The sequence below is a fragment of the Micromonospora halotolerans genome (assembly GCF_032108445.1).
Lineage (GTDB): Bacteria > Actinomycetota > Actinomycetes > Mycobacteriales > Micromonosporaceae > Micromonospora > Micromonospora halotolerans.
In genome coordinates, this window is sequence record NZ_CP134876.1 from 5544926 (window position 1) to 5600710 (window position 55785).

A 55785-nucleotide genomic window follows, 5' to 3' on the forward strand; every position below is an offset into this window, starting at 1 on the left:
ACCACCGGGACGTCGCGGTCGACTTCCACGGCCGGTTCAGCCTGGCCAGCGCCCGCCGGGTCGCCCCGCTGCTGGAGCCCTACCGGCCGTTCTTCCTCGAGGAGCCGGTGGTACCGGAGAACTCGCACCTCATCGGGGAGTTCGTCCGCTCCACCACTACGCCGGTGTCCACCGGGGAGCGGCTCTACAGCCGGCAGGAGTTCCTGCCCGTCCTCCAGGCCGGCATCGCGGTCGCCCAGCCGGACCTCTCGCACGCCGGCGGCATCACCGAGGTCCGCAAGATCGCCGCGCTGGCCGAGGTGTACGACGTGCAGCTCGCCCCGCACTGCCCGCTCGGCCCGATCGCCCTCGCGGCCTGCCTCCAGGTCGGCTTCGCCACGCCGAACTACCTGATCCAGGAGCAGAGCATCGGCATCCACTACAACCTCGGCGCCGAGGTGCTCGACTACTGCCTCGACAAGACGCCACTGACCTTCGTGGACGGGTACGTCGAGCGGCTCACCGCGCCCGGTCTGGGTATCGAGATCGACGAGGCGGCGGTGCGCGCCGCCGACAAGCGCGGCCACGCCTGGCGCAGCCCCCTGTGGCGGCACCGGGACGGCTCCTACGCGGAATGGTGACCATGACCCTCGACCTCACCGCCGAACTCGCCGCCACCCGCCTGCTGGCGGTCATCCGCGGCACCGACCCGGCCGCCGCGATCGCCACCGGCACCGCCCTGCTCGCCGAGGGCGTCCGCGTGGTCGAGGTGGCCCTGACCACGCCCGGCGCCCTGGACGCCATCGCCGCGATCCGGGCCGCCGCCCCGCCCGGCTCCCTGGTCGGCGCGGGCACCGTGCTCACGCCGGCCGCCGTCGCCGACGTGGCCGCGGCCGGCGCGCAGTTCGTCGTCACCCCGGCCGTCGTCGACTCGATCGGCGAGGCGGCCCGCCGTGGGCTCCCGGTGGCCGCCGGGGCGCTCACCCCGACCGAGGCGTACGCGGCGGTCCGGGCGGGAGCCGCCGCCGTGAAGCTCTTCCCGGCCTCGCTGGGCGGCCCGGCGTACCTCAAGGCGCTGCGCGACCCGTTCCCGGACATCCCGTTCGTCGCGGTCGGCGGGGTGGGGCTGGCCGAGCTGCCCGGCTACCTCGCCGCCGGGGCGATCGCCGTGGGCGTCGGCGGCCCGCTGGTCGGCGACGCCGCCTCCGGCGGCGACCTCGACGCCCTGCGCGAGAGGGCCCGGTCCTACCTCGCCGCCGTCTCGTGAGCGGCGTCGACCTGCTCACCTTCGGCGAGGCGCTGGTCTCGCTGCGGTCGACCGGGCCGCTCACGACCGGTGGCCCGCTCACCCCGCACCTGGCCGGGGCCGAGGCCAACGTGGCGATCGGGCTGGCCCGGCTCGGTCACCGGGCGGCCTTCGCCGGCCGGGTCAGCGACGACGAGCTGGGCGGCTTCCTGCTGCGCCAGCTCCGCGCCGAGGGCGTCGACGTGACCCACGTGGTCCGTGACCCCGAGCGCCCCGCCGGGCTCATGTTCCTGGAGCGGCGCACCGCCGACCTGACCCGGGTGCTCTACCAGCGGGCCGGCTCGGCCGGATCGGCGCTGGGCGTCGACGACCTGCGGCCCGCCCTGGCGGCCGGCGCCCGGGTGCTGCACCTCACCGGGATCACCCCGGCGCTCTCCGCGGGCGCCCGGGAAGCCGCCGCATGGGCGGCCGAGACCGCCGCGCGGGCCGGGACGCTGGTCTGCCTGGACGTCAACCACCGGGCGAAGCTGTGGTCCCGGGACGCCGCACGGGCCGTGCTCACCCCGCTCGCCGGGCACGCCTCGGTCGTGGTCGCCTCGGCCGACGAACTGGACCTGGTCGGCGCGCCCGGCGCGGACGAGGAGACCGTGGTGGCCGGGCTGCTCGCCCGGGGCGTGTCGACCGTGCTCGTGAAGCTCGGCGGCGACGGCGCCCGGGCGTACACCCCCGACGGCCGCCGGGACGCGGCGGCGCTGCCCGTGACGGCGGTCGACACCGTCGGCGCGGGGGACGCCTTCACGGCCGGCTACCTCTCCGGCCACCTGGACGGGCTCGACCTGGCCGGGCGGCTGCGCCGCGCCGTCACCCTCGGCGCCTTCGCCGTCGCCGGAGCGGGCGACTGGGAGGGCCTGCCGCGCCGGGACGAGCTGTCCCTCCTGGACTCCCGGCAACCCGGCGACACCCTTCGCTGACCCACCCCGAGAAAGGCACGCGCGTGAAGATCGTCGCAGCGGACGTGATCGTCTCCAGCCCCGACCGCAACTTCGTCACCCTGAAGATCACCACCGACGAGGGCCTCACCGGGCTGGGCGACGGCACCCTCAACGGCCGGGAGCTGGCCGTCGCGTCCTACCTGGCCGACCACGTCGTCCCCCTGCTGATCGGGCGCGACCCGCACCGCATCGAGGACACCTGGCAGTTCCTGTACCGGTCGGCCTACTGGCGGCGCGGGCCGGTCACCATGGCCGCCATCGCCGCCGTCGACGTGGCGCTCTGGGACATCAAGGCCAAGGCCGCCGGGATGCCGCTCTACCAGCTCCTCGGCGGCGCCTCCCGGACCGGGATCATGGCCTACGGGCACGCGTCCGGCCGGGACCTGCCCGAGCTGTTCGACTCCATCCGCGCGCACCTGGAGCTGGGCTACCGGTCCATCCGGGTGCAGACCGCGGTGCCCGGCATCAACGCCGTGTACGGCGTCGCCGCCCAGCCCAGCATCGACGGCAAGCGGTACGACTACGAGCCCGCCCAGCGCATCCCGCTGCCCGCCGAGGAGGACTGGGACACGCGCGCCTACCTGCGGCACCTGCCCGCCGTGTTCGAGGCGGTCCGCGGCGAGTTCGGCCCCGAGCTGCCGCTGCTGCACGACGGCCACCACCGGATGACCCCCATCCAGGCCGCGAAGCTGGGCAAGGCGCTGGAGCCGTACGACCTGTTCTGGCTGGAGGACTGCACCCCGGCGGAGAACCAGGAGGCGCTGCGGCTGGTCCGCCAGCACACCACCACCCCGCTGGCCATCGGCGAGGTCTTCAACACCCTGTGGGACTACCAGACGCTGATCCGCGACCAGCTCATCGACTACGTCCGGTCCGCGGTCACCCACACCGGGGGCATCACGGCCATGCGCAAGCTGCTCGACTTCGCGGCCCAGTACCAGATCAAGTCCGGCATCCACGGCCCCACCGACATCTCGCCGGTCGGCATGGCCGCCGCGCTCCACCTGGACCTGGCCATCCACAACTTCGGCATCCAGGAGTACATGCAGCACGGCCCGCTCACCAACGAGGTGTTCCGGCAGTCCTTCACCTTCACCGACGGCTACCTGCACCCGGGCGACCGGCCCGGCCTCGGCGTGGAACTCGACGAGGAGGCGGCCGCCCGGTTCCCGTACCAGCCGGCGTACCTGCCGTTCAACCGGCTCAAGGACGGCACCGTCCATGACTGGTGACCGGCCGCCCACCCGGCACGTCGTGGTGATGGGCGTGTCCGGCGCGGGCAAGACGACGGTGGCCCGGGGCATCAGCGAGCTGACCGGCCTGCGGTTCGCCGAGGCCGACGAGTTCCACTCGGCCGCCAACGTGGCCCGGATGCGCGCCGGCGTGCCGCTCGACGACGCGGACCGCTGGCCGTGGCTGCGCGCCCTGGCCGGGTGGATGGCGGACCGGCACGCCGAGGGGATCTCCACCGTGCTGACCTGCTCGGCGCTGAAGCGCGCGTACCGGGACGTGCTGCGGCAGGGGTCGGCGGAGGTGGAGTTCCTGCACCTGGACGGGACCGCCGAGCTGATCCGGGACCGGCTGGACCGGCGGGTGGGGCACTACATGCCGGCCAGCCTGCTGGACTCGCAGCGGGCCATCCTGGAGCACCTGGAGCCGGACGAGGCCGGCGTCGTGCTCCAGGTGGCGGCGCCGCCGGACGAGCTGGTCCGGGCGGCGGTCACCCGGCTCCGCCTGCCGGTGCGCGCCGGGATCGCCGGCGCCTGACGGGCACCCGCGGGCCGGCGGGGCGGACCCCGCCGACCCGCGGTCAGTCGGGTGACGCGTCCAGGTAGACCCAGCGGCCGTCCTCCCGGACGAACCGGCTGTGCTCGGCCACCGTGCCGGGCCGGCCGGCCTCCCGGTAGTGCGCGCGGAACCGGACCGTGCCCTCGGTGTCGAACAACCCGCCACGGCCCGTGTCGAGCACCTCCAGCCGGGTCCACCGGGTGCCGGGGTCCAGCTCCAGCCGCGGCGGGCGGGTGGTCGAGTGCCAGGTGCGCAGCAGGTGCGCGGCGTCGCCCACCGCGAAGGCGCTGTACCGGGAGCGCATCAGCGCCTCGGCGGTCGCCGCCGGCGCGACGCCCCGGTGGACCGGGCCGCAGCAGTCGGCGTACGGCAGGCCGGAGCCGCACGGGCAGGGTCCGCTGGTCGGATCGTCCGCGCTCCGGCGGGCACCGCGTTTCGCCACCCGGTCATTCTCGCCGACGGGTCACCGGCCGCTCGTCCGGGCCGTCCGCCGGGTGCCGAACGATTCCATGGTGGTCGCCTTGCGCGCCGGGGCGCGGGTCTCGGCGACCCGGCGGGCCTTGGCGCCGGCGGCGGCCTTCTTGGCGGTGGCCGCGCGGGCCGTGCCCTTGGCGGCCGGCGCCTTCTTGGCCGTGGTCCGCGTGGCCGTTGCCTTCTTGACCGTTCTCCTGGTGCCCGGCGCCTTCTTGGCAACGGCCTTCTTGGCGGGCGCCTTCTTCGCCACGGCCTTCCTGGCGGCCGCCTTCTTGGCGGCGGCCTTGGTGGCGGGGGCCTTCGTCGCCGCCGTGGTGGCCTTCTTGGCGGCGACGGCTCTGGCGGTGGGCCTGCGGGTGGGTGTGGCGGTGGTGGCCGAGGTGGCCTTCTTCCGCGCCACCCGCGCGGTGGTCGGGGTCGGCTTCCCGCCGGGGGTCTTGGCGGCGGTGGCGCCGGTCGCCCGCTTGCTGGCGGTCGCGACCTTCTTCGCCGCGGCCTTGTTCGGCATGGGGGCCTTGCGGGCCCCGGTGGCCTTCCTGGCGCTGCTCGGTCTGGTGGCCGCCTGGGCCATCGGTCCTCCTCGCGGTCCGCCGCGGCCCGGACGGGTGCGTCCGGCGACGTCGGGCCGGCCGGCCCGCGCGGCGCGCGTGTCTTCCCACCGGGTCGGTGGTCAAACCCGGCGCGGGCAACGCCACCGGCCGCGGGCGTTTGCGGGCCGGTAGTGCAATGACGGCATGGACGACGACTTCGACCGGCGTCTCGCGGCAGCCGCGGCGGCGATCCGGGAACACGACCTGGCCGGGCAGCGGCTGCGGGAGCTGTCCGTGCGGATCGGCGCGGCGCGCGCCGCCGTCTCCGCCCTGCGCGAGCGGCTCGACGCCGAGCAGGCCGACGTCGAGCGCCTGGAGGGGCTCAGCCTGAGCCGGGTCGTCGCCACGCTGCGCGGTGGGCGCGACGGGGCGTTGGCGCGGGAACGCGCCGAGGCGGACAGCGCCCGGCTGCGGCTCGCCGAGGCGGAGCGACTGCTCGCGGCCCTGCGGGACGAGTCGGCGCGGACCCAGGCCCGCCGGCGGCGGCTGGCCACCGCGCCGGGGGAGTACGCGGCGCTGCTCGACGAGCGGGAGCACCTGCTCACCGCTTCCGACGATCCGCGCCGGCCGCGGCTGCTGGAGCTGGTTGAACAACGCGGCCGGCTGACGGCGGAGCACCGGGAACTGACCGAGGCCGTCAGCGAGGCGGGGAACGCGGAGTCGGCCCTGCACCACCTGGGGGAGCTGTTGAGCCGCGCGGCGGACTGGTCGACGTACGACGCGCTCGGCGGCGGCCTGGTCACGAGCATGGTCAAGCACGACATCCTCGACGAGGCGGCCGACGCGTCCGCACGGGTCGACCGGGCGCTCGCGGTGCTTCGGACCGAGCTGGCCGACCTGCCCGGGCCGGCCCTCGACCCGACCACCAGGGGGTTGGACCAGCTGACCCGGTTCACCGACATCTGGCTGGACAACCTGCTCACCGACGTGGTCGTGCTGCGCCGGGTCGAGCGGTCCCGGGACGAGACCGCCCGGACGCAGGGGGAAGTGGCCGCCCTGCGTCGGGTGCTCGAACTGCGGGCCGCCGAGCTGGGCGCCCGGCTGGCCGTCATCGAGACGGAACGCGGAGAGCTGCTGAAGCGCACCTGACGGTGGCGTATTGGCCCAATCATCAGGGCATGAATTGGCTCTGCTGCTGGGCCACTTCGCGGCCTACCGTCGACTCGGCAAGCGACACTCGCGAAGGGACCGAGACGACGATGACCACCGTTGACATGTGGTTCGACCCGCGCTGCCCGTGGGCCTGGAACGCCTCCCGCTGGCTGCTGGAGGTGGAGCGGGTCCGCGAGGTCCGGCTCCGCTTCCACGTGATGAGCCTGTCGTTGCTCAACGAGGGGCGCGAGGGGTTGGAGGAGTGGTACCGGGAGTGGCTGAAGCCGGGCCTGGGGCCGGTCCGGGTCTGCGTGGCCGCCGCACAGAAGTGCGGCCCGGAGGTGCTGCGCGACCTCTACACGGCGCTGGGTGAGCGGATCCACCACGAGAGCGCCCCCATCGGCCGGGAGCTGTACGTGGCCGCGTTGACCGAGGTCGGCCTGCCCGTCGACCTGGCCGACGCCGCGGACACCACCGACCACGACGAGGCCCTGCGGGCCAGCCACCAGGCCGGGCTGACCCCGGTCGGCGAGGACCTCGGCACGCCGACCATTCACGTCACCGGCGCCGACGGGCGGGTGAACGCCTTCTTCGGGCCGGTGGTGGCGCCCATCCCGCGCGGCGAGGACGCCGGCCGGCTCTGGGACGGGGTGCTGCTGGTCTCCGGCACCGACGGGTTCTTCGAGCTGAAGCGGGCGCGGACCCGCCGGCCGATCGAGCGTTGACCGTGTCCGGCCGCCTGCTGCCCGCGCCCGGCCCGGCCCGGACGCTCGCCCTGGCCCAGCTGGCCAACTCGGTCGGGGACGGCGCCTTCCTCGTCACCTCCGCGCTCTACTTCACGCAGGTGGTGGGCCTGTCACCCGGCCAGGTCGGGCTCGGGCTCTCCGCCGGCTGGGCGGTGGGCCTGCTGGCCGGCGTGCCGGCCGGTCACGCCGCCGACCGGCGCGACGCCCGCCGGGTCGCCGTCGGGCTGGCCGCCGCCACCGCGCTGGCGGTCGCCGCCTTCCTGCTGGTCCGCCAGCCCGTCGGGTTCGTCCTGGTGGCCTGCCTCTACGCCGGCTGCCAGACCGCGCTGGCGGCGGTGCGGCAGGCGCTGCTGGCCCGGCTGGTCGAGCCGGAACTGCGGACCGGGGTGCGGGCGCGGTTGCAGTCGGTGGCCAACGCCGGGCTCGGCCTGGGCGCGGCGCTCGGCGGCCTGGCGCTCTGGGCGCACACCGCCGGGGCGTACCGGTCGGTGCTCCTGCTCGACGCGGCGGCCTTCCTGACCACCGCGGTGCTGCTGCGGCGGCTTCCCGCCCGGTCCGGCCCGGCGGCCCCGGCCGCGGCGGCCGGCGGGCGCCTCGCGGTGCTCCGGGACCGGCGGTACGCGCTGCTCACCGCGCTGAACGCGGTCCTCATGCTGTACCTGCCGCTGCTCAGTCTCGTACTGCCGCTCTGGGTGGCCCGGCGCACCGCGGCGCCGGCCTGGCTGGCGGCGGCCCTGCTGGTGGTCAACACGGCGGCGGTGATGCTCGCCCAGGTGCGGGTGGCCCGGCGGGTGACCGACCCGGCCGGCGCGGTGCGCGCGCTGCGCCGGGCGGGCGCGGCCATGGTCGTCGCCTGCGCGCTCTTCGCCCTGTCGGCCACCGCCGCCGGGCCGTGGCCGGCCGCGACGCTGCTGCTGCTCGGCGCGGGCGCCCAGGTGTACGCCGAGATGGCGCACGGCGCGGGCGCCTGGCAGCTCAGCTTCGACCTGGCCCCGGCCGACCGGCACGGCCTCTACCAGGGCTTCTTCGGGGTCGGGGTGCCGCTGGCCCGGATGCTCGGCCCGGTGCTGCTGACCTGGCTGATCGTCGAGGGGGGCGGGCCGGGCTGGCTGGCCTTCGCGGCCCTCTACGCCGCCGCGGCGGCCGCCATCGGGCCGGCGGTGCGGGGCGCGGGCCGACCCGCCCCGGCGCCGGCGGCCGGCTGATCGGGCGCTCAGGACGCGGGCAGCTCCACCGGCAGCGGCACCGGCCGCTTCGCCACCCGGTCGTCGCCGGAGGAGCGACCGCGCAGGTGCCGGCCCAGCCAGGGCAGCAGGTGCCGCCGGGTCCAGGCCAGCTCGGCGCGGACCGCCTCCCGCCGGGGGCGGCGGGCGGCCACCGGCAGCGGGTGCGACCACGAGTCGTCGTACCCGGGCAGGCCGGCGGTGTGCGCGAGCGCCGCGGCGATCCGCTCGTGGCCGGCGGTGTTGACGTGCAGCCGGTCGTCGCTCCACAGTCGGGGGTCCGAGGCCACCGGGTGCGCGCCCAGGTCGACCAGGGTGGCGCCGGTCTCGGCGGTGGCCGCCCGGACGGCGTCGTTGAGCGCCAGCACCCGGCCGCGCAGCGGGCGGGCCAGCGGCATCACCGGCGCCGGGTCGGGCAGGGTGAAGGTGAGCACCGTGGCGCCCTGGCCGACCAGCGCCCGCTGCATGGCGCGGACGTCCTCGACCACCCGGTCGGCGTCGAACGACGGTCGTAGCACGTCGTTCATGCCGGCCACCACGGTCGCCAGGTCGGGGGCCAGCTCCAGCGCCACCGGCAGCTGCTCGCTCCGGATCCGGGCGGTGGTGCGGCCGCGGATGGCGAGGTTGGCGTATTCGAGGCCGCCCTGCGCGCGGGCCACCGCGAGGGCGAACCGGTCGGCCCAGCCCCGGTAGCCGCCCGCCCCGTCCGGGTCGTCCAGGCCCTCGGTGGTGCTGTCGCCGATCGCCACGTACCGCCGCCACATCATGCGCGTCAGCCTACGAAATTCGCCGCGGTCGGTTTCGGGGACAGCGCCGTCGGGCCGCGGCCACTAGCGTGGTGCGGGACATGAGCCCGACCCAGCGCCACCTCGACCCGGATCAGGTCCGGCGCTACGTGGCGGCCTCGCTCGGCTCCGCGCCCGGGGTGACCGACTGCGGGCCGCTGACCGGCGGCGGGTTCGCCGCCGTCTGGTGGGTGACCCTCGACGACGGGCGGGCCGTGGCGCTCAAGGTGGGCCCGCCGCCGCACGTGCCGCTGCTGCGCTACGAGCGGGACATGATCGGCGCGGAGGCTCGCTACCTGCGGCTGGTCGCCGCGCGGGCGCCCGCCGTGCCCGTGCCGCCCCTGCTGCACCACGGCCGCGACCCGGTGCTCGGCGACTGGCTGCTCAGCGGCCTGCTGCCCGGCCGCACCCTGTGGGACCTGACCCGGGCCGGCGCCGAGGTGGCCGGCGTCCGGGCCGAGTTCGGCCAGGCGCTGGCCACGCTGCACGGTGTCACCGGCGACCGCTTCGGCTACGACGGCGGCCGGGCCGCCGCCCCCACCTGGCGCGGCGCCTACTCGGCCATGCTCGATGACCTGCTCGCCGACGCGGCGGACTGGGCGGTGCCGCTGCCCATGCCGGCGGCCCGCATCCGCGAGCTGGTCGACCGGCACGCCGACGTCCTCGACGCGGTACGCCGCCCGGCGCTGCTGCACTTCGACGGCTGGGCCGGCAACGTCCTCGCCCTCGACGATCCCGACGGGACGCCCCGGCTCACCGGGCTGGTCGATGGCGAGCGCCACCTCTGGGGCGACCCGCTGCTGGACCTCGTGTCGCCGCTGCTGTTCCGGCGCGCCGAGGACGAGCCGGACGACCCCCTCGTGCGGGCCTACCGGGCGGCCGCGCCGTTCCCGTTGGACGCCGGTGCGCGCCGCCGGCTGGGGCTCTACCGGCTGCACCTCTACCTGCTGATGACCGTGGAGATGCCCAGCCGGGGCATCACGGCCGTGTCCGACCCGGGGCGGGTGGCCCGCCTCGCCGAGCTGCTCGACGCCGAACTGTCCGACCTGGACCGGCCCTGACCGTTCAGAGCCAGCCGGAGCGCCGGAACAGCCGGTGCAGGGTGACCGCGGCCGTCGCCATGAGCAGCAGCGCCCCCGCGTAGCCGTAGCGCCAGCCCAGCTCCGGCATGTGCGCGAAGTTCATCCCGTAGACGCCGGCCACCGCGGTCTGCGTCGCGGCGATCGCCGCCCAGGCCGCGATCTTGCGCATGTCGTTGTTCTGCTCGACGGCCAGCTGCGCCAGGCGGGACTGGAGGATCGAGTTGAGCAGGTCGTCGTACGAGCCGATGCGGTCCACCGCCCGGGTGAGCCGGCTCTCCACGTCGGCGAACCAGCGGTGCAGCCCCGGCGGCGGGCCCTCGCCCCGCTGCTCCAGCAGCGCGCGCAGCGGTGCCTGCAACGGCAGCACCGCCCGCTTGAACTCCACCACCTCCCGCTTGAGCTGGTAGATGTGCTGGATGTCGGCGTCCCGCTCGCGGGCGAAGACGGTCTCCTCGACGCGCTCCAGGTCCCGCTCCAGGTGCCCGGCGACCTCCAGGTAGAGATCGACCATCCGGGCGCAGACCGCGTACGCCACGGCCCATGGCCCCTCGGCCAGCAGGCCCGGCCGGCGCTGCACGTCCTCCCGCACCGGGGTCAGCGCGCCCGTCGCGCCGTGGCGGACGGTGAGCGCGAACCGGTCGCCGAGGAACACCATGACGTCGCCGGTGTCGATCACCTCGGAGGTGGCGGTCAGCTCGGTGTGCTCGACGTAGCCCGCCGTGCGCAGCACCAGCAGCGTCACGTCGCCGTGGCGCTGGACGGTGGGCCGGTGCCCGTCGGCGAGGGCCTGCGCCACGGCCAGCTCGTCCAGCCCGAAGGTCCGCCCGACCGCGGCCATCACGGCCGCGCCCGGCTCGTGCAGCCCGAGCCAGACGAACGCCCGCCGGGTGCGGCGGGCCCGCTCGTACGCGTCGGCGTAGTGCGGGCGGCCCGGCTCCCGCCGGCCGGCCACGTAGATCGCGCAGTCCACCACGGCGTCCGGGTTGGCGCGGCGCGGCACCGGCCCGGTGGCCTCGTCGGCACGGCCGAGCAGGCGGGTCAGGAGGCCGGGTATCAGCCGCCCGCCCCACCGGGTCCGTGTCGCCGACCGGCCCACCGCACACCTCCGCCGCCCAGGAACCGACGGCCTACCGTACGGCCTTCCGGCCCTGCGGCGGTGTCCGGCCCGCGTCAGCGGGCGGCGGTGGCGAAGACCACGATGTTGTCCGGGTAGCTGCCGGTGCGCGGGTCGAACCGGCCGCCGCAGGTGATCAGCCGGAGGCGGGCCTCGGCGCCGCCGCCGTACACCCGCTCGGTGGGGAAACGCTCCTTCGGGTACGCGCCGACGCCGTCCACGGTGAACACCGCGACCCGGCCGTCGGCCCGGGTGACCTCGACGGTGTCGCCGGGGCGCAACCGCCCGAGGTCGAAGAACACGGCCGGACCGCGCAGCGAGTCGACGTGCCCGACCAGCACGGCGTTGCCGGCCTCGCCGGGGGTGGGGCCGCGGCGGTACCAGCCGGCGATCTCCGGATGGTCCAGCGGCGGCACCTCCAGCGCGCCGTTGGCGTCGGTGGCGACCGGGACGATGTCGGCGTCGACGCCGATCCGGGGAATGGCGACGCGGAGCGGCTCGGAGCGGGGGAGCACCGGGCCGGCCGCCCCGGAGCGCTCGACGGTCGGCGCGGCCGAGGCGCCCGGCTGGGGCGGGGGGTCCGAGGTGGTGCCCAGGCCGGCGGCGACCAGCCCGGCGCCGGTGGCGCCCGCGAGGGTGACCGCGGCGACGATGACGGCGGTGCGGGCTCTCGACCGCCCGTCCGCGGGGTGGCGCTGCGACGACAGGGTCCCACCTCCGTCCGTCGTGGACGCGGTGCCCGCGCCGGTCGGACCGACGCGGGCACCCGCTCAGGGATGGTGTGGCGGGCCGTCAGGCGACGGCGTTCGCGCGCCGGCGGCGGCGCACCATCACGTACGTCCCGCCGGCGACCGCCGCGGCGGCCAGCGCGCCGCCCGCGACCAGCACGCCGGTGTCGCCGTCCCGGCCGCCGGCGCCGGCCTGCGCGCCGCCGATCGGGGTGACGGTGAAGCTCGCCGTGCCGCCGTTGCTGCCGTCGCCGCAGGTGGCGGTGACCGTGTACGTGCCGAGCGTGAACCCGGCGGTGAAGAGTTCGGCGCTCAGCCCGCCGCCCGCCGCGGCCGTGGTGGATCTGACGTTCTGGTCCCGGTTCGGACCGGTGACGCGGAAGAGCGCGTCGCCCGCCTTCGGGTTGCACGTCGTGGTGAGCACGACGGTCCCGCCGACCGGGGTGGTGGCCGGTGAGACGGTGGTGTCCGCGAGGGCGGCGGCCGGGAGCAGCAGTGTGCCGAGGCCCACGCCGACCGCCGCCGAACCGAGAACTGTTTTTGCCTTCATCCGCGTCTTCCCTCACTTTTCGTCCGCTGTCTGCGTGGGACGTCGTTCGGGTGGCCAACTCCGTGACTAGCACCGGTGTGGCCAACACTAGGAGGGTTGCGGCGTTCACTCGGCGTAATTGAGAAATCTTCGTTGCCGTCACGTGTTCCCGGTCGCTCCCGGGTGCGGCGGACATGCCCGCCCAGCCCGGGCAAGCGGGCCGCGCGGGTCGTGCCGGCCTGCGTGCGACGTCCCGTCCCGACGGCGCCGGCGCGTCTGTCCGGTTCGGCCCCGCCTGCGCCGCTCGGCCCGGCCTGGGACGGCGTCAGCGGGGCGGTGGCTCGGGACGGGCCAGGCCCACGTCGTAGGCGAAGACCACCGCCTGGATCCGGTCGCGCAGGCCGAGTTTGGTGAGGATGGCGGAGATGTGCGTCTTCACGGTGGCCGTGCTCAGGAACAACCGTTCGGCGATCTCCGCATTGGACAGTGCGCGCGCGGCGAGCGTCAGCACCTCCACCTCCCGGGCGGTGAGCGCGGCGAGCCGCCCCCGGTCGGCGGGCGCGCCGGGCAGCCGGTCGGCGAACCGGTCGAGCAGCCGGCGGGTCACCGTCGGCGCCAGCAGCGCCTCGCCCCGGGCCACCACCCGCACCGCCTCGGCCAGGTCGGCCGGGCGGGTGTCCTTGAGCAGGAAGGCGCTCGCGCCGGCGCGCAACGCCGCGTACACGTGCTCATCGAGGTCGAAGGTGGTGAGCATGACCACCCGGGCGGGGTTGCCGCCGGACACCAGCTCCCGGGTGGCGGCGATGCCGTCCAGCCGCGGCATCCGCACGTCCATCAGCACCACGTCGGGGCGGGTCCGGTTCGCCACCGCCACCGCCTCGATGCCGTCGGCGGCCTCGCCGACGACGGTCAGGTCGGGCCGGGCGTCGATGACCATGGCCAGCCCGGCACGAATCAGGTCCTGGTCGTCGGCGACCACCACACGCACCGTCACTGTGCTGCCTCGGTTCGCGACTGCGGGGCTCGCAGACCCGGCTCGCTCCTCGCGCTCACTGTGCTCCCTCGGTTCGCGACTGCGGGGCTCGCAGACCCGGCTCGCTCCTCGCGCTCACTGGCCCGCTCCCACCGGAAGCCGGGCCGCCACGCGGAACCCGCCGGCGGGCAGCGGACCGGCCTCCAGCGTGCCGCCCAGCAGCCGGGCCCGCTCCCGCATGCCGACGATGCCGCGCCCCGCGCCCGCGCCGGGGCGGCGTGGCGGTGCCGTGCCGTCGTCGACCACCGCCAGGCTCAGCACGCCGTCGCCGTAGCGGACGCTCACGTCGGCGCGGGTGGCGTGGCTGTGCCGCAACGCGTTGGTCAGCGACTCCTGGACGATCCGGTACGCGGACAGCTGCACCCCGCCGGGCAGCTCCTCGGCGCCGGCGTCCCGGTCCATCGTCACCTCCAGGCCCACCGCCCGGACGGCGTCGGCGAGGGCGTCGAGCTGCGCGAGGCCGGGCTGCGGTCCGTCCGGATCCGCGCCGCCGTCGGCGGCCAGCGCGTGCAGCATCGCCCGCAACTCGGTGAGCGCGGACCGGGCCGCCGCGTTGATCGCGCCGAGCGCGGCGCGGGCACGCTCCGGGTGCGCGTCGAAGACGTCCTCGGCGGCGGCGGCCTGCACGGCGATGACCGCCACGTGGTGGGCAACCACGTCGTGCAGCTCGCGGGAGATCCGCTCCCGCTCCCGGGTGAGCGCCTCCCGCTCCCGGTCGCGGCGGCGGTGGAAGTGCCCCCGCTGCAGCTCGCCGAGGGCCCAGCCGAGACCCAGCGCGGTCACCGCGAACAGCAGGTCCCGCCAGCCCCCGGTGACCAGCTCCCACGGCGTCGGCAGGAGCAGCAGCCCCAGCGCGACCAGCGAGAACCGGGGCGGCCGGAGCCGGGCGACGTACGCCAGCGGCACGTTGACCAGGCCCAGCCACCCGAGCGGGGGGCAGAGCACCTCCAACCCGACGCCGGCGAGGGCGGCCACCGCGAGCGCGTACCCCGGTCGCCGGCGGATCCACAGCAGACAGCTGGCCTGCGCGGCGGCGAGGCCGACCGCGGCGGCGGTCCCGGACGCCGAGCCCGGTGGGTTGCCGGGGGCGAGCACCACGGCCAGGGCGATGGCGAGCATCACGGCGGCGATGCCGCCGTCGAGCAGCAGCAGGAGACGGGAGCGGGGCCGGCAGGTCACGCCCCGGATGCTAGGCGGCGCACCCGCCCGGAATCATCGGTCGCCAGACGGAGATCCGGGCCGGGTCTGGTCCCCGGGAGGGAGGCGCGAACCGGTCCGCGGCGCGATCCGCGGGGACCGGCGCGGGCCTAGCGTTCCTGGTGACCGATCCCGCTGATGGAGGTACGCAGCCATGGACACCACGACCACCCCCGCCGTCATCGCCGCCCGTCCGGCGCGCCGCCGCGACCGCGCCCTGGCGGTCCTCGCCGCCCCCGCCGCGACCCTGGCGGTGTGGGCCGCCGCCGTTCCCGGGGCCGGGGTGGACCTGGTGGTGCGCAACGGCGGGAGCGAGCAGTCCGTGACCGCCGTGGCGGTCGGGGTCAGCACCCTGCTCGCCGGCCTGGCGGGGTGGGCGCTGCTGGCCCTGCTGGAGCGGTTCACCGCCCGGGCTCGGGCCGTCTGGACGGGCGCGGCGGCGCTGGTGCTGCTGCTGTCGCTGCTCGGCCCGGTGGGCGGGGGAGTGGGCACCGGGACGACGCTGACCCTGGTCGCGATGCACCTGGTGGCCGCCGCCGTGCTCGTCCCGCTGCTGCGGCGCACGGCCCGCGGGTGAGGGTGCCGGTCGGGGCTGTCGCCACGGGGGTGGGCAGCTCCGACCCGACCTTCCCGCGTCCGGCGCGGGCGGCCCGGCGGATGCCCCGGGCCGGCTGGTCGGACGGGCCGGGCGGGCTCAGCCGGCCGGGACCGGCTCCGGCAGCGGCTCGCCGGTCTCCAGCAGGCTCTTGAGGCTGGCCAGCAGCTCCGGCCAGCCGCCGCTGCCGTCGAGCTGGCCGCTGATGGCCCGGTGCATCTCGCTGTCCGGCGAGAAGTCGTCGTGGATCACCGTCAGCCGCACCGTCTCGCCGTGCGGGGTGAGGTCGAAGGTGACCTTCGAGCGGCGCTCGCCGAGCCGGACGGCCAACTCCTCGTCGGACCAGCCGAAGTGCGCGGCGTGCTCGGGCTGGAAGCCGTGCCAGGTGTACGCGAGCCGCCGGTGGGGCTCGGCCTCCAGCACCCGCTGCCCGAGGTCCTTCGGCTCGCGGTCGGGGGAGTCCTGCCAGAGCAGGGGCGAGCCGGGCCGCCAGTCGGAGACCAGGGTGACGCCGCCCCAGTAGCGCCGGGTGAACTCGGGCGCGGTGAGCGCCGTCCAGAGCCGCTCCGGTGTGGTGCGGATGTAGGTGGTGTAGACGAACGTCGGGCTTGCCATGGGCGGCCCCTCCAATGCTGTCTGCAGGTCGGCGAGGGCCTGTGCCCGGGCCCGGTCGTACCGGCCGATCCACCGGTCGGCGACGGCGTTGATCGGGGCGGCGTTGAGGTGGTGCAGCTTCTCCCGCCCGCGTCGCGTGGTGGTGACGAGGCCGGCCGCCTCCAGCACCGCGAGGTGCTTGCTCACCGACTGTCGGGTCATGTCGAGCCCGGCGCTCAGCTCGCGCAGGCTCTGTCCGTTGCGGACGTTGAGGCGGTCGAGCAGCCGGCGGCGGCTGGCGTCGGCCAGTGCCCGGAACACCTCGTCCATTCGTCCTCCGTCCGGAAAGGCAACCCCACGGCTGCCTGTTCCGAGGATAAGCAGCCGCCCGGTTGCCTGTCCAGCCCGCCCGGTCCTCGAAGCTAGCCTCCTAGGATGCTCTAGGCGATGTGTGGGTCCGCACGACGGAGAGAGCCCACGGAGGTAGGAGAGCGGGTGACGCTAGGGGAGGAGGCCGGCGCGTCGGGCGGCCACCACGACCTCCAGCCGGGTGTGCGCGCCGAGCTTGCGCATGGCCGAGCGCAGGTAGCTCTTCACCGTCTCGGGGCGCAGCCCGAGCTGCCCGGCCACGTCGGCGTTCGTGCAGCCCAGCGCGATGCAGGCCAGCACGTCCGTCTCCCGGGGTGAGAGGGCGACGGCCGCCGGCGGCCCGGGACGGCGCACCGCGCCGGCGAGCCGGTCGGCGACGGCGTCCAGGCGGTCGCGCAGCTCGGGATCGGCGATCCGCGTCAGCAGGCCGCGCAGCTCGGCGTGCGCCTGGCGGACCTGCTCCCACTCCGGCCCGGTCGGGTCCGGGCGGGGCGGCACGGCCGGCAGGGCGGCCAGCGCCGTCCGGGCGGCGTCCCGGTCCGCGAGGCGGCGTTCCAGGTCCCGCCCGGCGTCGACGGCGGCGGCGACCAGGCGGTCGCCGAGGGGCAGGCGCTGGCGTACCGCGCCGTAGAGGACCGCGCGGACCTCGCGGCGCACCACCACCGGCACGGCGAGCACCGAGCGCAGCCCCTCGACGGAGACCGGAGCGTCGTACTCGTGACTGATCGAGCGGGCCGCCGGGTAGTCGTCGACCCGCAGCGGCAGCCCGAGGGCGAGCGCCTTGCCGCCGAGGCCGGCGCCGGCGTGGATGGCGAGGCCGCGCAGCGCGGGCGTGCTGGTGCCGGTCAGCTCGGTGATGGTCATCCGGGGCGGGCCGCCCGGTGCGACCAGGCCGCCGAAGACGACCGGCAGGCCGGTGCGGCGGCGCAGGATCAGCAGGCCGCGCCGGACCTCGTCGGCGTCGTCTCGCGGGTAGAGCGTCACCACCTGGCCACCTCCCGCCGGCCACCCCCGTCCGGGGGTGGTGAGACGTGCGTCACCCGATCGAGGATCAGCGTACTGCGCGCGGCGCCGTCCCCCTCCCGGCCGCGCGCCCGGGACAGGAAGGACACCCCCATGGCCACCGCCGGCACCCGGGCCTTCCGCGAGGCGCGCGACTTCCTGCTCGCGCACCGGACGGACCACGAGACCGCGTACGAGAAGTTCCGCTGGCCCCGGCTGGACGAGTTCAACTGGGCGCTGGACTGGTTCGACGTGCTCGCCGAGGGCAACGACGACACCGCGCTGCGGATCGTCGAGGCGGCCGGCGGCGAGGGAAGCTGGTCGTACGCCGAGCTGTCCCGCCGCTCGAACCGGGTGGCGAACTGGCTGCGCGCCCGCGGCGTCCGCGCCGGGGACCGGCTCATCCTCATGGTGGGCAACCAGCTGGAACTCTGGGAGACCATCCTCGCCGCGATCAAGCTGCGCGCGGTGATCATCCCGGCCACGCCGCTGCTCGGCCCGGCCGACCTGGCCGACCGCCTGGCGCGCGGTGCGGCCCGGCACGTGGTGGTCGGGGCGGAGCACGCCGGCAAGTTCGCCGAGGTGGCCGGCGACTACACCCGCATCGCGGTCGGCGCCCCGGTCGAGGGGTGGCACGACTACGCCGACGCGTACGGCGCGGACGAGGTGTTCACCCCGGACGGGCCGACCCGGGCCGCCGACCCGCTGCTGCTCTACTTCACCTCGGGCACCACGGCCCGGCCGAAGCTGGTGGAGCACACCCACGCCTCGTACCCGGTGGGGCACCTGTCCACCATGTACTGGATCGGGCTGCGCCCCGGCGACGTGCACCTGAACATCTCCTCGCCGGGCTGGGCGAAGCACGCGTGGAGCAACGTGTTCGCGCCGTGGAACGCCGGCGCCACGGTGTTCGTCTACAACTCCTCGCGCTTCGACCCGGCGGGGCTGATGGCCGCCATGGACCGGTGCGGGGTGACCAGCTTCTGCGCGCCGCCGACGGTGTGGCGGATGCTGATCCAGGCCGACCTGACCCAGCTCGCCCGCCCGCCGCGCAGCGTGGTCGGCGCGGGGGAGCCGCTGAACCCCGAGGTGATCGAGCAGGTCCAGGCGGCCTGGGGGGTCACCGTCCGGGACGGGTACGGGCAGACCGAGACCACCGCGCAGATCGGCAACCCGCCCGGCGCGCCGGTGAAACCGGGCTCGATGGGGCGTCCACTGCCCGGCTACGTGGTGCGCCTCGTGGACCCGGTCACCGGGGAGGTGGGCGACGACGGGGAGGTCTGCCTGGACCTGGCGCACCGGCCGACCGCGCTCATGGTCGGCTACCACGGCGACGAGGAGTTGACCGCCACCGCGATGCGCGACGGCTGGTACCACACCGGTGACCTCGCCTCCCGGGACGCCGACGGCCACCTCACCTACGTGGGGCGCACCGACGACGTGTTCAAGGCGTCGGACTACCGGGTGTCGCCGTTCGAGCTGGAGAGCGTGCTGCTGGAGCACGAGGCGGTGGCCGAGGCGGCCGTGGTGCCGTCGCCGGACCCGGTGCGGCTGGCCGTGCCGAAGGCGTACGTGGTGCTCGCGCCCGGCTGGGCGCCGGGACCGGAGACCGCGGCGGCGCTGTTCGCGCACTCGCGGGACCGGCTGGCCCCCTACCTGCGGGTGCGGCGCTTGGAGTTCGCCGACCTGCCGAAGACCATCTCCGGCAAGATCCGCCGGACCGAGCTGCGGGCCGCCGAGCGGGCCAAGCACGGTGACGCGGAGGCGCGGCCGGCCGGCGAGTACCGCGAGGAGGACTTCCGATGAGCCTGCCCTCCTACGCGAGCGGGATCTCCGACGCGCCGCTGCTCGGCGACACCATCGGCGCGAACCTGGCCCGCGCGGTCGAGGCGTACCCGGACCGGGAGGCCCTGGTCGACTGCCCGAGCGGCCGGCGCTGGACGTACGCCGAACTCGGCCGCGCCGTGGGTGAGCTCGCCCGCGGCCTGTTGGCGGCGGGGGTGGCCAAGGGGGACCGGGTCGGCATCTGGGCGCCGAACTGCGCGGAGTGGGTCCTCGTGCAGTACGCCACCGCCGCGATCGGCGCGATCATGGTGAACATCAACCCGGCCTACCGGCGGCACGAGCTGGAGTACGTGCTGAACCAGTCCGGGGTGTGCCTGCTGGTCTCCTCGCCCGGCTACCGCAGCAGCGACTACCGGGGGATGGTCGCCGAGGTCCGCGGCGCCTGTCCGGCGCTGGGCACCGTGGTCTTCCTCGGCGAGTCGAGCTGGGACGACCTGCTGGCCGGCGGGGCGCCGGTGCCGGTCGAGCGGCTGGCCGCCCGGGCGGCGGAGCTGAGCTGCGACGACCCGATCAACATCCAGTACACCTCGGGGACCACGGGGTTCCCGAAGGGCGCGACGCTGTCGCACCACAACATCCTCAACAACGGCTACTTCGTGGGTGAGCTGGTCCGCTACACCGAGCGGGACCGGATCTGCCTGCCGGTGCCGTTCTACCACTGCTTCGGCATGGTGATGGGCAACCTGGCGGCCACCAGCCACGGCGCCTGCGTGATCATCCCGGCGCCCACCTTCGACCCGGCCGCGACGCTGCGGGCGGTCGCCGCCGAGCGGGCCACCTCGCTGTACGGGGTGCCGACCATGTTCATCGCCGAGCTGGCCCTGCCCGACTTCGCCGCCTACGACCTGTCCAGCCTGCGTACCGGCATCATGGCCGGCTCGCCGTGCCCGGTGGAGGTGATGAAGCGGGTCATCGACGGGATGCACATGGCTGAGGTGGCGATCTGCTACGGCATGACGGAGACGTCGCCGGTGTCCACCCAGACCCGGCACGACGACGACCCGGAGCGGCGGACCGCCACGGTGGGGCGGGTGCTGCCGCACGTCGAGGTGAAGGTGGTCGACCCGGCGACCGGGGTGACCGTGCCGCGCGGCGAGCCCGGGGAGCTGTGCACCCGCGGCTACTCGGTGATGCTCGGCTACTGGGACGAGCCGGAGAAGACCGCCGAGGCGATCGACGCGGCGCGCTGGATGCACACCGGCGACCTGGCGGTGATGCGCGACGACGGCTACCTGACCATCGTCGGCCGGATCAAGGACATGATCATCCGGGGCGGCGAGAACGTCTACCCGCGCGAGATCGAGGAGTTCCTCTACCGGCACCCGAAGATCTCCGACGTGCAGGTGGTCGGCGTCCCCGACGAGCGCTACGGCGAGGAGATCCTGGCCTGCGTGATCCTGCGCGACGGGCACGACACGCTCACCGTGGAGGAGATCGCCGAGTTCTGCCGGGACCGGCTGGCGCACTACAAGATCCCGCGGCACGTGCGGGTGATGGACGCCTTCCCCATGACGGTCAGCGGCAAGGTGCGCAAGGTGGAGCTGCGCCACGCCGGTCCCGCCTGACCGTCACTCCCCGGTGCGGCCGTCGGCCAGCTCGCGGACGATGTCGAGGTGGCCGGCGTGCCGGGCGTGCACCTCGCACCCCCGAGGTGCAGGGCAAGCCGATCGGCCTGGCAACCGCCGTGTCCGTGGTCCGGCACCGGTTCCGGCCCCGATCCTGAGGCGTATCCTGTGCGGTCTTCTTCGGGGAGGTTGGCGTGGGGCACGTGTTCGTCAGGCTGGCCGGGCACGGCGCCCGGCTGGTCCCGTACTGGCCGTACCGGTTCACCGGGTCCGCCGGCTCGTCGACGGTCCAGGCCACCGTCGTCGGCGACGGAGGTGAGCGGCGGGCGGTCGTCGGGCCCGGCGCCGCGTCGGTGCCCGGCGTGGTGGACGTCGACGCCGGGCCGGACGGGGACTGGCGGCTGGAGTTGGGGCCGTTCAGCCTCTGCTGGCCGGCGGGCTTCGCCGTGGAGTCACCTACCGAACCAGCGGACGGGACGCCGTGCTACCTGCTCGGCCCGGACCAGGCGATGATCTTCCCGCAGGGGCCGGTGCCGCTGGCCCGACTGACCGGGCCGGATGCCCTGGTTGCCCCAGGGCAGCGGGTCGTCCACCGGCGGGTGCTGGACGACGACATCGACGTGGTGGAACTCGCGTACGCGCACGACGGCGCCGCCTGGTGGCAGGCGCACTGGATCATCCCGGTCGGGCGCGATCTCGCGCTGGTCCTCACCGGACAGGCCCCGGCGGGGGCCGGCGCGGCGGTCCGGACCGCAGGCGACCGGATGGCCGTCACCGTCACCGGCGTGCACCACCCTGACGGTCAGTCCGCCTAGGAGCGTGTCTCAGTAACCGGCAACCCGCGTGTGTCTTGTGATCATGCATTCAGGATGATCCCGATATGCGTGATGGAAACGGGCCGTTCGAGCTGGTTGATGCTGTGGAACAGCCTGATCTCCGACACAGCCTGATCGAACAGGGCTCCCGCATTCGACCGTCCCTGCCATAGTGGGCGCATGCACTTGATCAAATATGGCCACGCCTGTGTGCGCTTGGAGGCGGACGACCGGGTGCTGGTGATCGACCCGGGGACGTTCTCGGAGGCCGAAGCGCTCGACGGGGTCGACGAGGTGCTGGTGACGCACGAGCACCCCGACCACCTCGACATCGCCAAGCTAGTGGCGGCGAGTCGGCGCAACTCCGCGTTCCGGGTGTACCTGCCGTCGGCAGCGATCGAGTCGGCCCCCGAGCTGGGCGGCGCAGCGGTCGCCGTCGATGCGGGGCAGCGGTTCACGGCGGCCGGGTTCGCCGTCGACGTCGTGGGCGGGGCACACGCCGAGATCTACGACGGTCTGCCCGGCTGCGCCAACGTCGGTTTCGTCGTCGACGGCACGGTCTACCACCCGGGCGACTCGCTGTTCGTCCCGCCGTCGCCGGTGGCGACGCTGCTCGTGCCGGCTGCCGCACCCTGGCTCAAGCTCTGCGAGGCGTTGGACTTCGTGCGGGCGGTGCGGCCGAAGCGGGCGTTCCCGATCCACGACGCCACGCTCAACGAGCTCGGCCAGGAGTACTTCGACGGCTGGTTGGACTTCAAGGGCGGCACCGAGTACGCACGCATCCCGGTCGGGGAGTCGGTGACAATCCGCTAAGACCGGAGAGGACGGCGCTCGAGGCGAGTGGCAACTGCTGGCCGCCTGCCACAACCTCCGCAAGATATTCCGCCACACCGGACCCGACGCTCTCGCCGCCACGATCGCCTGAACGACCCAGGCCGGGCCGACCGTCCCCAGTCGAGCCGGCCACCCGCCACCGACACGCCGGACCGGACAGACACCCGGCAACCGGCGATCACACCCACCCGGCCAGATACCCGTTGCCGACCCACGCCCCTAGCCTCGTAGGACGCCTAAGAGGGTGTGCGGTGGGCCGGCTACGCCGTTTGCGCTGACCTTGATGAAGTACGTGGTGCCCGGAAGCGGTGGTGCCCCCTCCTGCCCGGCGGTGGCGGTCGGGAGGGGGCCCGCTATCTGGTCAGGCGACCGGCTCGGGGGCGGCGCCCGCGCCGGTCTCGGTACGGGCTGCGGGGACGAGCCGGGGGTCGCCCGCGTCGGCGTGATAGTCGTCGGCGGTCGTGCCGTCGGTGCCGTCGGTCACCTTCGCGGCCCGCAGAATCAGCGTGCCCAGCACCGCGACCAGCAGGTTCACCAGTACGGCCACAAAGCCGACGTAGACCGTCCTGGTGGTGTCGAAGCCGAATTCTCCGAGGGAGAAGGCCGAGCCCCCGAAGTGCTGCCGGCCGTTCGCACCCGGGATCTGATAGAGCATCCACATGCCCAGGCCCATCCCGGCGATCCACCCGGCGATCAGCGCGCCTCGGTGGAACCAGCGGGTGTAGAGGCCCAGCGCCACCGCGGGCAGCGTCTGCAGGATGATGACCCCGCCGATCAACTGCAGGTCGATGGAGAATTGCGGGTCGAGGAAGACGATGCAGCCGACGGCACCGACCTTCACCACCAGTGAGGCGATCTTCGAGACGTTCGCCTCCTGGGCCGGGGAGGCGTCGCGCCGCAGATACTCCTTGTAGATGTTGCGGGTGAACAGGTTCGCCGCCGCGATCGACATGATCGCCGCCGGTACCAGGGCGCCGATCCCGATCGCGGCGAACGCGATCCCGGCGAACCACCCGGGGAACTGCTGGTCGAACAGGAGCGGCACGATGGTGTTGTTGTCCACCGAGCCCTCCTTGGCGCCTGGCAGCGGGGTTACCCCGGCCGCGATCGCCATGTAGCCGAGCAGTGCGATCAGCCCCAGGAGCAGGGTGTACGCGGGCAGCGCTGACATGTTCCGTCTGATCACGTCACGGTTCCGGCTGGCCAGCACGCCGGTCAGGCTGTGCGGATAGAGGAACAGCGCCAGGGCCGAGCCCAGCGCCAGGGTGATGTACTGCCACTGGTTGTTCGCATTGAGCAGGATCCCGTCACCCGGCGCGGGTGAGGCCTGAAACTTCGCGTCCGCTGCGTCGAAGATCTTTCCCCAGCCGCCCAACTTGTACGGGAGGTAGATGACCGTCACGAGGATCACGATGTAGATCAGAGAGTCCTTGACGAAGGCGATCAGCGCGGGCGCCCGCAGGCCGGACTGGTAGGTGTAGGCGGCCAGGATGGCGAAGGCGATGATGATGGGCAGATGCCGGGCGATGGTGCTCTCGCCGGTCACCCCCATCGTCTTGAGCACTGCCTCGATCCCGACAAGCTGGAGCGCGATGTACGGCATCGTGGCGGCGATGCCGGTGATTGCCACCAGCAGGGCCATCGTCGGCGAGCCGAACCGGGTCCGAACGAAGTCGGCCGGAGTGACGAAGCCGTGTCGATGCGACACCGACCAGAGCCGGACCAGCACGAGGAAGACGATGGGATAGACGATGATTGTGTACGGCACGGCGAAGAACCCCGCCGCGCCGGCGCCGAAGAGCAGCGCCGGCACCGCGACGAACGTGTAGGCCGTGTAGAGGTCACCACCGACGAGGAACCAGGTGATCCAGCCGCCGAAACTGCGCCCGCCCAGCCCCCACTCGTCGAGGTGTGCCATGTCCTTCGGCGCCCGCCAGCGCGCGGCAACGAACCCCATGGCGCTGACCAGGAGGAAGAGGAAGGTGAAGATGATGATTTCGGTGAGGTTGTCACGCCACATGGCCGTTCACCCCTGCCGCTTCGTCATCTGGTAGACCACCGTCGTGGTGGAGACACCGAGGACGATGAAGGCCAGTTGCAGCCAGTAGAAGGTCGGAAAACCCCACAGCCGCGGCGCGTCCCAGTTGAACAAGGGCGTGATCAACGGCACCACGATCGGTACGAACAACAGCCAGTTCCACGGGCTGCTGTCCTTGGCTCTGGCTCTCGGATTCGCCGGCACAGGCTGCTCCTGTTCGTGTCTGCGGGAGGGCATCGGTGCGATGTGCGGGATTCGGACTGGCCGGCGCGGTAGCCGGAGTCAGTGCGGACCGGGGCGCCCGGTACGCCGGTGGGCCAGGTAGGCGCAGACCAGGCACGCTGCGGTGAAGGGGACCCACGCCAGCTGGTACCAGTGGAAGAAGGGCACACCGAAGAGTCGCGGTTCGGCGCGGGCGAACACCGGCGTGGCCACCGCGCCCAGGACGGGCAGCGCCAGAGCGACCGCCTGTAGCCACGCCCAGGCGTGTGCAGGGCGTGCGCTCGGTGCCAGGACGTCGCCTTCCTCACCTGCGTCCATACGCGTCTCCCCTTCACCGTGGCGCTTGATTCTCATGTTTCGGAGTGGTTAACTCTCGATCAACTTCTCTTGCTCTGCTGCGTTCCTACCTGCTGGTTCCCTCACCACCTCAGTTGCGGTCCGAACCCGAAAGGTTTACCCGCATCGGATGTGGACCCCGCCAGCCGCATGGGAGGAACCAGCACATGGCAGAGTTCGCGGTCCGCAGTCAGACCGAACGTGGGAAGCGGACATGACAGCGGCGGTAGCCGCGGTCGTCGTCCTGTCGGCGTCCGTGGTCGCCCTCGTGGCCCTCCGTGGCCGCGGTCGCCGCCCGCTCGCCGGGCGCGACCTGACCGGCTGGGCCTTGGCCGACCGCAGCCACGGGCATCTGATGACGTGGTGCATCCTGGGCGGCACGATCTACACCGCGTACACGTTCCTGGCCGTTCCTGGGCTGGTGTTCGGCTCCGGCGGCGTCGGCTTCTACGCTCTGACGTACACGGTCGTGGTGTACGTGTTCGCCTTCATGGTCCTGCCACGACTGACCGGCATCGCGCGTACCCACGGCTACGTGACGGGGGCCGACTTCATCCGCGGCAGGTACGGCGCACCTGGTCTGGCGCTCGCGGTGGCAATCACCGGGATTCTGGCCACGATGCCGTACATCGCCCTGCAGTTGCTGGGCATCCGGGCGGTGCTCAGCGTGCTCGGGGTCGAGTCCGACGGTGTGGTGGGAGACCTGGTGCTCACCGTCGTGTTCGCGGTACTCGCCGTGTCGACCTACCGGCACGGTCTGCGGGCGCCCAGTGCCGTCTCCATCGGCAAGGCGATCCTGGTCACGGCGTCCGCCGTGTCGATCGCGGCGCTCGTGTGGACCCGGGTCGGTTCGCCGGGAGAGCTGTTCGCCGCGGCGGAGCAGACGATCACCGCGCGGGACAGCCGATTGAGCGTCGTGCTGGACCCGGCGCTGGGACCCGCGTACGTGTCGTTGGCACTGGGGTCAGCTCTGGCGCTGTTCGCGTTTCCGCACGTGCAGATGGTCGCTTTCTCAGCCCGCACCGACGACGTCGTTCGGCGGTCGACGGTGACGCTGCTCGGTTGGACCGGCCTGCTCGGCGTGTTCGCCGTGTTCGGTGTGGCCGCGCTCGCCTCGAACGTCGTGCCCCCTCCGGGACGGGCCGACCTCGCCGTACCGATGCTGGTGCAGGAGCTGGCACCAGCATGGCTGGCGGGGGCCGTGCTGGGCGCCCTGGTGGTGGCGGCGCTGGTACCGGCCGCCGTCATGTCGATCGGGGCTTCGGCCCTGTTCGCCCGCAACGTGTATGTGGAGTACGTCAACCCGACCGCCACCGCGGAGCAGGAGACCAGGGTGGCCCGGGTCGTGTCGCTGCTCGTGAAGCTTGGCGCCTTGGGCTTTGCCATGGGCCTGCACGATCAGAACGCCATCAACCTTCACCTGCTGGGCGCGGTGTGGGTCCTGCAGACGTTGCCGGCTCTCGTCCTCGGCCTGGCACGCCGGGCGCCGCATCGGTTCGCGCTGCTGACCGGCTGGTTCGCCGGGATGGTCGCGGGCACTGCGATGGTCGCCCACGGCGGCTTCTCACCAACGGTGCTGGTGTCCCTCGGGCCGGTCAAAACGCAGCTGTACGCGGGGCTGCTCGGGCTCGCGGTCAACCTTGCCGTCGTCGTCGTGGCCGGGTTGCTGCTGCGCCGGTGGGGACCCGGCCGAGGGCTCGATCGGACGGTGGACCGACGAAATACGCGGAGGCGGCCGGCGATCGTCTCGCGCTCGGTGCCGTCATGAACCTCGACCGACCGCAGCGCCCCGGTACCTTGGACCGTCGCGACAAGGATGCGCGATCCGAGATCGTCGGTCCTGACCCCGACCGCTCGCTGGCGGAGGGACCCGGCCTCGATCTCCGCGATGTGGAGCGCGAAGCCGCGATGGTCGCCCTTTTCGATGGACTGCACGCCCAACTCGTCCGCCTTGCCTTCCTGCTCGGTGCTGACCACGACGCCGAGGACCTCGTCTCGGAGGCGTTCTGCGAGCTGCATCGACGCTGGTACCGGCTGCGCGATCCGGCGGCGGCACCGCAATACCTGAGGTCGATAGTCTGTAACCTGACTCGTATGCACATCCGGCATCTGCAGGTGCGTCGCAGCCATGCCGGGGACGAGCTGCCTCCCGGCCAGGCCGGCGTCGTTGACTCGGCGGAATCGTCCGTGCTGCTCAGAGAGGATCAGCGAGCGGTGGTCGTGGCGCTGCGGCAACTGCCGGTGCGCCAGCGCGAGGCGCTGGTGCTGCGCTACTGGCTGGATCTGAAGGAAGCCGACATCGCCGGCGCCATGGGCATCAGCACCGGCGCGGTGAAGTCGCACATCTTCCGCGGCATGACCGCCCTGGCCGCGCTCATGGGCGCATCTCGATGAGTATCGACGAGACCGAGACCCGGTTGCGGGACACCCTCCAGGTTCTGGCAACCACCGCGGTCCCCTCCCCGGACGCGTACGCCAACGCCCGGGGCGAATGGCAGCGGCGGGAACGGCGCCGGCGGCTCGTCACCGTCATCCTGGCTCTGTTGCTGGTCGGCCTGGCCGATGTGGTCGGGCTGTGGGCGCTCAGCAACCACCACCACGACGAGCCGACGCGGTACGACCAGCCGGTGGACCACGGCAACGAGGTTCGGCTCGACAGCGTCGTGATCATTCCCTGACCCAGGTGTGCCCGTGGCGGGCCGGTCACGGGCCGGTGGCGCACGAAGGGCGAGCGCCCGCGGACTTCGCGAACGCTCGCCCTTGGCCTCGTGGCAGATGTCAGGCCATCTTGCCGGACAGTTTCCAGGCCGCGTCGACCAGCCGGTCGACGTCCTTGCTCTGGTGGAACAGGTGCGTGGAGATGCGGACGGGGCGGTGCGGCTGGGCCGATCCGATGACCGGGAAGTCGCTGTTGCGGATGGTGATTCCGTACTCGTCGCGCATCCGCGCGACGAACTCGGCCGACTTCTCCGCGTTGAGCACGTCGGTCCGATTGCGGAACGGGTTGAACGAGGTCAGGGCGCAGACCAGGCGCGGGTCGTCCTTCGGGGAGTACAACGATCCGACCCCCCACCGCTCGACGACGAGGTCCTTGAGGTACGACGACAGGCCGACGACGTGGTCCTCGATGCGCTGCCGTCCGATGCGGTCCCACACCCCGCAGACCGTCCTGACCCCCTCGTTCAAGGCAATGCTGCCGTTGCCGACGGACTGGAGGTAGGTGCCGATGTTGTAGCTTGCCGTGTCGGTCGACGAGCGGGGCGGTACGCCGCCTTCCTGCGGATAGCTGCTGGACACGACCGGCCAGAACTCGGGCAGGGGGTTCGGGTTGTACTGGGACAAGACCTTGTTGCGGATGTACAGCACGCCGGTTCCTCCCGGACCGCACTGCCACTTGGCGGCGGAGCCGGCAAGGAAGTCCACGCCAAGCTCGTGGAAGCTGTAGTTCATCATCCCGGGGATGTGGGCCCCGTCCACAACGCTGATCAGTCCGTGTTCCTGCGCGAGCTTGGCCAGCATCTGGATGGGCAGCATCGTCCCGGTCTTGTACGTCGGGGCGGAGAACAGCAGGACCTTGGTCCTGGCCGTGATCGCTCGCCGGAACAGCTCCACATAGTCCTCGGCCCGCTGGTCGTTGCCCACGGGCAGGGCCACCTTCCGGATGACCACGCCGTGTCGATCCCGCGCCAGGGCCATCGGGACGAGGCCGCCTCCGTGCTCGTGATTGGTCGTCAGGATCTCGTCACCCGCGCGCAGATTCAACCCGGCGATGATCTTCGACATGCCGTCACTGGTGTTATGCGAGATCACGAGCTCGTCCACGTCGCAGCCGTACCCACGAGCCGCGACGGCGCGGACGTCGGCGAAGTCGCTGTAGGCGGAGAGGGCGTCTCGGGCGACCTCTCGATTTGTCTTGTCCAGAGCGTCAAGGACCTCGCGGGGTGGGGAGCCGACCGTCCCCACGTTCATGAAGAGGACCTTCTTGTCGAGGGTGAACAGCTTCTCGACCTGGCGCCAGAAGTTCGCGTCGTTCGCGTGCGGCAACGACGACGATCCGGCCACGGTCAACGGGGCTGCCGTCACGGGAGAGGCGGCGGCGAAATTCAACCCGGCAGCACCCGCGACGGCGGCGCCCGCGCCGGCGCCCATGAACTGGAGAAGGCCTCGACGCGAAAGGCCCTTGGGCGGCATGTCCCCAGGGACTGGGGCCTTGGTGTTCAACACAGTAGTGTCCCCCTTCTTTGGTGAAGTCAACGCACCGCGATTGCGGAGATCTCGACCTTGGCGTCCTGCGGCACCCGTGCCACCTGAACAGTGGCCCGGGCCGGCGGCTTACTGCCGAAGAACTCGGCGTACGCGGTGTTGAAGCGGGCGAATTCATTGAGGTCTGCCACATAGACCGTGGTGCTGACGACGTTGTCCAGGGTCATTCCACCGGCCCGCAGCACCGCATCGAGGTTCCTCAGGACCTGGCGGGTCTGGTCCTCGATGGACGCGCCGGCCAGGAGCTTGTTCGTGACCGGGTCGATGGGAAGCTGGCCGGACAGGTACAGGGCGTCTCCCACAGCTATGGCCTGGGAGTACGGACCTATCGCGGCTGGGGCGTCCGGCGACGTCACCACCCGGTGACGCTTGCCACCGTTCTTCTGCTCGCTGGCGTTGGCGGCTGGTTCGTGTCCTGTGATGACGGCACCGGCTGTGCCAGCCAGCGCGCAGGCGAGAACTGCGGCAACCAGGCGAGTCCGTCGAAATCCGACAATGGAAAGTCTAGGAGACACGCGTCTCTCCGCTCTTCGTGGATGTCTGCCGACTTCCGCAGGCCTGCGAGGTTGTCGTCATCCGTAAGTTGCCTCCCACGCGCGTACGGTTTACCGCCTGCAGCTATTTGTTTGGCCGCGATGTCGGTGCCGGCGGTGCGGGTACGGGCATGATCAACGCTGGAGAGCCGGGCAGAGCGGCAATGAGAAGATGCCCGCCACCTCGGCGAGCTGAGGTGGATCCAGGCCCTAGCCGCGCCCCAGCCGCGCGGCCACCCGCTCGTGCAGTGCCGCCAGCGCCGGGCTGACCGTCGCGGTCAGCGGCGTCGGGTCGGCCAGCCGGCGGGCCGGCTCCGGTAGCCAGGCGAGATCGGCGTCGAAGCGGCCACGGGCGGCGCGAACCGCCTCGGCGGGGTCGGCGGGGTCAAGCCGGCGGCCACCGCGCATGACCGGCACCAGCAGCGGCTCCCGGCCGCCCGGTGGTGGCTCGTCGCGCAACCCCACCACATCCCCCGTCGCGCCGGCGGGATCGCGGAAGACCTGCTTGGCGGCGGGCAGCGTGGCCTTGCCCGGGGACAGCTTCAGCACCGGCCGGCCGCCGTAGGCGACCAGCTTGTAGGCGCTGTCCAGCGACGGCGCGTCGTAGGAGACGCCCATCTTGGTGCCCACGCCGTACCCGTCGATCGGTGCGCCCTGCGCCACGAGCCCCGCGATGACCGTCTCGTCGAGGCTGCCGCTGGCGATGATCGTGGCCTGCCGCAGCCCGGCGTCGTCCAGGATCGCCCGGGTCTGCCGGGCCAGTGCCCCGAGGTCGCCGGAGTCGAGCCGTACGCCGACCGGGCCGGTCAACCCGAGTTCGGCGATGACGTCGACGGCGGCCCGGACTCCCGCCGGCGTGTCGTAGGTGTCGACCAGGAAGATCGGGTTCGTGGGGAAGTCGGCGGCGAACGCACGGAACGCCGCCCGCTCGTCGGGGAACGCCTCCACGTACGAGTGGGCCATCGTCCCGGACGGGGCGAGCCCGTACCGCATGGCGGCCTCGACGTCGCTGGTCGCGGCGAAGCCGGCGATGGCCGACGCCCGTGCCACCCCTGCGCCGGCTTCGATGCCGTGGGTGCGGCGGAACGCGAAGTCGATCAGCTGCGCGCCGGCGGCGGCGAGCCGGCAGCGGGCCGCCTTGGTGGCCACCGTGGTGTGGAACGTGATCAGGTTCAGCACGGCGGTCTCCACCAGCTGCGCCTCCGCGATCGGCGCGGTGACCTCCAGCAGCGGCTCGTCGGCGAAGACCACGCGACCCTCCGGCACGGCCCACACGTCCCCGGTGAACCGCAGCCCGGCCAGCGCCGTGAGGGCCGCCTGGTCGAAACCGACGACGTCGCGCAGGTAGCCCAGCTCGGCGTCGTCGAAGGCGAAGCTCTCCAGGAACGCCAGCGCCTCGGCCAGCCCGGCGGCGACCAGGAAGCCGCGCTGGCGCGGCAGCCGGCGGACGAAGAGGCTGAACGTGGCGTGCTCCGTCATGTCCCGGCGCAGGTAGCTGGCCGCCATCCGCAGCTCGTACAGGTCGGTGCGCAGTCCCGTCATGCCACTTCCTCCACCACGCCCCCACTGTGATCCATCCGGTGGCGAGGCGTACGGGAAACGGAAGATCCGCCACGGGCGGTGGCCGCCCGCCGCCGGCGGCCCGGCAGGGGCGGGTCAGGCCCGCCAGAACTGGCGGGGCGCGTAGCCCTCGCGGCGCAGCCAGTGCTCGGTGTAGACGATCCGCTCCGCCGGCACCACCACGAGCGGCCCGGCCGGCGGCTCGTCCAGGGACCGGGACCGCTCCACGTGGTCGGACTGCCACCGGTAGGCCGGCCAGTGGTGGTCGAAGTCCGGGTCACCGGGGTGCAGCACCCGGGCCCGGCCGAAGACCTGCGCGCCGCGGCTGCTGGCCTGGCCGACCAGGGGCGCGAAGATCCCGATCGAGACGCGCGGGTCGGCGGCGAGGTTGCGCATCTTCGGCGAGTCGGCGACGGCCGTGAACATCAGGGTGAAGTCCAGGTGGAAGTAGCGCACCGGGGTGGCCAGCGGGCCGCCCGGGCCGGCGGTGGCCAGCACGCACATGTTCTGCGTGGAGAACAGCTGGAGGATGCGCTCCTGGAGGCGGTCGCGGTCGAGGCGGGCGGTGGGGGAGGGGCCGGCGAGCCAGGGGTTGGTGACGGGCATGGGTGATCTTCTCATGCCCGGCGACCGGGTCGACGCTGCGCCGTTGCCGGAGTTGATCACATCGCGTAGCGTCGTCGACCGTGAACACCGGACCGGCGCCACGCCACGCACGGATCGGCGACCCGGTGGACGGCTGATCGCCGGGCGGGTGCGGAACAGGCACCCCCTCGGTTCGGCACGCGGGCCTCCCCGCGCCTTCGCGCGACAGGTCCCGTTCAGTGCCGAACAACAGCGAGGTCAGCCGAATGACAGTCATGTTCAACCACACCATCATCGCCGCCAAGGACCGCGACGAGTCGGCCCGATTCTTCCGGGAGTTGCTGGAAGTGCCCGAAGCCCCGTCCTGGGGCGTGTTCACCAACATCCAGCTCGACGGTGGCGTACTGCTCCAGTTCGCCGAGCCGCCGGTGGAGATCCAGATGCAGCACTACGCCTTCCTGGTCGACGAGGACCTGTTCGACCGGGCGTACCGGCGGCTGTGCGACCGCGGCATCACGCACTGGGCCGATCCGCAGATGCGCCGCCCCGGCGAGATCAACAATGAGCACGGTGGTCGCGGCGTCTACGTCAAGGATCCCGCGGGTCACGCGATCGAGTTGATCACCCGCCCGTACCTGTAGCCGGGATGCTCGCCAGCCGGGCCGACCGGGAACCCCGTCGGTCCGGCCGGTGGGTTCGTGGGCGCGCGGCTGGACGAGTGCCGCCGGATGCTCGACCGGTACGCCGACGCGGGCGGCAATGTGGTCGACGGCCGCCGCTGACCGGGGCGGGACGCGCGGAAACCCGGTTCGGGTGACACTCGACCCCTGGTAGGTTCGCTCGCCGTGACGGGGACGGCGGGGGATCGGCTCGACGGGCGGTTCGCCCGGCTCTGGACGGCCAGCACCATGTCGGCGCTGGGCAGCGGGATGGTCACGGTGGCCGCCCCGCTCTACGTGGCCTCGCAGACCGACGACCCGTTGACCGTCTCGGCCGGCGCCGCGGTGGCCTGGCTGCCGTGGCTGCTGTTCGCGCTGCCCGGCGGGGTGCTGGTGGACCGGGTGGACCGGCGCCGGCTCATGGTGGTCATCGACTGGCTGCGGGTGGCCGTGCTGGCCGTGCTGGCCGCGGCGCTGGTCACCGACCGGGCCGGGGTGCCGTTGCTCTACGCGGTGCTGTTCGTGGTCAACACCGGCGAGGTGGTGTTCCGCACCGCCGCCCAGGCGGTCGTGCCGGCCGTGGTGCCCCGGTCCCGCCTCGAACGCGCCAACGGCTGGCTGGGCGGGGGCACCCAGATCATGCAGAACATGGTCGCCGGGCCGCTCGGCGGCTTCCTCTTCGTGCTGGCCGCGGCCATCCCGTTCGCCGTGAACGCCGGCACGTACGCGCTCAGCGCCGTCCTCGTCGGCCTGCTCGCCGACTCGTACCGGGGCGCGCCGCAGGCGGGCGGGCGCCGGTCGGTGCGCGAGGAGGTCGCCGAGGGGTTCCGGTGGCTGCTGTCCCAGCGGCTGCTGCGCACCATGGCCCTGCTCATCGGGCTGCTCAACGTCACGCTGACCGCCGCCCTCGCGGTGCTCGTGCTGCTCGCCACCGACCGGCTCGGCCTCGGCTCGGTCGGCTACGGCGCGCTGTTCACCTGCATGGCCGTGGGTGGGCTGCTCGGCTCGGCGGTCGGTGACCGGCTGGTCGCCACCATCACCGCGACGTGGACCGTCCGGGTGGGCCTGCTGATCGAGGCGGGCCTGCACCTGGCCCTGGCCGCCTCGCGCAGCGCCGTGGTGGTCGGTCTGGCGCTGTTCGCCTTCGGGGTGCATGGCGCGTTGTGGAACATGGTCGCCAACTCGCTGCGCCAGCGGCTCACCCCGCCCGCGCTGATGGGCCGGGTGGGCAGCACCACCCTGTTCATCGCGGCGGGCGGCAACTGCGTCGGCGCGCTGCTCGGCGGCCTGCTCGCCGACCGGTACGGGATCACCGCGCCCTACTGGGTGGGGCTCGTGGTGGCGGTCGGGGTGATCGCCGCGACCTGGCGGGTCTTCGACCGGGCCACGGTGGCCGCCGCGTACGCCGACCCGGCCCCGGACGGCCGGGACACCCCGGCCGCCGTCGTCTGAGGCCTCGCGCTCAGGACCGCGGGGGCACCGGGAGGGTGACGCCCCGCGCCGCCGCCTGGTGCGCCAGCTCGATCAGCTCGACCACCCCGACCGAGTCCATCGGGTCCACGGGCAGCGGGGCGCCGTCCCGCAGCGCCGCCGCCAGCTGCGCGTAGAAGTCCTGGTAGCGGCCCGCCTCGGTGGGCACCGCCCGCAGGTCGTCGTCGGCGCCGAGCCGGCCGTACCGGTCGGGGTCGACCTCGCCCCAGCCCGGCGTGCCGGGCCGGCCGCCGTCGCGCAGCGCCGCCTCCTGCGGGTCCAACCCGTACGTGGTGTAGGCGCCCCGGTCGCCGAGCACCCGGAAGCGCGGGCCGAGCTGGGCGGTCACGGCGCTCATCCACAGGTGCGAGCGGACCCCGCCGGCGTGGGTGAGCGCGACGAACGCGTCGTCGTCCACCTCGGCGCCCGGCCGGCGCCGGTCCACCTCGGCGTAGACCCGCTGCACCGGGCCGAACAGCTGCACCGCCTGGTCCACCAGGTGCGCGCCCAGGTCGAACAGGGCGCCGCCGGCCTCGCCGGGCGCGGCGCTCTCCCGCCAGCCCGGCTTGATGGCCGGCCGCCACCGCTCGAACCGGGACTCGAAGCGGGTCACCCGGCCCAGCTCGCCGGCCTCGACCAGCCGGCGCACGGTCAGGAAGTCGCCGTCCCAGCGGCGGTTCTGGAAGGCGGTCAGCGGCACGCCGGCGGCGGCCGCCTCCGCGACCAGCGCGCGCCCCTCGGCGGCGGTCGGCGCGAGCGGCTTGTCGACCACCACCGGCAGCCCGGCCGCCACGGCGGCCCGGGCCATCGGCACGTGCTGCCGGTTCGGCGTGGCCACCACGACGAGGTCGAACGTGTCGGCGGCCTGCCAGAGCTGGTCGGCGTCATCGAGCACCCGGGCGTCCGGGTGTTCGGCGTCGACCTGCGCGCGGCGTTCCGGGTCCCGGGTGACCACCGCGTCCAGCCGTAGGCCGGGCGTGGCGGCGACAAGCGGGGCGTGGAACACCCGCCCGGCGATCCCGTATCCCAGCAACCCCACCCGCAGCGGCGCCTGCGCCATGCCGTCCCCCGTCCTCGATGATCCCCTGCGAATCTACGCGCCGCGCCGGGCCCGGGACGGCGGGTCCCGGGCGGCGGCCCACCCGGGGGTGTGGCAGCGTTGGACGGGTGCATCCCACCCCGGTCGAGGTCGACGTCGCGCTGGTCGGCGGCGGTGGCGCCGCCTCCCTCGTGCTGGCCGCCCTGGACCGGCACGACGTGACCGGCCTGCGGGTCGCCGTCGTCGACCCGGTGCGCAAGCGCGGCCAGGACCGCACCTGGGCGTTCTGGGGCGCCCCGGGCGGCGACCTCGACCCGCTGCTGAGCGCGAGCTGGTCGGAGGTCGACGTGGTCACGACCGCCGGCCGCCGCGTCCTGCCGCTCACCCCGCTGCGGTACGCCATGCTCCGCTCGGCCCCGGTCTACGACCGGGCTGCCGCGGCCGAGCGGCGGCTGGGCGCGGTGCGGATCGGCGCGCCGGCCGGCGTGCTGGCCGACGACGGTCACCGGGTGGCCGTCCACGACCCGGAGGGGCGGCCGCTGGTGCGGGCCGGCTGGGTGCTGGACTCCCGGCCCCGCCCGCCGGCCCGGCCCGGGCGGACGAGCTGGTTGCAGCACTTCCGCGGCTGGTGGCTGGCGGCCGACCGGCCCACCTTCGACCCGGGCCGGGCGGTGCTCATGGATTTCCGCACCCCGCAGCCCGCCCGGGGCGTCTCCTTCGGCTACGTCCTGCCGGTCGACGACCGGTACGCCCTGGTCGAGTACACCGAGTTCGGCCCGGCCGTGCTCACCGACGCGGGCTACGACGCGGCGCTGCGCGGGTACGCCGGCCTGCTCGGCCTGGACCTGTCCGGGCTGCGGGTGCGGGAGGTGGAGAACGGGGTGATCCCGATGACCGACGGCCCGTTCGTGCCCCGCCCGTCGCCGCGGGTGGTCCGGCTCGGCACCGCGGGTGGCGCCACCCGCCCGTCCACCGGGTTCACGTTCTCCGCGATGCTCCGGCAGGCCGAGCAGGTGGCCCGGGCCCTGGCGGCGGGCCGGCCGCCGGTGCCGGCGCCGGCGTATCCCGGGCGGCACCGGTGGATGGACGCGGTGGCGCTGCGTGCCCTGGACCGGGGGCACGTCAGCGGGGTGGAGTTCTTCGAGCGGCTGTTCGACCGGAACCCGCCGGAGCGGGTGCTGCGCTTCCTCGACGGGGTCACCTCGCCGGCCGAGGACCTGGCGGTGATGCGGTCCAGCCCGCTGCTGCCGATGACCGGCGCGGTGCTCGGCGACGCGGCCGGCCGGCTCCGCGCCCGGGTGCGCCGCGGCCCCGCCCCCGTGCCGGGGGCCGGCTCGCGGGCCGCCGGTCGGGCCGGCCCGTAGCGGGCGATCACGGCGCCCGCGTTGGTGGTGACGCGGTCGGTCGATCGCAACGCGCCCGGGTCGACCAGCCGCCGCAGGGTGTCAGCGGCCGAGTTCCGCGGCGACGTGGTCGCGGACCAGCAGCCTCAGCCGCTCCATCGGGTCGCCGTCACCGGCGCCGAGCCGGTTGCGCACCGCCGCCACGGTCAACCCCAGTTCCGGGTACGCGAACGCCAGGCTGCCGCCGCTCCCGGCGGTGCCGAAGGACCCGTCGGCGTCGACCGCGTAGCCGAGGCCGAACGTCGCCTCCTGCCCGAACACCCACTCCTCGGCGCGCACCGCCACGGCGGACACCTCCCGGAGGCGTTCCGGCGCGATGAGCCGCACCCCGTCGACGGGGCCGAGCAGCGCCGCGTACATCCGGGCGACCGCGCGGGCCGACATCGTGCCGACCGCCGGCACGTCGGCGCGGAGCACCTCGGGGCGGCCGCCGGTCGTGGCGTCCGGGCGGACGTGCGGCGGGGCCACCGCGTCGAAGTTCGGCAGGTTCGCGCCCGCCCAGGTCATGAGGGCGGCCAGGCCGGCGTCCTCCAGCCGGGCCAGCCGGGGCAGGTCGGCCTCCGGCACGCCGAGGAACAGCTCGCCGGTCACGCCCAGCGGCCCGGCCACCTCCTCGGCCAGCACCTGCGAGACCGGCTTGCCGGTGACCCGCCGGACCACCTCGCCGACCAGCCAGCCCCACGTCCAGGCGTGGTACGCCAGCCGCTCGCCGGGCGCCCAGAGCGGTTGCGCGTCGGCGAGCAGCCCGCACATCCGGTCCCAGTCGGTGAAGTCCGCCGGGGTGATGTCGGCGGGCAGGGTCGGCAGCCCGGCGGTGTGGGTGAGGGCGTGCCGCAGCGTGATGCCGTCCTTGCCGTGCCGCGCGAATTCCGGCCACACGTCGGCGATGCGCAGGTCGTAGTCGAGCCGCCCCCGCTCGGCGAGCACGTGCACGACGGTGGCGGTGAGCCCCTTGCCGGTGGACACGGCGTGCACCGGTGTGTCGGCGGTGAGCGGCCGGCCGGTGGTGGTGTCGGCCAGCCCGGCCTGCTCCTCGACGATCGGCGCGCCGGCCACGTACGCGGCCACCTGTACCCCGGCCTCCCGCCCGGAGCTGACCAGATCGTCGATCGCCGCGCGTACCTCGGCCCGCAGGCCGTCCCACCGTCCGTCCATAATCAGGGACCCTGCCAGAGCGCCTCGCGGGTGTCGTGCGGTTTTCCGTGTCCGGTCGGCAGCGGGTGGCCGCGCCGGAGCCCGCCCCGCGCGTTCGGCGACCGCCGGGGCGGGTTCATCCGGGTGGGCGCCTACCTCATGACGTCGCGTCCAACAAGAACACCGGTGGAGTGTCGGACTCCCGGCTGCCGTAGCTGCTCGACGAGGCGCCGCTCGAGGTCAGGCCGACGGTGAACGTGCCGTTGCCGCTCACCACCGGGGTGATGTCGAGGGTGACCCAGGAGCCGCTGGTCGTCCGGCCGCTGGCCGCGACCGCGGTGCTGCCGATCGGGGGTGCGTTGTTCCAGGTGGTCTGGGTCTCCGACCAGGTGGAGTCGGCGACCGGGCGGACCACGAAGCCGCTGGACGAGCCGGCAGCGATCCAGATCTTCAGCCGTGCGCGGCGCACCACCCCGGTCTGCCCGGACACCGCGAACTTCAGGTATGCGTTGGTGACCGGGTCGCCGTCGACCCGCAGAAGCGTGGCGGTCCCGTACTTGCTGGTGGGACTGGACGCCTTGACGTAGGTGTCCGCCACCGCCGCGAGCGGGGTGACCGCCGGCGTGGTGACCGCGTTCGGCGCGCCCGGGCCTGACGAGTTGCCGGCGGCGTCGAAGGCGGAGACCGTGTACGAGTAGGACGTCTCCGACAGGGCGGTGGTGTCGGTGAAGGTCTGGCCTGTCGTGGTCGCGATGGCCGTGCCGTCGCGATAGACCTGGTACCCGGCCACGCCGGAGTCGTCCGTGGCGGGCACCCACGACAGCTCGACCCGGTTCGGGCCGGCGGCCGTGGCCTGCAGATCGGTGGGGACCGTGGGTGGGTTGCCGTCCGGGGTGGTGACGGACACCGGCTCGCTCGGCCCGGACACGTTCCCCGCGCCGTCGACCGCCGCGACCAGGTACGTGTACGAGGTGCGGGCGGTGCCGACCGTCTCGTCGACGAACGTCTCGCCGGACGAGGTTTCCGCCAGCAGGCTGCCGTCGCGGAAGATCCGGTACCGTGCGGCGCCGACGTTGTCGGTGGCCGCGTCCCAGGCGAGACCGACCGCGCCGGGCGCCACGCCGGTGACCCGCAGGTTCGTCGGGGCCGACGGCACCAGCGTGTCGCGTACTGCGGTCACCCGGTTCGACTCGGCGCTGGTGTTTCCGGCGGCGTCCAGGGCGCGGACGCTCCAGTTGTGCGGTTCGTTCGCCGGCACGTCGCTGTCGGCGTATGTGGTGGCCGGGACGGTCGTCACCGGCGCGCCGTCCCGGAGCACCTCGTATCCGCTGACGCCGACGTTGTCGGCCGCTGCCGACCAGTTGAGGCTCACCGTCTCGGGCGAGGTCACGGCGGCGAGCCCGGCCGGAACGGTAGGCGGCGTGGTGTCCGGGCCGGGGGTCGTGACGGCCACCGGTACGCGGTCGGAGCGGTTCCCGGCCGCATCGACCGCGTCGACAGTGTATTCGTACCGGGTCGCCCCGGCGACGGCGGTGTCCGTCCAGGCGGTCGCGGTGGCGGGCAGATCGGCCACGGCGGCGCCGTCGCGGTAGACGCGGTAGCCGGTCACACCGTAGTTGTCGGTCGCCCCGGCCCAGCTGAGATGTACCGACGGGATCGAGGTCGGGTTCGCGGTCAGGCCGGTCGGCGCGGCCGGGCTGATGCCGTCCGCGCCCTTGCAGGAGACGGTCGACGAGTCGACCAGTGTCGTTCCCCCGGCACCGGCCGCGTGGTACCGCAGGTCAGCGCGGTTGCCGAAGAGCTCCATCCGGATCGCGCCGTAGCTCTTGTTGGTCTTGACCACGCGGGCGTCCGAGCTCAGGAAGCCCTGACTCGAGTGGCCGCCGCCGCCCACCACCAGCTCGACGATGCCGTCGGCGGCGGGCGCGCCGCCCGCGCCCATCGGAGTCCAGCGCTGGTAGTTGTGGTCGTGTGCGCTGAGCAGCAGCGTGACGTGATGCGCGGCCATGAGGTCCCACATGGCCTGCATTCGCGGCGCAGGGTCCTCCGAGCCGATGCTGAACAGCGGGTGGTGCCAGAATACCATCGTGCACGGGCTGCGGTTCGCGGCGAGGTCCGCCGCCAACCACTCGTACTGCGGCGTGCCCGGGGCGACCCGGTTGTAGTTGCTGGTCGAGTCGATTGCGACGAAGTGCCATCCGTTGACGTCGTAGCTGTAGTAGTGCGGAATGTTGTCCCAGAAGTGGAAGTAGCCGTCCGCCCTGTTGCCGGTGTACTCGTGGTTGCCGACGACCGGGGTGGTGACGCCGCGCAGCCGCCCGAAGAAGGCGTCGGCGCCGCCATACCAGTTCTTGAACTCGGTGAGCGTGCCGTCCTCGTAGACGTCGCCTAGGTACAGGAACAGGTCCGGATCCCAACCGACGAGCGAGTTGGTGACGTTCACCGCGTTGGTCTCGCCGCCGGCGCCATCGCCGACAGCGGCCACGACGAAGGGTTCCTGGGGACCGCGCGCGCGAATCGATGGGACGGACCACTGCCGGGTGTTCTCCGGGGCGGTGACGTTGCCGTTGGCGAAGGTGACCGTGATGTGGGTCTCCGGCCCGGCGTATCCGTCGCGCATCTTCGCGGAGACGCCGAGCACGTGTTCGCCGTCGGCGAAGTCGGCGGAGGAGAGGACGAACTGGTGCGGCGACTGGAAGTCCGTGAGCAGGTACTGCCCGTCCAGAGACCACTCGGTCTTGGCGACGCCGGGGCTGGTGCCGACCGTCACGTTGACGGTTGCGGTGACAACGGCATCGCCCTCGATGGTGCTGCCGTTGGGTGGTTGGGCGACGCAGACCAGCACGGTGTAGGCCCCGCTCGGCGGGCTCGACGTACGGCAGGTGGGGGAGGCGCTCTCGGCGGGGCCGCTCAGGGACAGAGTCAGCCCGGCGGCGACGGATACGGCGACGACTGTCACGGCGGCCCGAGGCCGTGTCGTTCTGCGAAGCTTCATCGAAGTCAGTCCTCTAGGGGTAGACGTTGCCGGCGATGTTCAGCCCGTACCTCGGGGTCTTGGTGGTCTCGTCGCCGGGGGAGGCGCTGCCCCACACCTGGTTGCCTTCGCCGGGGACCGCGTCGGCGGAGGTGATCCGGATGCCGTCGCCCCGGGACACGTCGGCGGAGCTGTCGACGACGAAGTTGCCGGTGCCCTCGTTGTCGTCGCTGGCGTGAAACGTGCCGCCCGCGCGACAGTGCGCGCCTTCCCAGGAGCGAATCGTTGTCACTGATCGGCGCTACCGGCCTCCGTTCCGGAGGTCCGGCCCGGCGGGGACGGTGATGAGCGGCGGCGCCGGAGGAGCACCCCGAGCGGTAACAGCACCGCCGCCGCCCCGGCGACCAGGAGTGCGGCCCAGGCACTCAGCCCCCAGTGGTCGCCATCGCCCGGCTCGCTGCTGTCCGCCGGTACCGCGATGTCGACGTGGACGCCGAGCAGGTCGGCGAGCACGTTGATGTCGGCGGCGCTGAAGCGTTCGCTCGGCTCGATGTGGGTGTTCTCGCTGAACTCGTTCCAGCTGATCACCCCGATCGCGTCCGGATCGGAGAGGCGTGCCGCGGCGAACGAGGCCCGCAGGGTGTCACCCGAGCGGCGCGGCACCTCCCGCTTGCCGCCGACCAGGCGCGCGTCGAAGCCGGGCGTCACCGGGGCGATCCACAGCCCGCCCCGCTGGTGCACCGCCCGGGACATCTCCGCCAGCTTCTTCCCGCTGGTGCCGGCCGTCGGGTCCACCGAGGACCAGTAGTAAGCCTGGCCGTCCAGCGCACCCTGACTCGACTCGATGTCCGCAAGGCTCTTCGCGTTGCCGAGGACCAGAAGCTTCCCCCGTACGCTGCCGACCGTGGCCCCGATCTGCGCCGCCGTGAAGCGGTCGCTGCCCGTCCAGACCACCACCGGCCGGCCGAAGATGTCGAAGACCGGGTCGGTGGCGTACCGGGTCGCGAAGTACGTGAGGTCCGTGCGGACGGTGTCGAAGGCCAGCGGGGTACGGGCGAAGTCGAGCCCCTGGTACACGATGCCCAGGCGGAAGTGCTCCTCGCGGGCCACCTCGACCAGCTTGGCCAGCCGCTCGTCGAGCTGTGGGGTGTGCTTCCACGACACCAGGAACCCGTTGATGCCGGCGGACTTGGCCATCCGCACATGTCGCCGCATGATCTCGACGTCATCGCTGGAATAGCGACCGAGCAACGGGTAGTCGATCTTCGCGCGGTTCCAGGACGTCGGGTTGAACCAGATGTAGTAGTAGGCGAGGACCGGGACGGGAGCCGCCGCCGGCTGCGGGGTGCTGTCCCCTCGATGGCCGACGTCGGCCCGGGCGGGCGCGGGTGGCAGCAGCGGAACGGCCAACGCGGCGAGCAGCACCAGGGTGACCCCGGCCCGCAGTGGCGCGGACCGGTCATCCTCGGCCTGGAGCCGCGGGGGTGGGCCCGCCCGCGGCCTCCGCCACCGTCGGCGGTGCCTCGACCGCGGGCGTCGTGCCTCGTCGCGGGCCGTCCCGGCGCGGCCGGCCCGGCGTAACCGGGCGAGCAGGTGCGGCCGTCCGAGCAGGATCAGGCCCACCGCGACGACCAGGACCGCGAGGGTCACCAGGGTCATGTCGGCCACGCTGATCACGGTGAGGGTCACCTCCTGGTCCTTGCTGATGCTGACCGGACGCCCGAACGACACGCCGCCGCCGAACACGGTGATCGTGTACGTGCCGCGCGGCAGGTCGGGCACCACCGCCGTGCCGTCCCGGCCGAACGGCAGCTGCTCGACGCCGCCGTCGGCGCGCGTGAGCTCGATACCGTCGCCGACCTGCCGGGTGAAGAACATGTCGGTCGCCGTGAACGCGACGCGGAAGAACAGCAGCTGCACCACCCACGCCCGCTGCTCCCACGGCACGAATTTCTGTCCCGCCCGGTTGACCACCGAGGTGCCGTCGACAATCGCGCTGTCGACCACGTAGTAGAGCTGCTTGGACACCAGTCCCTGTGGGCCCTGCTGAGTCCGGCTCTCGGAGACCCAGCGTGGCTGGGCCACCCCGTCGCCGGCCAGATCGTGGATCTCACCCGTGTTGCTGCGCAGTCGCATGGCGGAGACGCGGTCCGCGGGCACGGTATTGCCGAACCGGTCGAGGAAGCTCCATGACACCAGGCGTGCGGTGCGCAGGCCGAGCTCCACGGCCTTGCCCCGCGCCCCGGCGTCCGGATTTCCCCGGAACCGGTCGAAGATGACCTTGCGATCGGGGCTGATCCGGGTCTCCGGAACGACGAGGCGTTTCTCCAGGCCGACGAAGTTGCGGACGCGGATCCGCAGCAGGCCCCTGGCGTCGGACCTGGCGACCTGCCCGTCCACCTTGACCACCACGCCGGGCAGCGGGGGCACCGTCTGCAGGTGCAGCGTTCCCGGCCCCGCCGACGAGGGCCGGGCGCTCGCGGCGGCCGGCAGCACGACCACCGTCAACGTGGCCGCGACCAGCGACAGCAGGGCGGCCCGCACGATCCGCCGGGTCACGACCATCGCCGCCGAAGCGCCGCGACGCCGACCAACGCCGCCACCAGGCTGCCCGTGACGGCGTACGACGCGAAGACCGGAACCGGGTTCGGTCTGATCACGACGGGCGGCGTGCGTTCGGTGCCGAGGAAGACGGCCGGCCGCGGTGGTCGGTCGAAGTCGAAGGCGTCGAGGAACGTCTTCGCCTTGCGGTCGCGTTCGGCCAACGGCTCCAGCCGCCAGTTGACCTCGATGAACTTCAACGCCGAGGTGAAGTCGAGGGTGGTCGAGTCCACGTACCCGCGTCGGGCGTAGGGACTGACCAGCAGGGCGGGCACGCGGAAGCCGTATCCGTAGGCGTCGACCTGCGGCGGTGGCACGTGGTCGTACCAGCCGCCCCAGTCGTCGTACGACCACAGGAAGGCCGACGAGTCCCAGTCCGGCGAGCGCATCAGCTGGGTCACCAGCGTCCGGACGAGGTTCTGGCCGGCTCGGATGCTGCCCGGCGGGTGTTCGCTGTCCCCGGCCGGAGCGATGAAGGAGACGGCGGGCAACTGACCCTTGGCGGCGTCGTCGTAGTACTGGTCCAGGTCGACGATCTTGTTGAACAGCCTGGGATCGTCGACGTAGCGTGCGTAGCCGAGCAGCGGCACCCAGATGACCTGCGCGCCCCGGTCGATGTCCTCCGCACTGGTGCGTGAGCGGAAGGTGATCGTCGGGTCGTAGTTCTCCACGTAGAACTTCCAGCTGATCCCCGCGGCCTCCAGCCGGTCGAAGATGGTCGGGATGTTGCCCCAGCCGTCCGCTGGAATCGACTCCGACGACCCGGTGGCGCCCGGGCCGCCGGTCACCCGGAACATGTGGTTGCGGATGCTGCCCGAATTGGACGAGCTGAAGAAGCGGTCGAAGAGCACGTACTCGTCGGCGATGTTCCAGTAGTACGGCAGGTCCCGGTCGTCGTAGTAGGCCATCGCGAGCTTGCCGTCCTTGCCCTGCGTGCTGACCCCTTCGACGAAGCCGTCCATGCGGCGGTTGTTGTACTGCACCCGGAAGGCCTCGGCCGTGTGGTCGAGGTCGAGGCTGCCGAGCTCGCCCATGTGGAAGGGCTTGACGCAGGCCCCGGCCTGGCCCCGGCTGACCGGCATGCAGGTGCCCGGGGGGATCCCGTCGACGCCGGGCCGCGTGCCGAAGTAGTTGTCGAAGGTGTGGTTCTCCTGCATGAGGAAGACGAAGTGGTCGATCGGTGTGGTGGGGCTCGGTGCGGCCGTGGCCCCGGCGGCGTGCGCGGCCGCGGGCGGGTTCGCGAGCACCAGCAGGCCGGCGATCAGCAGCGCGCGGCGGAGCAGGCGCCCAACGTGCCTGCGACGCGCGGGGTGGGGATCGGTCATGGACGCACCTCGTAGATGATGATCACGGGGACCGGGACGCGAGCCCCCGTGGAGTCGGTCCCGTTGACGAACTCGGTGTGCACGACGCGGCCGTGGTAACGGCGGATCAGGACCATCAACCGCTCGGAGAAGAACGTCGAGCGTCCGGCGGAGAACGAGTCCCAGACGACGTAGTGCAGGTCGTTGTGGCGAAGCCACCAGTCGGGGTTGGGCAGCGGCTCGTACGACGGGTTGCGCCGCAGCGGGTTCGGGCTCACCGAGAGGCCGTAGCCGCGACGGTGGCCGTAGTACTGGATGATGTTGGCCATCGAGGGGCCCAGGGTGAGCACCACGGACCCCTGCGGCGTGTTCCTGGCCAGCCACCGCCCGGCCTCCCGACCGCCGGGCACCCCACCGGACCCGGCGAGGAAGGTGGCGTTGTCCGCCCGGTTGACCGCGTGCCAGCTGGGCACGAGCAGGCTCAGGGTGACCACCGCGAGCACCGTGCCTCGCACGGTCCGGACCACCCGGGACGGCCCGACGCCCGCCCGGTCGACCCGGCGCAGCAGGCGGCGTATCCGTCCGGGCACCGGCATCCCGGTCAACGCCCGTGCGGCGAGCACCGCGACGGGTGCCACGGCGGGCAGCAGATACTGGAAACCCTTGACCGGCCACAGTTGGAAGAACAGCACCGGCGCGGCGATCCACGACAGCAGCAGTGTCTCCCGCCAGGACCGGTGCCGGCGCAGCCACCACAGGCCACCGGCGGCCGCGACCACCACGAGCAGCCCCATCGCCGGCGGCACCGTCTCCAGGTAGAAGCCCATGGAGTGGTTGGGCCGCCGGAACAGCTGCCACACCAGATAGCTCTTGCCGGTCTGGCTGCGCCCGGCCATCGCCTGCGAGACCGGATGGGTCGCGAAGACCGCCGCCATCGCGGCGACGGCCAGCAGCGACAGTCGCACCGGACGACGCACCGTCGGGGTCAGCGCCAGGAACGCGTAGACCCCACCGGCCAGGACGATGCTCGTTTCCTTCGTCAGCATCGTCAGGCCGAGCATGCCACCGGCCGCGACGTACCAGAGCACCTGCTGGCTCTGCACGAAGCGCACCAGGCAGTACAGCGTGAGCGTCGCGAACAGCACCATCGGACCGTCGAGGAGGACCTGGCGGGTGACGATCACGTGGTACGGCATGACGGCCACGAGCAGTGCCGCGACCAGCCCGACCCGCCGGCCGTAGAGCCGGGCGCCGAGCAGGTGGACGGCGAGTACCGTCGCCACGCCCAGCGCCGCCACGACCACGCGCCCGGCCACGTCCACCTCGCCGGCGCGGAAGAACGGCGACAGGAGGGTCTGGAAGAGCATTGGATGGGCGCGGAACACCGGGAAGAACGGCGTGTAGTTCGGGTTGCCGGCGAGCGAGGCGGCCTGTCCGGCGTAGACCGCCTCGTCGCTGTTGAAGCCGAGAGCGTCCAGCTGCCACACCCGCAGGTACAGCGCGAGGGCCGCGATGGCGACGAGGGCGGACGGCGTGAGCCAGCGGCGTCGCCCGCGGCCCTGCCCGGTGTCCGCGGGGCGCGACACCGACGAAGGCGTGACGGGATGGAGCACGACCGTTGCGGCGCAACGGTCGTGCTCCATCTCCTCGACGGAGGATCGGGCCACGCTCACGCACGAGCTCCCGTCGGGGCCAGCGCCCCAGGCCAACTCGGCCAGGTCGGCAGGAGCACCTGCTGCCCGGCCGGCAGGTCGCGACGTTCCGTCCGCAGCAGGTTCGGGATCTCGTCGGCCCAGCCGAACCGGTCCGAGGCCAGTACCCGGCTGCGCACGTGGGACAGGAACGCGGCGAGGATCTCCCGCTCCCGCTGGCGCAGCTGCGCGTATCCCTGCCCGTCGATGGTGATTGCCGGCGCCAGGTAGCGGAACGGCGGGAACCCGTACGCGTCGTCGGTGTTCTGGATCATCCGCTCCAACGTCTCGTCGGCGCCGAGCTCACTGATCCGCGGCGTGCCGCGTTCGATGATGAACAGCTCCTCCACCCGGGTGCTGGTGCCGATGCGGCAGGGGACCAGCCGGTCGACGCTGTACTTCGGTGGCGGGATGAGCCGTTGGGTGATGGCGTTGATGCCCATGATCGGCACGTTGAACCGGCTCAGGGTCAGGGCCAGCGACCGGCCGCCCTTCGAGTGCAGCCGGCTCTGGAACTGCAGCCGGCGCCACTCGGCGGGAGTCAGGTCCTGGGCCTGCACAGCCCGCAGGGTGTGGGCGCTGATGGTCAACGGCTTGGGGAAGCACGTCGCGACGCCGTCCGGACCGATCAGGGTCATGTCGTCGGAGAGGAAATGCCCGCCGTGGTCGCGCAGCAGGCGCAGCACGGTGGCGGTCTTGCCCGTGTCGGTGAGGGCGGAGAGCATCACCCCGACGCCGTTGAGGTTGACGCACGCGGAGTGCAGGAGCATGTACCCCCGGGAGACCAGCACGAACCGCAGCAGCGCCTCGATGATGTTGGTGTAGACCACGTGCGGCGACCGGGCGAGCAGCGGTCCGACCTGGATGTCGATCGGCGAACCGAGCTGGATCCGGAAGTTCGCGCCCAACCGGCCCAGATGCTCTTCGTACCGCAGCACCGACTCGTTCGCGTACTCGGTCATGGCGGCTCGGCGCTGCGGCCCCCGGCCTCCCACGTCACTGACTCGCACCGCGATGTCGACGTCCGAGTCCGCGACCCACTGCGCGCGGAAGAACTCCAGCTCCGGCAGCATGATCTGGGAGCCGATGGTGACCACCCCGGCCACGTCGTACCGGTACGCCAGGTACTGGTAGCGCTTGCGGGAGGGGGTCGCGGCGGCCTCGGGGGCCCTGAGGTTGACCAGCATGCGGACCGGATCGCGCCGGCCGGTGCTGCCCGGGGAGTAGATGACCCGGTCGTTGACCAGGAACCGGACGAGGAAGAGGGCGGCCAGCGTGAGCGCGTTCGACGTCAGGATGCCGACGCCGGCCCAGACCAGGGCCTGTAGCACCGGCAGGCGCACCAGCAGCAGCACGTTGTTCAGCAGGAGGAAGCGGCTGGCCCGGCTGGCCCGCGAGCCCTGCCGGGTGCGACGGTAGATGAGCAGGTCGACGAGGACGAAGTTCCACGCCGTCGACAGCTGGGTCGCCAGCGCGGCGCCCAGCAGGTGGTGCAGGTTGGCCGGCTCGTAGAAGAACCACAGGGCGGCAGTGTTCACCACCATCCCGGTCAACCCGACCAGTCCGAAGGCGACCATCCTGATCAGCTCCGTCAGGCGGTCACGGGCGACGGTCGGGTGCTCCCGCATCTGGCCGACCAGCCGCTGGCTGCGCAGCCGCCCCAGGTGCCGCAGGAACGTCAGCCCCTCCCGCACCGACGCCTTGGACCGGCCGGCGTGCCGGTGAGCCATCTCGTAGGCGACCTCGGCGACGCGCGCACCAGGGTGACGGACGACCAGTTCCAGCAGCACCTTGAAGCCGATGGGGTTCATCCGGTCCAGGTCGACGGCCGCCCGGCGGAAGGCGAACAGGCCGCTCATCGGATCGCTGATGGTGGTCAGGCGACGCGGGAAGAGGCTCTTCGCCAGGCGGGTGGCCCACGACGAGGTCGCCTCGCGAGCCGCGCCGCCCAATCCTTCGGTGGAGCCCTCGCCGGCGTAGCGGGTGCCGATCACCACGTCGACGTCCTGCCGCATCGCGATGTCCGCCAGCCTGCCGGCCGACTCCGGGGGGTGCTGGAGGTCCGCGTCCATCACCATGACCCACTCGCCGCGGGCGTGCCGCGCGCCGAGCAGCACGGCGCCGCTCAGGCCGCCGGCCCGGACACTCGGCGGTCGGTGCAGCAGGCGTACGGGCACCGGGGCGTCGGCAGCGTGTCGGGCCAGGACGTCCACCGTGTCGTCGTCACTGTCGTCGACGAAGATGATCTCCGCGCCCAGCGCCTCGACCGCCCCGCCCAGGCGGGACAGCAGCGTAGGAACGTTCTCCGCCTCGTTGCGGGTCGGTATCACGACGCTCAGCCGCACCCGCTTTTCGGACGCCGGCTGGTGCAGGTAGTGCGGCGCCGGCTCGGAGGCGCGGGAGTTCCGCCGCCGCCGGATCTCGCCATCGGATTCTCCGGCCTCCTCGTCGTCCTTCGCCAGCGAAGACGCGTGCGCAACTTCGGTCATTCCACCCTCCATCAGATGCGCTTCCAGGCAGCGCCGAGCCGTCGCAATTGCCGCTCGGAAACAGCGCAGAAGCCGGTCGGAAATATGCGCGGAACCGACTCTGGTCCGGTCCCGACGCGGTGGTGTTCAAGGGGTGGCCGCGGTGTTGTCAGAGATTACGAAGAGCGAACGCGAAGTGTCTAACAGCTGAACAGTCGTGAAAGTGACACTTGCTCGCCCCGACGACATTCCCCGGAATCGCTGCTCCCACCTGCGAGAAATGTGGTTAGCCAACCCTTTGGTTGCGCTGGGTGAACGCTCAATGGCACCGGTGGCGGGGTGGCATGGCCAGCACGCGACGGTCCGGGAACCGTCTGCGGTAGCGGCGATCGGTGGTGTCCCCAATGGAACGTTGACGGGACGCAAGCGCGATTCGCCTTCACCTACAGCTACCACGCTGAATTGTTTAGGATGACGTCGCTCTGGCCATTCGGGTGAATGTTTGCTTCGTAAAGTATCGGCTGGCCCCACCGGGTCATCGAGGAATTCCCCGAACGGAGTGGCGGGTCTACCGGTTCGCCGTCGGCTGCGATGGCCGAGCAGGCCAGCACCGACCGGGCCAGTCGGAGGGTTCGTGGCACCTGATTGGTCAGACAGGCCGCCGTGTCCGGCGTGCCGACCCGTCCATGTCGACGACGGCAGCCTGCGTCCAGGCCCGCATGGCGGTGCACGACGTGGTCAGGCCGAGGGCGATTCCATGATCGGAGCGCTGGCGCCGCGGTCCGGGTCGGGTGGTGGCGCGCCGGGGCGTACCAGGTAGGTTGCCGGCATGGTGGAGGCGGCGGCCGGCGGGGTCGTGGAGATCTGGACCGACGGGGCGTGCAGCGGCAACCCGGGCCCCGGTGGGTGGGGCGCGCTGCTGCGCTGGGGCGGGCACGAGCGGGAGCTGTGCGGCGGCGAGGCCACCCCGACCACCAACAACCGGATGGAACTGACGGCCGCGATCCGGGCGCTGGAGAGCCTCACCCGCCCGGTCACCGTGCGGCTGCACACCGACAGCACGTACGTGCGCAACGGGATCACCAGCTGGCTGGCCTCGTGGAAGCGAAACGGCTGGCTGACCGCCGCCAAGCAGCCGGTGAAGAACGCCGACCTGTGGCAGCGGCTGGAGGCGGCCTGCGCCCGGCACGACGTGACCTGGCTCTGGGTGAAGGGCCACAACGGGCACCCGGAGAACGAGCGCGCCGACGCGCTGGCCAACCGGGGGATGACCGAGGCGCGGGCGGCGGCGGTGGCCGCTCGCTGAGCCGCGCGGGTTGTGTCGACCCCGGTCGATGGGTAACGTAGCGGATCGATGCCGTCACGGACAGTCGCCCTCCCGGAGGTGTCCGCGTGACCGTTGCTCCCCTCACCGACCTGCCGCTCTGGCCACCGACCAACCTCGACCGTGATCCGCTCGTCCCGCTCGACGCGGGGGAGCGGCGGCGGTTCGCCGGTCCGGTCACCCGGGTCCGGCTCCCCACCGACGCCACGGCCTGGCTGGTGACCCGGCACGCCGACGTCAAGCAGATGCTGCGCCACCCCGGCTTCAGCGCCGACCTCACCCGCCCGGGTTTTCCCCTGCTGCGCCGGCTCGCGCCCGGCGCGTTCGGCGACCGCCGCGGTGGATTCATCCGGATGGACGGCGCCGAGCACGCCCGGCTGCGCCGGATGCTCACCGCCGAATTCATGATCAGGAACGTGCGGCGGATCGAGCCGCTGATCCGGCAGACGGTCGACCGGGCGCTGGACGAGCTGCACGCCGCCGGCCCGCCCGCCGACCTCGTCACGCACGTCGCCCTGCCGGTGCCGTCGATGGTGATCTGCCACCTGCTCGGCGTCCCCTACGCCGACCACGAGTTCTTCCAGGAGCGCAGCCGCACGCTCATCGACCGGGACGCCCCGCCCGAACGGGTCCAGCGGCACGTGCGGGAGCTGCGCGACTACCTGCACCGGTTGGTCGAGGCCAAGGTGGCCGCCGGGGAGCGCGCCGACGACCTGCTCAGCCGGCTGGCCCGCGACCGGGTCGAGACCGGCGAGCTGGCCGTCGACGAACTGGTCGGCATGGCGGTGCTGCTGCTCATCGCCGGCCACGAGACGACCGCCAACATGATCGGCCTGAGCACCCTGCTGCTGCTGCGCCACCCCGCCCGGTACGCCGCGCTGCGTGACGACGCCGGGCACGCCGAGGGCCTGGTCGACGAGCTGCTGCGCTACCTCAGCATCGTGCGCACCGGCCTGCCCCGCCTCGCCACCGAGGACGTCGAGATCGGCGGGCGGCTGATCCGGGCCGGGGAGGGGGCCATCGCGGTGCTGTCCCTGGCCAACCGGGATCGGACCGCCTTCGACCGGCCGGACGAGTTCGACCCCTACCGGGCCGCGCAGCAGCACGTCGCGTTCGGCTTCGGGGTGCACCAGTGCATCGGCCAGCCCCTCGCCCGCGCGGAGCTGCGGATCGCGCTGGTGGAGCTGGCCCGCCGGTTCCCCCGGCTGCGGCCGGCCGTCACCGCCGGGCGGCTGCCGACCCGGGACAGTTCGGTCGTCTACGGCCTCGACGCGCTGCCGGTGACCTGGTGAGCGGGGCCGTGCGGGTCCGGGTGGACCGGGAGCGCTGCTGCGGCGCCGGCAACTGCGTGGTGACCGCGCCGGAGGTGTTCGACCAGGACGACGCGGACGGCCTCGTGCTGCTGCGCCGGGCCGAACCGCCCGCCGACGCGGCCGACCGGGTGCGGCTCGCCGTGGAGCTCTGCCCGGCCGGGGCGATCACCGTGGCGCCCCGGCCGGTGCCGGAGCGCTCCTCGACACCGTGAGGCGCCGGGCCGCTCACCGTTCGGGGCGGCCCTCCTCGATCTCCTCCGGCTCGTTCGCCGGGTCGGTGGTGCCGGACACGTCGGCCACGTCGTAGCCGGCCCGGCTGATCTCCCGGGCGGAGCGGCGATCCTCGGCCGGCAGGTCGGCGAAGTCGTCGCCGGTGTCGTCGGTGCTGTGCAGGGACTGGCCCGGTGGGCGCAGCGACGCCTCGTACGCGGTCGCGCCGTCGGGCTCGTCGGTGTTGGCACGGCCGAAGGACTCTTCACTCGTCATGTCGCACTCCTGCCCGTCCCGTCCGGAGGCAAACGCTCAGCGGGCCGCGTCCGGGTGCGTCGGCATCGAGGAGCCGCCGGAACTGCTGCCCGACGAGCCGCCGGCCACGCCGGAACCGTCGTCCTCGGTCACCTCGTCCGGTTTCGGCGCACCCGGCTCGGGCGCCGGCACGTCGGTGTCCGCCTCCACCTGGACCAGCCGGGCCTGGCCCGCCTCGTCCTCGGCGTGCGCCGGATCGACCGGCTGCCTGCTCTGCCGTGTCTCGTATTTCACTGGCCGTGTCTCGGGCTTCACCGGCCCGCCTCCCGTCCGTCGCGCGGTGACGCCGCCTACCCGGCGGGGTCGCCGCGAAACCCGGCCGCCCCGTCCCGGCGAACGGGGGTGCCGTCAGCGGCGACGCCGGCCTCCGGAGCGGCCGCCCGTCGGGCGCCCGCCGCCCGACCGTCCGCCGGACGACCGGGTCACGCCGGGCGACCCGACCGGGGTGACGGTCAGGGACCAGTGCGCGGGGCGGCGCAGGCTCCCGGGCAGGACCGTCCGGTGGTCGCCGCGGGCCGCGTCGAGCTGGGACTGGTGCACGAAGAGGCAGTCACCGAGGTCGGCCCCGCGCAGGTCGGCGCCGCGCAGGTCGGCCCCGGTCAGGTCGGCCGCGCCGAGGTCCACCCCGCGCAGGTCGGCGCCGATGAGGCAGGCGCCGCGCAGGTTCGCCCCGGCCAGGTCGGCTCGGCGCAGGTCCACGCCGATCAGCACGGCGCCGCGCCGGTCGACGCCGGCCCGGCCGGCCCGCGCCTGCTCACCGGCCCGGGACAGCAGCCGGTTGACCCGGTCCCGCTGCGCGTCGACGTCGACGGCGAGCAGCTCCTCCGGGGTGCCGTCGGTGAGCCGTTCGGTCTCGGTGCGGGCGGCGGCCAGCTCGTCGCGCAGCGGCCCGGCCGGGGTCAGCGCCACGGCCTCGGTCAGATACCAGAGCAGCTCGTGCAGCGGCCGCATCACCGCGAAGGTGTCGAACATCCGCCGCGCGGTCGCCGGGTCGCCCCGCCAGTCCCGCCCGCCGAAGGTGCCCTGGGCGACGTGCTGGCCGGCGCCGAAGCAGTCGAAGACGGTGCAGCCGGGGAAGCCACGCTGGCGCAGGTCCCGGTGGATGCCGCAGCGGGAGTCGGCGCCCAGGTTCGGGCAGGGCTGCCCGGCCGGCTTGTCGATGGCGAAGTCGGCGGAGGCGGCGAACGCCGGCGCGACGCAGCAGATCCCGAAGCAGCGCGCGCAGTCGGCGCGCAGTTCGGGGGCGCCGCCCGCCGCCCGCTGGTCCACCGCCTCCGACATCCCGCCCGGCCTCCCGCCACCGTCGGGCGCGCCCCTCACGCCCACCGCCATTCTCCCGCCGGGTCCGCCCGGACCGGCCGCCGGGGCTCCGCGGTGTGACGGACCCGGGGCGCGGCGCCCGCGCGGGGGCGGGCGCCGGCCCTCCGGCTCAGAAGTCGAACAGCACGTCGGTACCGCGGTGCAGGTGGCACCGGTTGTCGAAGGTCCGGGTGTACGCGACCGGCCGGTCCTGCCAGAAACCCACCGCGCGGGCGGTGACCGGGGCGTACTCCCGGGTGCAGGGGCCGGGCTGCACCTCGAGGGCGTCGAGGTGGCCGTCGACCCGGGCGACGAGCCGGCACGCGGTCGCCGGGTCGGGGTGCAGCCCGCCCTCGGGGCCGCAGGTCAGCACGGTGGCGCGGACGTCGCCGCCGCCGGCGTCGACGGTGAGCAGCAGCGCCGACGGGGTCTCGGGGCCGGGTCGGGGCGCCGCGCCGGCCGCCGTGGGCGCGGCGGTCGCGGCGAGGCCGCCGAGCGCGGCGGCCAGGGCCAGCGCGGCGGTACGTGGGGCGAAGGGCATGTGTCGTCCTTCCGTCGGGGCCCCGGGGTGGGGGCCGGTCGTCGGTCCGGGCCGTCGTGCGACCGGGCCGACGAGAACCCTAAGTGGACGGTGTGAACGCACAGCGTCACGAAGTGTTACACCGTTTCACCCCGGGCCACCGACGGGTGTGACACGCACCCTCACACCGACCGCCACCCGTCGTCGGGCAGGGACGACGCCTGGGGGCCCATCATGAGCATCCCGCCGTCCACCGGCCAGGACGCCCCCGTCACGTACGCGGCGGCCGGCGAGGCGAGCAGCGCCACCACGGCCGCCACCTCCCGGGCGTCCCCGGGCCGCCCCACCGGCACGCCCGGGCGTTCCTGGGTGAACGGGTCCACGTCCTCCTGCCCGGTCATGGGGGTGGCGATCTCACCGGGCGCCACCGCGTTGACGGTGATCCCGTCGGCCGCCAGTTCCTGCGCCATCACCTGGGTGAGCAGGCCCAGCCCGCCCTTCGCCGCGCAGTACGCCGACGAGCCCACCCGCGGGGCGTGCTCGTGCACGCTGGTGATGCTGATGATCCGGCCGCCCCGGCCGGCCGCCCGCATCCGCCGGGCAGCCCGCTGGGAGCAGAGGAACGGCCCGTCCAGGTCCACGGCGAGCACCTCCCGCCACTGCTCCCAGGCCACGTCGACGAAGGGCGTGGCCAGCCCGGTGCCGGCGTTGTTGACCAGCACGCCGAGCCCGCCGAGCCGGTCGGCCAGCTCGTCGACGACCGCGGCGCCCTCGGGCAGCCGGGTCAGGTCCATCTCGGCCACCTCGCAGCGGCGGCCGGTGGCGCGTACCTCGCCGGCGGTGCGCTCGGCGCCGTCCGGGTCGCCGTACCAGGTGATGCCGATGTCGAAGCCGGCCTCGGCGAGCGCCACGGCGCACGCCTTGCCGATGCCGGAGTCCGCGCCGGTCACGACGGCGATCCTGTCGTATTCCTCGTATCGCTGGGGCATGCTGGCGCACTACCCGGAGCGGGCGGGCTGAATCGGACCGGGTGTAACCGCTCGCGACCGGGGTAGCCGGGCCGGATGGACCTGGTCGAGGAGTCGCCGTACCGGTTCCGGATCGACCGGCACGAGCCGATGCGGGTGCCGGGCGTGGTCTTCGCCTCCCGCGCGCTGCTGCCGGACGCCGGGGCGGACAAGTCGCTGGAGCAGGTGGCGAACGTGGCCACTCTGCCCGGCATCGTGGACGCCTCCTACGCCATGCCGGACGTGCACTGGGGCTACGGCTTCCCGATCGGCGGGGTCGCCGCCACCGACGTCGAGAACGGCGGAGTGGTGTCGCCCGGCGGGGTCGGCTTCGACATCTCCTGCGGGGTCCGGCTGCTCACCGCCGACCTGGACCGGGACGCGCTGCGCCCCCGGCTGGACGCCGTCATGGACGGCCTCAGCGAGTCCACCCCGCGGGGCATGGGCAAGGGCGCCGTGTGGCACCTGACCGACGGGGCCGAACTCGACGCGGTGCTCCGCGGCGGCTCCCGGTACGCCGTCGAGCGCGGCTTCGGTGTCCAGCGGGACCTGGACCGCTGCGAGGACTACGGCGCGGTGGGCGACGCGAACCCGGCCCAGGTGAGCGAGCGGGCGATCGAGCGCGGGGCCCGCCAGGTGGGCAGCCTCGGCTCCGGCAACCACTTCCTGGAGGTGCAGGCGGTGGAGGAGATCTACGACGGGGCCGTGGCGGAGGCCTTCGGGCTGCGCGCCGGCCAGGTCTGCGTCATGATCCACAGCGGTTCGCGGGGGCTGGGCCACCAGATCTGCACCGACTACGTCCGGGAGATGGAGAAGGTGATGCCCCGGCACGGCATCCACGTGCCCGACCGGCAGCTGGCCTGCGCGCCGGTCTCGTCCCACGAGGGCCGCGCCTACCTCGGGGCGATGGCCGCCGCGGCCAACTACGCCCGGGCCAACCGGCAGCTGCTCGCCCACGCCGCCCGGCAGGTGTTCGCCCGGGTCACCGGCTGCGACCTCGACCTGGTGTACGACATCTCGCACAACCTCGCCAAGATCGAGACGCACGACGTGGACGGGGCGCCGCGCCCGCTCTGCGTGCACCGCAAGGGCGCCACCCGGGCCCTCCCGCCGGGACACCCCGAACTGCCTGACGACCTGCGCCCGGCCGGGCAGCCGGTCCTCATCCCCGGCTCCATGGGCACCGGCTCGTACGTGCTCACCGGCGTGGCCGGCTCGCCGGCCTGGGCGTCCACCTGTCACGGCGCGGGCCGGGTGCAGAGCCGCAAGCAGGCCACCAGGGCGGTCGCCGGGCACGACC

54 protein-coding genes (2 of these 54 only partly in view) are annotated in these 55785 nt (G+C 73.3%); 24 read left to right on the forward strand and 30 right to left on the reverse strand.

Translation table 11 applies throughout. From position 1 onward, the window contains the following. The 5 genes in view from dgoD to RMN56_RS26085 are tightly spaced (at most 23 nt apart) and all read left to right on the forward strand, a layout consistent with a single transcriptional unit that may run on beyond the window. On the forward strand, nt 1-620 hold the 3' portion of the coding sequence (dgoD, locus tag RMN56_RS26065; RefSeq protein WP_313720246.1) for a galactonate dehydratase. It extends 529 nt beyond the left edge of the window; 620 of the gene's 1149 nt are visible here — the last part of the coding sequence; its start codon lies beyond the left edge, outside the window; its stop codon occupies nt 618-620. Between the two features lie 2 nt (nt 621-622). Continuing rightward, complete coding sequence (locus tag RMN56_RS26070) at nt 623-1246, forward strand: bifunctional 4-hydroxy-2-oxoglutarate aldolase/2-dehydro-3-deoxy-phosphogluconate aldolase (protein WP_313720248.1); 624 nt, start codon at nt 623-625, stop codon at nt 1244-1246. Next, nucleotides 1243-2196 (forward strand): sugar kinase, encoded by a 954-nt coding sequence (locus RMN56_RS26075; RefSeq protein ID WP_313720249.1) that lies wholly within the window; start codon nt 1243-1245, stop codon nt 2194-2196. The genes RMN56_RS26070 and RMN56_RS26075 overlap by 4 nt, the downstream gene beginning before the upstream one ends. Nucleotides 2197-2219: 23 nt before the next feature. Beyond that, nucleotides 2220-3449: a D-mannonate dehydratase ManD gene (gene manD / locus RMN56_RS26080; RefSeq protein WP_313720251.1), complete on the forward strand. Its 1230-nt coding sequence runs from the start codon at nt 2220-2222 to the stop codon at nt 3447-3449. Further along, a complete protein-coding gene (locus RMN56_RS26085) occupies nt 3439-3984 on the forward strand; it encodes a gluconokinase (protein WP_313720253.1) in 546 nt (181 codons plus the stop codon). Before manD ends, RMN56_RS26085 begins: the two co-directional genes overlap by 11 nt. A 43-nt stretch (nt 3985-4027) precedes the next feature. On the opposite strand, the gene RMN56_RS26090 is transcribed toward RMN56_RS26085, so the two are convergent. Both RMN56_RS26090 and RMN56_RS26095 read right to left on the reverse strand, forming a co-directional pair. Continuing rightward, a complete protein-coding gene (locus tag RMN56_RS26090) occupies nt 4028-4447 on the reverse strand; it encodes a YchJ family protein (RefSeq protein ID WP_313720255.1) in 420 nt (139 codons plus the stop codon). A 21-nt stretch (nt 4448-4468) separates the two neighbouring features. Further along, a complete protein-coding gene (locus tag RMN56_RS26095; RefSeq protein ID WP_313720257.1) occupies nt 4469-5050 on the reverse strand; it encodes a hypothetical protein in 582 nt (193 codons plus the stop codon). 163 nt (nt 5051-5213) lie between these two features. On the opposite strand from RMN56_RS26095, the gene RMN56_RS26100 reads away from it, so the two are divergent. From RMN56_RS26100 to RMN56_RS26110, 3 genes are all read left to right on the forward strand, one after another. Further along, a complete protein-coding gene (locus RMN56_RS26100) occupies nt 5214-6158 on the forward strand; it encodes a coiled-coil domain-containing protein (protein ID WP_313720259.1) in 945 nt (314 codons plus the stop codon). A gap of 110 nt (nt 6159-6268) precedes the next feature. Then, nucleotides 6269-6886: a mycothiol-dependent nitroreductase Rv2466c family protein gene (locus RMN56_RS26105; protein WP_313720261.1), complete on the forward strand. Its 618-nt coding sequence runs from the start codon at nt 6269-6271 to the stop codon at nt 6884-6886. Nucleotides 6887-6888: 2 nt separating this feature from the next. Further along, complete coding sequence (locus RMN56_RS26110) at nt 6889-8112, forward strand: MFS transporter (RefSeq protein ID WP_313720262.1); 1224 nt, start codon at nt 6889-6891, stop codon at nt 8110-8112. An 8-nt stretch (nt 8113-8120) separates the two neighbouring features. Here RMN56_RS26110 and RMN56_RS26115 read toward each other — a convergent pair whose 3' ends face one another. Then, on the reverse strand, nt 8121-8897 hold the full coding sequence (locus tag RMN56_RS26115; protein ID WP_313720263.1) for an SGNH/GDSL hydrolase family protein: 777 nt from the start codon (nt 8895-8897) through the stop codon (nt 8121-8123). A gap of 80 nt (nt 8898-8977) precedes the next feature. Here RMN56_RS26115 and RMN56_RS26120 point away from each other — a divergent pair, with 80 nt between their 5' ends. Further along, nucleotides 8978-9976: a phosphotransferase family protein gene (locus tag RMN56_RS26120; protein ID WP_313720265.1), complete on the forward strand. Its 999-nt coding sequence runs from the start codon at nt 8978-8980 to the stop codon at nt 9974-9976. 4 nt (nt 9977-9980) lie between these two features. Here the strand turns inward: RMN56_RS26120 and RMN56_RS26125 are convergent, their stop codons facing one another. From RMN56_RS26125 to RMN56_RS26145, 5 genes are all read right to left on the reverse strand, one after another. After that, nucleotides 9981-11093, reverse strand: a complete 1113-nt coding sequence (locus RMN56_RS26125) for a magnesium and cobalt transport protein CorA (RefSeq protein ID WP_313720266.1) — start codon at nt 11091-11093, stop codon at nt 9981-9983. A gap of 74 nt (nt 11094-11167) precedes the next feature. Continuing rightward, nucleotides 11168-11818: a class F sortase gene (locus RMN56_RS26130; protein ID WP_313724864.1), complete on the reverse strand. Its 651-nt coding sequence runs from the start codon at nt 11816-11818 to the stop codon at nt 11168-11170. A gap of 85 nt (nt 11819-11903) precedes the next feature. Next, a complete protein-coding gene (locus RMN56_RS26135; RefSeq protein WP_313720268.1) occupies nt 11904-12389 on the reverse strand; it encodes a hypothetical protein in 486 nt (161 codons plus the stop codon). A 304-nt stretch (nt 12390-12693) separates the two neighbouring features. Next, nucleotides 12694-13362 (reverse strand): response regulator, encoded by a 669-nt coding sequence (locus RMN56_RS26140; RefSeq protein WP_313720269.1) that lies wholly within the window; start codon nt 13360-13362, stop codon nt 12694-12696. A gap of 114 nt (nt 13363-13476) precedes the next feature. Next, entirely contained in the window at nt 13477-14580 is a 1104-nt protein-coding gene (locus RMN56_RS26145) for a sensor histidine kinase (RefSeq protein WP_313720270.1), read from the reverse strand. 172 nt (nt 14581-14752) lie between these two features. Between RMN56_RS26145 and RMN56_RS26150 the strand changes: the two genes are divergently transcribed. Beyond that, a complete protein-coding gene (locus RMN56_RS26150) occupies nt 14753-15175 on the forward strand; it encodes a DUF6069 family protein (protein ID WP_313720272.1) in 423 nt (140 codons plus the stop codon). Between the two features lie 117 nt (nt 15176-15292). On the opposite strand, the gene RMN56_RS26155 is transcribed toward RMN56_RS26150, so the two are convergent. Then, nucleotides 15293-16117 (reverse strand): ArsR/SmtB family transcription factor, encoded by an 825-nt coding sequence (locus RMN56_RS26155; RefSeq protein WP_313720274.1) that lies wholly within the window; start codon nt 16115-16117, stop codon nt 15293-15295. Between the two features lie 171 nt (nt 16118-16288). Then, entirely contained in the window at nt 16289-17143 is an 855-nt protein-coding gene (locus tag RMN56_RS26160) for a helix-turn-helix transcriptional regulator (RefSeq protein WP_313720275.1), read from the reverse strand. Between the two features lie 129 nt (nt 17144-17272). Between RMN56_RS26160 and RMN56_RS26165 the strand changes: the two genes are divergently transcribed. The 4 genes from RMN56_RS26165 (at nt 17273) to RMN56_RS26180 (ending at nt 22196) form a co-directional block, all read left to right on the forward strand. Beyond that, entirely contained in the window at nt 17273-18964 is a 1692-nt protein-coding gene (locus RMN56_RS26165) for an AMP-binding protein (RefSeq protein WP_313720276.1), read from the forward strand. After that, nucleotides 18961-20568, forward strand: a complete 1608-nt coding sequence (locus RMN56_RS26170) for an AMP-binding protein (RefSeq protein ID WP_313720277.1) — start codon at nt 18961-18963, stop codon at nt 20566-20568. The genes RMN56_RS26165 and RMN56_RS26170 overlap by 4 nt, the downstream gene beginning before the upstream one ends. A gap of 194 nt (nt 20569-20762) precedes the next feature. Next, nucleotides 20763-21383, forward strand: coding sequence for a hypothetical protein (locus tag RMN56_RS26175; RefSeq protein ID WP_313720278.1), 621 nt, complete (start codon nt 20763-20765; stop codon nt 21381-21383). Nucleotides 21384-21563: 180 nt separating this feature from the next. Next, nucleotides 21564-22196 carry an MBL fold metallo-hydrolase gene (locus RMN56_RS26180; protein ID WP_313720279.1) on the forward strand — a complete coding sequence of 211 codons (633 nt, stop codon included), beginning with the start codon at nt 21564-21566 and terminating at the stop codon, nt 22194-22196. A gap of 382 nt (nt 22197-22578) precedes the next feature. On the opposite strand, the gene mctP is transcribed toward RMN56_RS26180, so the two are convergent. The 3 genes from mctP to RMN56_RS26195 are packed head-to-tail and all read right to left on the reverse strand — an operon-like array spanning nt 22579 to nt 24795. Further along, nucleotides 22579-24237 carry a monocarboxylate uptake permease MctP gene (gene mctP, locus RMN56_RS26185; RefSeq protein WP_313720280.1) on the reverse strand — a complete coding sequence of 553 codons (1659 nt, stop codon included), beginning with the start codon at nt 24235-24237 and terminating at the stop codon, nt 22579-22581. Between the two features lie 6 nt (nt 24238-24243). Continuing rightward, the gene (locus RMN56_RS26190; protein ID WP_313720281.1) at nt 24244-24492 is read right to left on the reverse strand and encodes a DUF3311 domain-containing protein; all 249 of its coding nucleotides are present in this window, start codon (nt 24490-24492) and stop codon (nt 24244-24246) included. Between the two features lie 45 nt (nt 24493-24537). After that, the gene (locus RMN56_RS26195; protein WP_313720282.1) at nt 24538-24795 is read right to left on the reverse strand and encodes a DUF3311 domain-containing protein; all 258 of its coding nucleotides are present in this window, start codon (nt 24793-24795) and stop codon (nt 24538-24540) included. Nucleotides 24796-25027: 232 nt separating this feature from the next. Here RMN56_RS26195 and RMN56_RS26200 point away from each other — a divergent pair, with 232 nt between their 5' ends. Genes RMN56_RS26200 through RMN56_RS26210 form a run of 3 tightly spaced genes read left to right on the forward strand, consistent with a single transcriptional unit; the run spans nt 25028 to nt 27491 of the window. After that, the gene (locus tag RMN56_RS26200; protein ID WP_313720283.1) at nt 25028-26581 is read left to right on the forward strand and encodes a sodium:solute symporter family protein; all 1554 of its coding nucleotides are present in this window, start codon (nt 25028-25030) and stop codon (nt 26579-26581) included. Continuing rightward, nucleotides 26578-27207: an RNA polymerase sigma factor gene (locus RMN56_RS26205; RefSeq protein ID WP_313720284.1), complete on the forward strand. Its 630-nt coding sequence runs from the start codon at nt 26578-26580 to the stop codon at nt 27205-27207. The genes RMN56_RS26200 and RMN56_RS26205 overlap by 4 nt, the downstream gene beginning before the upstream one ends. Next, nucleotides 27204-27491, forward strand: coding sequence for a hypothetical protein (locus tag RMN56_RS26210; RefSeq protein WP_313720285.1), 288 nt, complete (start codon nt 27204-27206; stop codon nt 27489-27491). The genes RMN56_RS26205 and RMN56_RS26210 overlap by 4 nt, the downstream gene beginning before the upstream one ends. 100 nt (nt 27492-27591) lie before the next feature. On the opposite strand, the gene RMN56_RS26215 is transcribed toward RMN56_RS26210, so the two are convergent. The 4 genes from RMN56_RS26215 to RMN56_RS26230 all read right to left on the reverse strand — a co-directional run bounded on the left by RMN56_RS26215 (nt 27592) and on the right by RMN56_RS26230 (nt 31775). Continuing rightward, nucleotides 27592-29034, reverse strand: coding sequence for an aminotransferase class V-fold PLP-dependent enzyme (locus tag RMN56_RS26215; protein WP_313720286.1), 1443 nt, complete (start codon nt 29032-29034; stop codon nt 27592-27594). 29 nt (nt 29035-29063) lie between these two features. Further along, nucleotides 29064-29591: a RidA family protein gene (locus tag RMN56_RS26220; protein ID WP_313720287.1), complete on the reverse strand. Its 528-nt coding sequence runs from the start codon at nt 29589-29591 to the stop codon at nt 29064-29066. Between the two features lie 228 nt (nt 29592-29819). After that, nucleotides 29820-31151: a nicotinate phosphoribosyltransferase gene (locus RMN56_RS26225; RefSeq protein ID WP_313720288.1), complete on the reverse strand. Its 1332-nt coding sequence runs from the start codon at nt 31149-31151 to the stop codon at nt 29820-29822. A 114-nt stretch (nt 31152-31265) separates the two neighbouring features. Further along, complete coding sequence (locus tag RMN56_RS26230) at nt 31266-31775, reverse strand: pyridoxamine 5'-phosphate oxidase family protein (protein ID WP_313720289.1); 510 nt, start codon at nt 31773-31775, stop codon at nt 31266-31268. A 245-nt stretch (nt 31776-32020) separates the two neighbouring features. On the opposite strand from RMN56_RS26230, the gene RMN56_RS26235 reads away from it, so the two are divergent. Together RMN56_RS26235 and RMN56_RS26240 are read left to right on the forward strand one after the other, a co-directional pair. After that, complete coding sequence (locus RMN56_RS26235; protein WP_313720290.1) at nt 32021-32395, forward strand: VOC family protein; 375 nt, start codon at nt 32021-32023, stop codon at nt 32393-32395. A gap of 204 nt (nt 32396-32599) precedes the next feature. Beyond that, nucleotides 32600-33865, forward strand: a complete 1266-nt coding sequence (locus RMN56_RS26240; protein WP_313720291.1) for an MFS transporter — start codon at nt 32600-32602, stop codon at nt 33863-33865. A 10-nt stretch (nt 33866-33875) separates the two neighbouring features. On the opposite strand, the gene RMN56_RS26245 is transcribed toward RMN56_RS26240, so the two are convergent. After that, nucleotides 33876-34943 (reverse strand): Gfo/Idh/MocA family protein, encoded by a 1068-nt coding sequence (locus RMN56_RS26245; protein ID WP_313720292.1) that lies wholly within the window; start codon nt 34941-34943, stop codon nt 33876-33878. Nucleotides 34944-34960: 17 nt separating this feature from the next. On the opposite strand from RMN56_RS26245, the gene RMN56_RS26250 reads away from it, so the two are divergent. After that, nucleotides 34961-36286: a lycopene cyclase family protein gene (locus RMN56_RS26250; protein ID WP_376787230.1), complete on the forward strand. Its 1326-nt coding sequence runs from the start codon at nt 34961-34963 to the stop codon at nt 36284-36286. A gap of 81 nt (nt 36287-36367) precedes the next feature. Here the strand turns inward: RMN56_RS26250 and RMN56_RS26255 are convergent, their stop codons facing one another. From RMN56_RS26255 to RMN56_RS26285, 7 genes are all read right to left on the reverse strand, one after another. Continuing rightward, on the reverse strand, nt 36368-37480 hold the full coding sequence (locus RMN56_RS26255; RefSeq protein WP_313720294.1) for a serine hydrolase domain-containing protein: 1113 nt from the start codon (nt 37478-37480) through the stop codon (nt 36368-36370). Nucleotides 37481-37616: 136 nt separating this feature from the next. Then, nucleotides 37617-40418: a CBM96 family carbohydrate-binding protein gene (locus tag RMN56_RS26260; protein ID WP_313720295.1), complete on the reverse strand. Its 2802-nt coding sequence runs from the start codon at nt 40416-40418 to the stop codon at nt 37617-37619. A 49-nt stretch (nt 40419-40467) separates the two neighbouring features. Next, nucleotides 40468-40725, reverse strand: coding sequence for a hypothetical protein (locus RMN56_RS26265; protein WP_313720296.1), 258 nt, complete (start codon nt 40723-40725; stop codon nt 40468-40470). Beyond that, complete coding sequence (locus tag RMN56_RS26270) at nt 40722-42992, reverse strand: glycoside hydrolase family 71/99 protein (protein WP_313720297.1); 2271 nt, start codon at nt 42990-42992, stop codon at nt 40722-40724. Before RMN56_RS26270 ends, RMN56_RS26265 begins: the two co-directional genes overlap by 4 nt. After that, on the reverse strand, nt 42989-44359 hold the full coding sequence (locus tag RMN56_RS26275) for an alkaline phosphatase family protein (protein ID WP_313720298.1): 1371 nt from the start codon (nt 44357-44359) through the stop codon (nt 42989-42991). The genes RMN56_RS26270 and RMN56_RS26275 overlap by 4 nt, the downstream gene beginning before the upstream one ends. Further along, a complete protein-coding gene (locus RMN56_RS26280; protein WP_313720299.1) occupies nt 44356-45924 on the reverse strand; it encodes a glycosyltransferase family 39 protein in 1569 nt (522 codons plus the stop codon). Before RMN56_RS26280 ends, RMN56_RS26275 begins: the two co-directional genes overlap by 4 nt. Nucleotides 45925-46007: 83 nt before the next feature. Beyond that, nucleotides 46008-48518, reverse strand: coding sequence for a glycosyltransferase (locus RMN56_RS26285; protein ID WP_313720300.1), 2511 nt, complete (start codon nt 48516-48518; stop codon nt 46008-46010). An 808-nt stretch (nt 48519-49326) separates the two neighbouring features. Between RMN56_RS26285 and rnhA the strand changes: the two genes are divergently transcribed. From rnhA to RMN56_RS26300, 3 genes are all read left to right on the forward strand, one after another. Further along, on the forward strand, nt 49327-49803 hold the full coding sequence (gene rnhA / locus RMN56_RS26290) for a ribonuclease HI (RefSeq protein WP_313720301.1): 477 nt from the start codon (nt 49327-49329) through the stop codon (nt 49801-49803). An 86-nt stretch (nt 49804-49889) separates the two neighbouring features. Next, complete coding sequence (locus RMN56_RS26295) at nt 49890-51113, forward strand: cytochrome P450 (protein WP_313720302.1); 1224 nt, start codon at nt 49890-49892, stop codon at nt 51111-51113. Continuing rightward, nucleotides 51110-51346, forward strand: coding sequence for a ferredoxin (locus tag RMN56_RS26300; protein ID WP_376787231.1), 237 nt, complete (start codon nt 51110-51112; stop codon nt 51344-51346). Before RMN56_RS26295 ends, RMN56_RS26300 begins: the two co-directional genes overlap by 4 nt. A gap of 13 nt (nt 51347-51359) precedes the next feature. Here the strand turns inward: RMN56_RS26300 and RMN56_RS26305 are convergent, their stop codons facing one another. The 5 genes from RMN56_RS26305 to RMN56_RS26325 all read right to left on the reverse strand — a co-directional run bounded on the left by RMN56_RS26305 (nt 51360) and on the right by RMN56_RS26325 (nt 54467). Continuing rightward, nucleotides 51360-51620: a hypothetical protein gene (locus RMN56_RS26305; protein ID WP_313720303.1), complete on the reverse strand. Its 261-nt coding sequence runs from the start codon at nt 51618-51620 to the stop codon at nt 51360-51362. A gap of 36 nt (nt 51621-51656) precedes the next feature. After that, nucleotides 51657-51893, reverse strand: coding sequence for a preprotein translocase YidC (locus tag RMN56_RS26310; RefSeq protein WP_313720304.1), 237 nt, complete (start codon nt 51891-51893; stop codon nt 51657-51659). A 114-nt stretch (nt 51894-52007) separates the two neighbouring features. Continuing rightward, nucleotides 52008-52940 (reverse strand): pentapeptide repeat-containing protein, encoded by a 933-nt coding sequence (locus tag RMN56_RS26315; protein ID WP_313720305.1) that lies wholly within the window; start codon nt 52938-52940, stop codon nt 52008-52010. 148 nt (nt 52941-53088) lie between these two features. Next, complete coding sequence (locus tag RMN56_RS26320; RefSeq protein ID WP_313720306.1) at nt 53089-53499, reverse strand: SSI family serine proteinase inhibitor; 411 nt, start codon at nt 53497-53499, stop codon at nt 53089-53091. A gap of 161 nt (nt 53500-53660) precedes the next feature. Then, the gene (locus RMN56_RS26325) at nt 53661-54467 is read right to left on the reverse strand and encodes an SDR family oxidoreductase (RefSeq protein ID WP_313720307.1); all 807 of its coding nucleotides are present in this window, start codon (nt 54465-54467) and stop codon (nt 53661-53663) included. Between the two features lie 75 nt (nt 54468-54542). Here RMN56_RS26325 and RMN56_RS26330 point away from each other — a divergent pair, with 75 nt between their 5' ends. Beyond that, a protein-coding gene (locus tag RMN56_RS26330; protein WP_313720308.1) for an RtcB family protein crosses the window boundary here: on the forward strand, nt 54543-55785 show its 5' portion. It continues 176 nt past the right edge of the window; 1243 of the gene's 1419 nt are visible here — the first part of the coding sequence; its start codon is at nt 54543-54545; its stop codon lies off the right edge, out of view.

Coding starts and splice junctions, on each gene's coding strand:
- RMN56_RS26070 (WP_313720248.1), top strand. CDS start 623: ATGACCCTCGACCTCACCGCCGAACTCGCCGCCACCCGCCTGCTGGCG.
- RMN56_RS26085 (WP_313720253.1), top strand. CDS start 3,439: ATGACTGGTGACCGGCCGCCCACCCGGCACGTCGTGGTGATGGGCGTG.
- RMN56_RS26095 (WP_313720257.1), bottom strand. CDS start 5,050: ATGGCCCAGGCGGCCACCAGACCGAGCAGCGCCAGGAAGGCCACCGGG.
- RMN56_RS26100 (WP_313720259.1), top strand. CDS start 5,214: ATGGACGACGACTTCGACCGGCGTCTCGCGGCAGCCGCGGCGGCGATC.
- RMN56_RS26105 (WP_313720261.1), top strand. CDS start 6,269: ATGACCACCGTTGACATGTGGTTCGACCCGCGCTGCCCGTGGGCCTGG.
- RMN56_RS26115 (WP_313720263.1), bottom strand. CDS start 8,897: ATGATGTGGCGGCGGTACGTGGCGATCGGCGACAGCACCACCGAGGGC.
- RMN56_RS26120 (WP_313720265.1), top strand. CDS start 8,978: ATGAGCCCGACCCAGCGCCACCTCGACCCGGATCAGGTCCGGCGCTAC.
- RMN56_RS26135 (WP_313720268.1), bottom strand. CDS start 12,389: ATGAAGGCAAAAACAGTTCTCGGTTCGGCGGCGGTCGGCGTGGGCCTC.
- RMN56_RS26150 (WP_313720272.1), top strand. CDS start 14,753: ATGGACACCACGACCACCCCCGCCGTCATCGCCGCCCGTCCGGCGCGC.
- RMN56_RS26155 (WP_313720274.1), bottom strand. CDS start 16,117: ATGGACGAGGTGTTCCGGGCACTGGCCGACGCCAGCCGCCGCCGGCTG.
- RMN56_RS26165 (WP_313720276.1), top strand. CDS start 17,273: ATGGCCACCGCCGGCACCCGGGCCTTCCGCGAGGCGCGCGACTTCCTG.
- RMN56_RS26170 (WP_313720277.1), top strand. CDS start 18,961: ATGAGCCTGCCCTCCTACGCGAGCGGGATCTCCGACGCGCCGCTGCTC.
- RMN56_RS26180 (WP_313720279.1), top strand. CDS start 21,564: ATGCACTTGATCAAATATGGCCACGCCTGTGTGCGCTTGGAGGCGGAC.
- mctP (WP_313720280.1), bottom strand. CDS start 24,237: ATGTGGCGTGACAACCTCACCGAAATCATCATCTTCACCTTCCTCTTC.
- RMN56_RS26190 (WP_313720281.1), bottom strand. CDS start 24,492: ATGCCCTCCCGCAGACACGAACAGGAGCAGCCTGTGCCGGCGAATCCG.
- RMN56_RS26195 (WP_313720282.1), bottom strand. CDS start 24,795: ATGGACGCAGGTGAGGAAGGCGACGTCCTGGCACCGAGCGCACGCCCT.
- RMN56_RS26200 (WP_313720283.1), top strand. CDS start 25,028: ATGACAGCGGCGGTAGCCGCGGTCGTCGTCCTGTCGGCGTCCGTGGTC.
- RMN56_RS26205 (WP_313720284.1), top strand. CDS start 26,578: ATGAACCTCGACCGACCGCAGCGCCCCGGTACCTTGGACCGTCGCGAC.
- RMN56_RS26210 (WP_313720285.1), top strand. CDS start 27,204: ATGAGTATCGACGAGACCGAGACCCGGTTGCGGGACACCCTCCAGGTT.
- RMN56_RS26225 (WP_313720288.1), bottom strand. CDS start 31,151: ATGACGGGACTGCGCACCGACCTGTACGAGCTGCGGATGGCGGCCAGC.
- RMN56_RS26230 (WP_313720289.1), bottom strand. CDS start 31,775: ATGCCCGTCACCAACCCCTGGCTCGCCGGCCCCTCCCCCACCGCCCGC.
- RMN56_RS26235 (WP_313720290.1), top strand. CDS start 32,021: ATGACAGTCATGTTCAACCACACCATCATCGCCGCCAAGGACCGCGAC.
- RMN56_RS26245 (WP_313720292.1), bottom strand. CDS start 34,943: ATGGCGCAGGCGCCGCTGCGGGTGGGGTTGCTGGGATACGGGATCGCC.
- RMN56_RS26250 (WP_376787230.1), top strand. CDS start 34,961: ATGATCCCCTGCGAATCTACGCGCCGCGCCGGGCCCGGGACGGCGGGT.
- RMN56_RS26255 (WP_313720294.1), bottom strand. CDS start 37,480: ATGGACGGACGGTGGGACGGCCTGCGGGCCGAGGTACGCGCGGCGATC.
- RMN56_RS26275 (WP_313720298.1), bottom strand. CDS start 44,359: ATGACCGATCCCCACCCCGCGCGTCGCAGGCACGTTGGGCGCCTGCTC.
- RMN56_RS26285 (WP_313720300.1), bottom strand. CDS start 48,518: ATGACCGAAGTTGCGCACGCGTCTTCGCTGGCGAAGGACGACGAGGAG.
- rnhA (WP_313720301.1), top strand. CDS start 49,327: ATGGTGGAGGCGGCGGCCGGCGGGGTCGTGGAGATCTGGACCGACGGG.
- RMN56_RS26305 (WP_313720303.1), bottom strand. CDS start 51,620: ATGACGAGTGAAGAGTCCTTCGGCCGTGCCAACACCGACGAGCCCGAC.
- RMN56_RS26315 (WP_313720305.1), bottom strand. CDS start 52,940: ATGTCGGAGGCGGTGGACCAGCGGGCGGCGGGCGGCGCCCCCGAACTG.
- RMN56_RS26320 (WP_313720306.1), bottom strand. CDS start 53,499: ATGCCCTTCGCCCCACGTACCGCCGCGCTGGCCCTGGCCGCCGCGCTC.
- RMN56_RS26325 (WP_313720307.1), bottom strand. CDS start 54,467: ATGCCCCAGCGATACGAGGAATACGACAGGATCGCCGTCGTGACCGGC.